40 protein-coding genes, 2 CRISPR repeat arrays and 1 riboswitch (1 of these 43 cut by a window edge) are annotated in these 57,671 nt (G+C 39.2%); of the genes, 15 read left to right on the plus strand and 25 right to left on the minus strand.

The genetic code is table 11. From position 1 onward, the window contains the following. Positions 1-30: 30 nt before the first annotated feature. A CRISPR array of direct repeats spans positions 31-1,078; the repeat unit is 47 nt; unit sequence GTTGTGAATTGCTTTCATTTATCCGTATCTTTGGGATACAACACAAC. 107 nt (positions 1,079-1,185) lie between these two features. Continuing rightward, a CRISPR array of direct repeats spans positions 1,186-3,542; the repeat unit is 47 nt; unit sequence GTTGTGAATTGCTTTCATTTATCCGTATCTTTGGGATACAACACAAC. Between the two features lie 58 nt (positions 3,543-3,600). The 5 genes from cas2 to MKJ01_RS02815 all read right to left on the minus strand — a co-directional run bounded on the left by cas2 (position 3,601) and on the right by MKJ01_RS02815 (position 10,657). Next, on the minus strand, positions 3,601-3,939 hold the full coding sequence (gene cas2 / locus MKJ01_RS02795; protein ID WP_007842732.1) for a CRISPR-associated endonuclease Cas2: 339 nt from the start codon (positions 3,937-3,939) through the stop codon (positions 3,601-3,603). Between the two features lie 44 nt (positions 3,940-3,983). Beyond that, positions 3,984-4,877, minus strand: coding sequence for a type II CRISPR-associated endonuclease Cas1 (gene cas1 / locus MKJ01_RS02800; protein WP_241611615.1), 894 nt, complete (start codon positions 4,875-4,877; stop codon positions 3,984-3,986). A 19-nt stretch (positions 4,878-4,896) separates the two neighbouring features. Next, positions 4,897-5,415, minus strand: coding sequence for a DUF6155 family protein (locus MKJ01_RS02805; protein WP_241611614.1), 519 nt, complete (start codon positions 5,413-5,415; stop codon positions 4,897-4,899). Between the two features lie 17 nt (positions 5,416-5,432). Further along, positions 5,433-9,731: a type II CRISPR RNA-guided endonuclease Cas9 gene (gene cas9 / locus MKJ01_RS02810; protein ID WP_241611613.1), complete on the minus strand. Its 4,299-nt coding sequence runs from the start codon at positions 9,729-9,731 to the stop codon at positions 5,433-5,435. A 248-nt stretch (positions 9,732-9,979) separates the two neighbouring features. Next, positions 9,980-10,657, minus strand: coding sequence for a YceI family protein (locus MKJ01_RS02815; protein ID WP_241611612.1), 678 nt, complete (start codon positions 10,655-10,657; stop codon positions 9,980-9,982). Between the two features lie 231 nt (positions 10,658-10,888). On the opposite strand from MKJ01_RS02815, the gene MKJ01_RS02820 reads away from it, so the two are divergent. Together MKJ01_RS02820 and MKJ01_RS02825 are read left to right on the plus strand one after the other, a co-directional pair. Then, complete coding sequence (locus tag MKJ01_RS02820; RefSeq protein ID WP_241632471.1) at positions 10,889-13,012, plus strand: Tex family protein; 2,124 nt, start codon at positions 10,889-10,891, stop codon at positions 13,010-13,012. A 7-nt stretch (positions 13,013-13,019) separates the two neighbouring features. Further along, positions 13,020-13,598: an RDD family protein gene (locus MKJ01_RS02825; RefSeq protein ID WP_241611610.1), complete on the plus strand. Its 579-nt coding sequence runs from the start codon at positions 13,020-13,022 to the stop codon at positions 13,596-13,598. Positions 13,599-13,771: 173 nt separating this feature from the next. Here MKJ01_RS02825 and MKJ01_RS02830 read toward each other — a convergent pair whose 3' ends face one another. The 6 genes from MKJ01_RS02830 to MKJ01_RS02855 form a co-directional block, all read right to left on the minus strand. Beyond that, positions 13,772-13,948, minus strand: coding sequence for a histone H1 (locus MKJ01_RS02830; RefSeq protein ID WP_027388856.1), 177 nt, complete (start codon positions 13,946-13,948; stop codon positions 13,772-13,774). A 317-nt stretch (positions 13,949-14,265) separates the two neighbouring features. Next, complete coding sequence (locus MKJ01_RS02835; RefSeq protein WP_241611608.1) at positions 14,266-14,961, minus strand: ABC transporter ATP-binding protein; 696 nt, start codon at positions 14,959-14,961, stop codon at positions 14,266-14,268. Then, entirely contained in the window at positions 14,955-16,301 is a 1,347-nt protein-coding gene (locus MKJ01_RS02840; RefSeq protein WP_241611606.1) for a DUF3526 domain-containing protein, read from the minus strand. Before MKJ01_RS02840 ends, MKJ01_RS02835 begins: the two co-directional genes overlap by 7 nt. Then, positions 16,302-17,747, minus strand: coding sequence for a DUF3526 domain-containing protein (locus MKJ01_RS02845; protein ID WP_241611603.1), 1,446 nt, complete (start codon positions 17,745-17,747; stop codon positions 16,302-16,304). 2 nt (positions 17,748-17,749) lie between these two features. Continuing rightward, positions 17,750-20,068: a TonB-dependent siderophore receptor gene (locus tag MKJ01_RS02850; protein ID WP_241611601.1), complete on the minus strand. Its 2,319-nt coding sequence runs from the start codon at positions 20,066-20,068 to the stop codon at positions 17,750-17,752. A gap of 129 nt (positions 20,069-20,197) precedes the next feature. Beyond that, positions 20,198-20,554: a hypothetical protein gene (locus MKJ01_RS02855; protein ID WP_241611599.1), complete on the minus strand. Its 357-nt coding sequence runs from the start codon at positions 20,552-20,554 to the stop codon at positions 20,198-20,200. 264 nt (positions 20,555-20,818) lie between these two features. On the opposite strand from MKJ01_RS02855, the gene MKJ01_RS02860 reads away from it, so the two are divergent. Beyond that, a complete protein-coding gene (locus MKJ01_RS02860; RefSeq protein ID WP_241632473.1) occupies positions 20,819-21,082 on the plus strand; it encodes an SWEET family sugar transporter in 264 nt (87 codons plus the stop codon). Between the two features lie 34 nt (positions 21,083-21,116). On the opposite strand, the gene MKJ01_RS02865 is transcribed toward MKJ01_RS02860, so the two are convergent. From MKJ01_RS02865 to MKJ01_RS02900, 8 genes are all read right to left on the minus strand, one after another. Further along, entirely contained in the window at positions 21,117-21,452 is a 336-nt protein-coding gene (locus tag MKJ01_RS02865) for a hypothetical protein (protein ID WP_241611596.1), read from the minus strand. 260 nt (positions 21,453-21,712) lie between these two features. Continuing rightward, positions 21,713-22,000: a hypothetical protein gene (locus tag MKJ01_RS02870; protein ID WP_241611595.1), complete on the minus strand. Its 288-nt coding sequence runs from the start codon at positions 21,998-22,000 to the stop codon at positions 21,713-21,715. 17 nt (positions 22,001-22,017) lie between these two features. Then, complete coding sequence (locus tag MKJ01_RS02875) at positions 22,018-23,379, minus strand: S41 family peptidase (protein ID WP_241611594.1); 1,362 nt, start codon at positions 23,377-23,379, stop codon at positions 22,018-22,020. Positions 23,380-23,383: 4 nt separating this feature from the next. Beyond that, entirely contained in the window at positions 23,384-24,124 is a 741-nt protein-coding gene (locus MKJ01_RS02880; RefSeq protein WP_241611593.1) for a hypothetical protein, read from the minus strand. A 173-nt stretch (positions 24,125-24,297) separates the two neighbouring features. After that, positions 24,298-25,209 (minus strand): choice-of-anchor J domain-containing protein, encoded by a 912-nt coding sequence (locus tag MKJ01_RS02885; protein WP_241611592.1) that lies wholly within the window; start codon positions 25,207-25,209, stop codon positions 24,298-24,300. Positions 25,210-25,289: 80 nt separating this feature from the next. After that, positions 25,290-26,606 carry a hypothetical protein gene (locus MKJ01_RS02890; protein ID WP_241611591.1) on the minus strand — a complete coding sequence of 439 codons (1,317 nt, stop codon included), beginning with the start codon at positions 26,604-26,606 and terminating at the stop codon, positions 25,290-25,292. A 302-nt stretch (positions 26,607-26,908) separates the two neighbouring features. Then, a complete protein-coding gene (locus MKJ01_RS02895) occupies positions 26,909-30,190 on the minus strand; it encodes a TonB-dependent receptor (RefSeq protein WP_241611590.1) in 3,282 nt (1,093 codons plus the stop codon). 61 nt (positions 30,191-30,251) lie between these two features. Further along, positions 30,252-31,196, minus strand: coding sequence for a FecR family protein (locus MKJ01_RS02900; RefSeq protein ID WP_241611589.1), 945 nt, complete (start codon positions 31,194-31,196; stop codon positions 30,252-30,254). 240 nt (positions 31,197-31,436) lie between these two features. On the opposite strand from MKJ01_RS02900, the gene MKJ01_RS02905 reads away from it, so the two are divergent. After that, positions 31,437-32,057 carry an RNA polymerase sigma factor gene (locus MKJ01_RS02905; RefSeq protein ID WP_241611587.1) on the plus strand — a complete coding sequence of 207 codons (621 nt, stop codon included), beginning with the start codon at positions 31,437-31,439 and terminating at the stop codon, positions 32,055-32,057. A gap of 157 nt (positions 32,058-32,214) precedes the next feature. Beyond that, the gene (locus tag MKJ01_RS02910; RefSeq protein ID WP_241611585.1) at positions 32,215-33,450 is read left to right on the plus strand and encodes a YaiO family outer membrane beta-barrel protein; all 1,236 of its coding nucleotides are present in this window, start codon (positions 32,215-32,217) and stop codon (positions 33,448-33,450) included. A 402-nt stretch (positions 33,451-33,852) separates the two neighbouring features. On the opposite strand, the gene MKJ01_RS02915 is transcribed toward MKJ01_RS02910, so the two are convergent. From MKJ01_RS02915 to MKJ01_RS02935, 5 genes are all read right to left on the minus strand, one after another. Beyond that, complete coding sequence (locus MKJ01_RS02915; protein WP_241611584.1) at positions 33,853-37,290, minus strand: sulfatase-like hydrolase/transferase; 3,438 nt, start codon at positions 37,288-37,290, stop codon at positions 33,853-33,855. Further along, entirely contained in the window at positions 37,284-38,351 is a 1,068-nt protein-coding gene (locus tag MKJ01_RS02920) for a hypothetical protein (RefSeq protein ID WP_241611583.1), read from the minus strand. The genes MKJ01_RS02915 and MKJ01_RS02920 overlap by 7 nt, the downstream gene beginning before the upstream one ends. 6 nt (positions 38,352-38,357) lie before the next feature. After that, complete coding sequence (locus MKJ01_RS02925) at positions 38,358-38,714, minus strand: response regulator transcription factor (RefSeq protein ID WP_241611582.1); 357 nt, start codon at positions 38,712-38,714, stop codon at positions 38,358-38,360. Between the two features lie 10 nt (positions 38,715-38,724). Next, entirely contained in the window at positions 38,725-42,651 is a 3,927-nt protein-coding gene (locus tag MKJ01_RS02930; protein WP_241611581.1) for a response regulator, read from the minus strand. A gap of 680 nt (positions 42,652-43,331) precedes the next feature. Beyond that, positions 43,332-43,610: a hypothetical protein gene (locus tag MKJ01_RS02935; RefSeq protein WP_241611580.1), complete on the minus strand. Its 279-nt coding sequence runs from the start codon at positions 43,608-43,610 to the stop codon at positions 43,332-43,334. Positions 43,611-43,891: 281 nt separating this feature from the next. Beyond that, positions 43,892-43,984, plus strand: a riboswitch (TPP riboswitch). A 52-nt stretch (positions 43,985-44,036) separates the two neighbouring features. Between MKJ01_RS02935 and thiM the strand changes: the two genes are divergently transcribed. The 10 genes from thiM to MKJ01_RS02985 all read left to right on the plus strand — a co-directional run bounded on the left by thiM (position 44,037) and on the right by MKJ01_RS02985 (position 55,838). Then, positions 44,037-44,831 (plus strand): hydroxyethylthiazole kinase, encoded by a 795-nt coding sequence (gene thiM / locus MKJ01_RS02940; protein WP_241611579.1) that lies wholly within the window; start codon positions 44,037-44,039, stop codon positions 44,829-44,831. Beyond that, entirely contained in the window at positions 44,831-45,469 is a 639-nt protein-coding gene (thiE, locus tag MKJ01_RS02945) for a thiamine phosphate synthase (RefSeq protein WP_241632475.1), read from the plus strand. The genes thiM and thiE overlap by 1 nt, the downstream gene beginning before the upstream one ends. After that, positions 45,466-46,299, plus strand: a complete 834-nt coding sequence (gene thiD, locus MKJ01_RS02950; RefSeq protein ID WP_241611577.1) for a bifunctional hydroxymethylpyrimidine kinase/phosphomethylpyrimidine kinase — start codon at positions 45,466-45,468, stop codon at positions 46,297-46,299. The genes thiE and thiD overlap by 4 nt, the downstream gene beginning before the upstream one ends. Beyond that, a complete protein-coding gene (gene tenA, locus MKJ01_RS02955) occupies positions 46,286-46,936 on the plus strand; it encodes a thiaminase II (RefSeq protein ID WP_241611575.1) in 651 nt (216 codons plus the stop codon). The genes thiD and tenA overlap by 14 nt, the downstream gene beginning before the upstream one ends. Before the next feature lie 290 nt (positions 46,937-47,226). Continuing rightward, positions 47,227-47,721 carry an RNA polymerase sigma factor gene (locus MKJ01_RS02960; protein ID WP_241611573.1) on the plus strand — a complete coding sequence of 165 codons (495 nt, stop codon included), beginning with the start codon at positions 47,227-47,229 and terminating at the stop codon, positions 47,719-47,721. A 262-nt stretch (positions 47,722-47,983) separates the two neighbouring features. After that, positions 47,984-48,790, plus strand: a complete 807-nt coding sequence (locus MKJ01_RS02965; protein WP_241611570.1) for a FecR family protein — start codon at positions 47,984-47,986, stop codon at positions 48,788-48,790. Positions 48,791-48,860: 70 nt separating this feature from the next. After that, positions 48,861-52,082 carry a SusC/RagA family TonB-linked outer membrane protein gene (locus MKJ01_RS02970; protein WP_241611568.1) on the plus strand — a complete coding sequence of 1,074 codons (3,222 nt, stop codon included), beginning with the start codon at positions 48,861-48,863 and terminating at the stop codon, positions 52,080-52,082. A gap of 4 nt (positions 52,083-52,086) precedes the next feature. Continuing rightward, positions 52,087-53,490 (plus strand): RagB/SusD family nutrient uptake outer membrane protein, encoded by a 1,404-nt coding sequence (locus tag MKJ01_RS02975; RefSeq protein WP_241611566.1) that lies wholly within the window; start codon positions 52,087-52,089, stop codon positions 53,488-53,490. Between the two features lie 18 nt (positions 53,491-53,508). Continuing rightward, on the plus strand, positions 53,509-54,387 hold the full coding sequence (locus MKJ01_RS02980; RefSeq protein ID WP_241611564.1) for a glycerophosphodiester phosphodiesterase family protein: 879 nt from the start codon (positions 53,509-53,511) through the stop codon (positions 54,385-54,387). 314 nt (positions 54,388-54,701) lie between these two features. Further along, the gene (locus MKJ01_RS02985) at positions 54,702-55,838 is read left to right on the plus strand and encodes a cysteine desulfurase family protein (RefSeq protein ID WP_241611562.1); all 1,137 of its coding nucleotides are present in this window, start codon (positions 54,702-54,704) and stop codon (positions 55,836-55,838) included. Positions 55,839-55,977: 139 nt separating this feature from the next. Here the strand turns inward: MKJ01_RS02985 and MKJ01_RS02990 are convergent, their stop codons facing one another. After that, a protein-coding gene (locus MKJ01_RS02990; RefSeq protein ID WP_241611560.1) for a xanthine dehydrogenase family protein molybdopterin-binding subunit crosses the window boundary here: on the minus strand, positions 55,978-57,671 show its 3' portion. It continues 544 nt past the right edge of the window; only the last 1,694 of its 2,238 coding nucleotides appear in the window; the start codon falls outside the window, past its right edge — the gene reads right to left on this strand; it ends in the stop codon at positions 55,978-55,980.

The following is a 57,671-nucleotide window of genomic DNA, read 5'->3' on the forward strand; positions in this document are numbered from 1 at the left end:
GTTTACAGGAAAAACCGTTAGGGCTTGTAAGTTGTGAATTGCTTTCATTTATCCGTATCTTTGGGATACAACACAACAAAATTAGGTTAGTTTAATTCCTCCACGGTGTTGTGAATTGCTTTCATTTATCCGTATCTTTGGGATACAACACAACTGCGAGATTGACGAGGAGTATTTTAATGCAGTTGTGAATTGCTTTCATTTATCCGTATCTTTGGGATACAACACAACACTTCGAAAGAGGTGAGTATAACGTTCGTAGTTGTGAATTGCTTTCATTTATCCGTATCTTTGGGATACAACACAACGTTTACAGGAAAAACCGTTAGGGCTTGTAAGTTGTGAATTGCTTTCATTTATCCGTATCTTTGGGATACAACACAACCTCGTCAAGCTATTGATGTATCAACTGCAAGTTGTGAATTGCTTTCATTTATCCGTATCTTTGGGATACAACACAACCTTATAATTTTATTTTCGAATTGTTTCATTGTTGTGAATTGCTTTCATTTATCCGTATCTTTGGGATACAACACAACTAGGTAACTGAATGGTGTACTGACCATCGTGTTGTGAATTGCTTTCATTTATCCGTATCTTTGGGATACAACACAACCTTCGTTGAATTTTGACCAGATTGCGCTATGTTGTGAATTGCTTTCATTTATCCGTATCTTTGGGATACAACACAACGCTGCAAGATTATAAGCTGAACCAATACTCGTTGTGAATTGCTTTCATTTATCCGTATCTTTGGGATACAACACAACACCGGCATTAAAAGTGAATTTGCGCTGATGGTTGTGAATTGCTTTCATTTATCCGTATCTTTGGGATACAACACAACTATAAGAGACCTTTTCCTGCTGAGTTTCTGGTTGTGAATTGCTTTCATTTATCCGTATCTTTGGGATACAACACAACTTCTGTTGATCGGCGTTGAATATAATACAAGTTGTGAATTGCTTTCATTTATCCGTATCTTTGGGATACAACACAACATTATGAGAAGACGAGGCGGCTTTGGCCGAGTTGTGAATTGCTTTCATTTATCCGTATCTTTGGGATACAACACAACTAGTAGGGCTTTTAAATTGGTTCATAAGCCGTTGTGAATTGCTTTCATTTATCCGTATCTTTGGGATACAACACAACGGGGGCAATATGAAGCCTGACAATAACACAGTTGTGAATTGCTTTCATTTATCCGTATCTTTGGGATACAACACAACTAAATGTGTTGAATCCCGCATCAACGGTCTGTTGTGAATTGCTTTCATTTATCCGTATCTTTGGGATACAACACAACCTCACCTGTATATTTATGAATATTATTCCTGTTGTGAATTGCTTTCATTTATCCGTATCTTTGGGATACAACACAACTGATCTCACAATTTATATCAGCAACGCACCGTTGTGAATTGCTTTCATTTATCCGTATCTTTGGGATACAACACAACTTATGGAGTAAGTGGGAAGAGTTTTACTCTGTTGTGAATTGCTTTCATTTATCCGTATCTTTGGGATACAACACAACCTTCCCATGTGGGAAATGTTATGAGTGTCGGTTGTGAATTGCTTTCATTTATCCGTATCTTTGGGATACAACACAACACTTAGATAATCCATCGCATAACTACTTATGTTGTGAATTGCTTTCATTTATCCGTATCTTTGGGATACAACACAACGCAAAACGATACACCATTATACTACTCAGGGTTGTGAATTGCTTTCATTTATCCGTATCTTTGGGATACAACACAACTCTAACTGCTTATTCGCCAATTTAGCACCAGTTGTGAATTGCTTTCATTTATCCGTATCTTTGGGATACAACACAACTTCCTATCATTGATATGGAGCCAAATTATAGTTGTGAATTGCTTTCATTTATCCGTATCTTTGGGATACAACACAACTTACCCCAAAAAAGGTAAATTTGAAATATGGTTGTGAATTGCTTTCATTTATCCGTATCTTTGGGATACAACACAACGTCCTCCTTTTTCATGGAGATAGCTATATCGTTGTGAATTGCTTTCATTTATCCGTATCTTTGGGATACAACACAACCGGCGGCGGATAAATCCAGCGTGTCCGTGTGTTGTGAATTGCTTTCATTTATCCGTATCTTTGGGATACAACACAACCAAAATTTTCGGTCTGCAAGTTCTTTAAACGTTGTGAATTGCTTTCATTTATCCGTATCTTTGGGATACAACACAACTCGTTATCTTTGTACCTGAATTTTACTTCCGTTGTGAATTGCTTTCATTTATCCGTATCTTTGGGATACAACACAACATCATGTTTGTATTGACTTAAGGTAGGTTGGTTGTGAATTGCTTTCATTTATCCGTATCTTTGGGATACAACACAACGAGAAACCCTGTAGAATTGGCCATAGGGCGGTTGTGAATTGCTTTCATTTATCCGTATCTTTGGGATACAACACAACGGACGACTTAAAGTATGTTACCGAAGCGGTGTTGTGAATTGCTTTCATTTATCCGTATCTTTGGGATACAACACAACTCGGGCTGGGGTTATGATGTAACCGATTACGTTGTGAATTGCTTTCATTTATCCGTATCTTTGGGATACAACACAACGTGTAGTGAGAAAGGATATGCTGACTCTACGTTGTGAATTGCTTTCATTTATCCGTATCTTTGGGATACAACACAACTATTAATCTTTCTCCATGGCATTGTGGTTGGTTGTGAATTGCTTTCATTTATCCGTATCTTTGGGATACAACACAACAAAATTAACCGTCAATGATTATGCAATAGCGTTGTGAATTGCTTTCATTTATCCGTATCTTTGGGATACAACACAACTGAAGCGGCAAAGAAGCCATCCGCAACGACGTTGTGAATTGCTTTCATTTATCCGTATCTTTGGGATACAACACAACGTTATGGTTTTAAACAGACTAATAAATCACGTTGTGAATTGCTTTCATTTATCCGTATCTTTGGGATACAACACAACAAGGGTTAAAAATATCGCAATTGAATTGCTGTTGTGAATTGCTTTCATTTATCCGTATCTTTGGGATACAACACAACTTTCGGAACTGAAAGCCAGTTCGCCTGATTGTTGTGAATTGCTTTCATTTATCCGTATCTTTGGGATACAACACAACAAAGCAAACAGATAGTTTGATCGCCTTCATGTTGTGAATTGCTTTCATTTATCCGTATCTTTGGGATACAACACAACATTACTTTGTTGAACAAAGAGCACCTTTGGGTTGTGAATTGCTTTCATTTATCCGTATCTTTGGGATACAACACAACGTAAACGAATTATAATCGTCTGAATCATTTGTTGTGAATTGCTTTCATTTATCCGTATCTTTGGGATACAACACAACCTCTGATGAAAAAAGGACTTTTCCGTAAATGTTGTGAATTGCTTTCATTTATCCGTATCTTTGGGATACAACACAACTTACATAGATGTAGAAACTTTCTCCAGCGTGTTGTGAATTGCTTTCATTTATCCGTATCTTTGGGATACAACACAACCTCAACATTTAACCCACTGAATTTCAGTGGGTTAATTTATTCATTAGGATTTAAAAAATCAGAACAGTTCGAGTTGTTGGAAGGTCGGAGGCGGTTCTTCTTTATTTCTGGCAAAGAAGATCTCAATGTCGCCGAACTGTTTATCGGTAATGCACATAATGGCAACTTTTCCGGCTTTGGGAAGCATAAATTTGACTCTTTTAATATGCACTTCCGCATTTTCACGGCTCGGGCAATGGCGGACGTACATGGAAAACTGGAATAGCGTAAAGCCGTCATCAATCAGGGCCTTACGGAAACGGTTGGCATCCTTCATATTGGCCTTTGTTTCGGTCGGGAGATCATACAATACTAATACCCACATAATCCGATATGCGTTAAACCTTTCGGCGTTCATATTTTTATTTGTAAAATATACAATGTAAAAAGTAATTCAATTCATCAGATCAGTTCAGGATAAGAGATCAGCCGCTTTTCTCCCGTGTAACATTTATAAAGCGATGATGCTGTGGTTTTTACGGCTATCAACAGAGGTCTTGTTTTACTGTCAATCAGCACATCTCTAGTCGCAATCTGAAGAATATATGCTTTGAATTCCTTAGTCAGGTCTTGCGTCCCAGGATGTATTTTTAGCCATTGCATTGCCAAAAGGTCTACAAAAGGACGATAAGGTTCCATTAAATCATCAGCGAGACAGTACGGATTGTATTTGTTTTTATGAAAGATGCCAAGAACAGGGAGAAGTCCGGTTTCCACAATAGCGCGGGCAACAATGCTCCGAAGTACCGCATAGCCGAAATTAAAAAATTGATTGGGAGAATCGCCGAAACGCTGTCTCAGAAAATCCAGGCTGATGAGGTATTTCCAGTAATGCTGAGCGGCAATTCCTTCCATGTTGCTAATGTCACCGGATTTTACATTCCGCTGGTATTCCAGCATCGGTTCGTAATAATTCCCAAGTTTCATCAGCACATTCTTCTGGTTTTCAATTTTGCATTCCACGGTCTGTTTCCAAAGCTGTTTCTTCAACGGTTCGCTGGCTTCCAGCTGGTCTTTCACCCGATCCGAATACTCGGTATGACCATACAACGGAAGCATAATTCCGTGTGGCAAATGATGGGCATCACAACTCACAACCACCACATTATTTCCCATCATTTTCTGGATCAGGTTATGCGAAATGGTGATCTGGTAATGGTCCAGCATCAGAAGTCCCAAATCTTCGACGGGTACACTCCCCTTTTCCGTTTTGGTTTCCGGACAAAGGATTTTCAGCTGCTCATCTTTGAGTTTAAGATAAGCGGGATTGCCAATGTAGATGGAGCGGGTGATCATGATTTTTAGCTTTAATTACTTAATGATAATATTCATAAAAAATTTCTCTCATATCATCCGCAAATCCATATCCGCAGTACTCCGACCACTTGACACATTGTTCTGCACGGACTTTGAAATCATCCAGCAGATTGTTCTTTTTTAAAAACACCAATGCTGCTTTGTAATTATTGAACGTCGCATTATAAAACTGTTCGGAAAAATCGCCGAACAGCGCAGTCAATTCACAGGCACTTTCAGGCAGATACAACATCACGTCCGCCAGATATTCCGGTGACGGCTGTAAATTTTTAAAATCTGAAATCGCTTTTTTGGCTACGGAAAACTTTTCGGTACTCCGCATCGGATTTTCCACATTAAATTCTTTGCGGATCAGCCTTTTGTATTTTTCCGCCAGTAGTTTTTCATTGGCCGGATTAAGGTAAAACTTATAAAACTCCTGAACTGAACTGTTTTTTTCATACAGATCCAGGATATGTTCTATGAGCTTTTCTTTAGACAGTTTTGAAAGTTCTTTTTTGAGGGCTGTTTTAGACATTTTAAATAATTTTTAGATTATGCTCTTGAAATGTTTCCTAACCAATCTATATTTAATTTGATACAAGTATCTTGAATTTTAATAGGTTTGACCATTGACTTTTTATTATTTTTATCCGTTGTTAGACTTTTTGTGAAAATTTCGCCAGCTTCATAGGGAGAACAATCCCGATAGGAACCGAATTCTACAAAATTCAACTCTCTTTTAGGTATCGCTTTGCCTTTGTATTGTTCTTTCAAAATTTCTTTTTGTTCATCACTTAAATCCTTTTGTATGCTTATAACGTTGGCATAATTGTGTGGTACGAAATGACAATCTTTTCCTCCAAATTTGGCAACTTTATAAACACGCTTACTAAATATCTTTTTGTTTTCGGTATCTGAAAGCCAATTTTTAAGTTCTTCGTTTGAAAGACTTAAGACTCTGTCTTCTCCATTTTCCGGCAGATATACCAAATCATTTTGTTGAAGTGTAAACAAAACTCTATCTGGATTTTCTTGGATTTTACCTCTTAATTTATTTCGTTCTCCATAAGTAAGTCTATAGGCTTCAGATATTTTTTGCTTAAAGTTTTCATCGTTATCTTTCAAAGAACTTTTAGCTATATCAGCCGAATCATATAGTGAAGCAATATCAAATACACGCTCTCTCCCTTTCTTTGTGTCTTTTTCCATTACCAAAAACAGGTAATTATCTCCGGTAACAACACTTAATTTTTCATTGTCCTTGTAAAGTCTTTGCAATGTACTTTCTTCCGTTTCTTTATTGCTGTACCAAACTTTGACTTTGTAAACGGGTGGTTTTTGTTGATCAGGCTGTTTTGTTTGGAACCTAGATTCATTAAACACTTTTAATCCTTCTCCTGTAAATGCCTCTTTTACGGATTCGTATTTGTTTTTATGGACATCTACTTCTTTCTGAAGAACTTCGTCTATGATTTGAGAGACGTCCTTAGCTTTCAAATTTGATAAATTAATCGTTTTTGTATCCCGTAGAAGCCCTGTTTTAGGGTCTTTTGTTTTTCCGTAATTAGTTTCCTGATGTAAAGCTCCTCTGATTTTTAACTGGAGTTTTCCATCATCGTTTTTCTTTACACCCAATTTATCTTTTGGCTTGATGGAAACGGTCATTGCTTCCAGATGGTTTTTGGCTTGCTCTACCAGTCCGTCGAATGGCTTGTCAAAAAATCGGGAACTTTCTATTTGTTTCTGGATTTCCTCTCTTCTTGATTTTTCAAGATTGAAGAAAGCTTCTAAAATGGTTTCTCCGTCTTTGATTTCCAAATGAAACTCTTCTTTTCTCTTAATGAGTTCATCCTGCAAATACTTATTGAGATTGTTCAAACGCTGGATATGATTTTGTCGTGTAAGAGCGACAACCAACGCATCAATGGCGTGATGTCTGTGGTCGTATCGTTTACTCCAGTTTTTAATGTGAAGAACTTTCTTATTTTTTCGTTCATCAAATTTCATTTTGACCCATTCTTCATTAGGTGCGCCTGTTTCAGGATTGATGTCCCACAACTCCATTTGTTTGAAACGATCTTTTGTTAATTTCATAAACAGATCACGAAGTCCCCATCTGCTTCTTAAAAAGTCTGTCACTTCTCCGGTAGTCGTTCCTACATTTTTGCTTCCAACAATTTTTGCCAGTTCATTTTTTACTGCGACCGAAATGTATTGCGTGTTCTTAATAGACCGCTCAACAAGGTCTTTGGGGATTTTTTCCAATAAAAGATTTTTCTTTTTCTTACCGTAGAAAGTATCGTTTACAAACTGAACATATTCTGATTCGGAACAGATGTCAAAACGTGAATTTTGCTGAGAAATGTATTCCCAGGCTGTTCTATTGCTTTTCTCTTCGTTAATATATGTCTCACACACAACTTTATTGGAAAGAGAGTCATCAAAATATCTGGATTTTGGAATAATGTGGTCTATATCATAAAGCCTGTCATCAAATAAAGAACTGAAAGGAATTATTTTGTTTTTAGTATATGGAGACATAAATTTTTGTTGTTCATACAACTTGTATTTCAAAATATTTCTGTCGGTTATCGGAATGTTTTCATCTTGTAATCTTTTTTTTATTCCATCATTTGTTCTTTGACTTTTGATTTGCCCTTTGAAAATTTTGTCTCTTTCCGCCGCACTGTTTTTTAAATCCCGGGCAAGTTCAATCCTGATTTCCAGTTCTTCTGGATTGAACTGGTATTGTTTCCAAAGGGATTTCACAATCTGCATTGTTTCATTTACCAACTGCGATACGATAGGGTTTCTTAAGTTTCGTTCCGAGTATTTTATATCGTGATAGTATTTAATCTGGGGCTTTATATTTTCTTGAGTATGCCTGCCGTATACCAGTGAACTTGCAAAAGCGTACATTAAGCCACCTGTGGAAAGAGCATCTGGATTACTTTCGATAAAATTACAGACGTAATCCTCTAATTTGTCCAACGAAATTCCGTCAACGATTTCTCCTGTTTTTATCAAATTAAATTTTTGCTTAACATTTTCCGGTATGTTCAGCGGGCTTAATCCCATCAAAGGCAACATGTTGATAATTGCTTTTTCGGAAAGGCTAGAATACTTTCTTGGAAACTTAATTGTCTGAGCCATTCTCAAAGCCATTTCGGTTACAAGTTCATTATCGTTTAAAGGCTTCAAAACTTCTATAATAGAAGAAACCTTTGGACTTTTGGCATCGTATTCACTGCCATTATTTGCATTATCGAAAATAGCTTTCCATAGTTTATTTACGATAAAATTATCTTGTAAATAAAGTTCATCAAAATGTTCTCCCAGAGCTTTTTTAATAGTGATTACAGTATCGCAGCCTTTTAGCTTGGCTTTGGCATTCAATCCGTTCAAATATTCTGTTTTATCACTTTTCAGGTTGATGATTTTTGCTACATCAGAAAAACTGACTTGTTTTTGTATTTGTAGTTTTTGATAAATCTGCTGTTTTTGCTCCGTTGTTAAGAATCGATCACTATATTGAAAAACGTTTTTGCTTTTTCTTTCATTCCATGCCTCTTGCTTGGAAGTGATATACATTCTGTTAATCTGGTCCCAACATCTGAAATTTTGAAACAACGGATGCGAATTAGGTAAAACTGTTTTTTCTTTCTCAAATTGGCACTTGCTGATTAATTCCGTTTGTGGTTTTAAGGGACGCTGATAATAAATTACCTGATTTTTGATGATGTATTTTAATCCTCCGCTAATAGCTTCTTTTCTTAGTCTTTCTTGTGATTTACTTTTTCCTGGAAACAGGTAATTGGCAATTTTTTCCAATTTATCCTTTGCACAATCATTTAAAAAGGAGTAGTACTTACTTTGCGTATTCCAAATGGCATCAAATTCCTCCTGATAGCGATTGCGAAGGATAAACCGATTTCTGATTTTTGTCCATTTGTTTTGTTCCAAATCTTTCACAAATAACTGGCTCACCAAAAGATTTGACTGTTTTAAATCTTCCTCTGTTTTTTCCATTTGCTTGCGCCAGTTTGTTTTTTGGGGTAAGGCAAATACAATCGAAGTAGTTTCTGCTTTTTTGTTTCTTCTGATGCGGATTTCTAATTCTTCTTCCTGATTAATTTTTTCGCTCAAATTTTGAAGTTCTGTTTCGCCTTCCAATTCTTCGTCATCCAGTAAAACGGTTACATTGAATTTATTATACTCTAAATCTTTATTTTTTCCCCTGCCTTTAAATTTTGTATCTGATAGCTCTACGTTTTGAATGAGTACTTTTTGGGTAATTACTTCATATTTTTTTACGCTTTCATTTTCATCACCGGAATCATCTTTTTTCTTATTCTTAACATCTTCCTCATTATTGCCTCCAGAGTATCCTCTTAGCTGATTAAACTGATATAATATTTTTCCGAAATCTTTAATGCCAACTACTTGATCAATTGCACTTGCTCTCAATTTGTAATGAGTAAGTGAATTCAACTGCATAGTTCCTTTCTTTATAGGCAGTAGTTCTAAATCTTGAATCTTGTTTGGTTCGGGAATACCATTTTTAAGTTGAAATTGCTCTGGCAACATTTCTAATTCGTGAAGAATATAGAGTAATTTATTGCGGCGTAGCTTATAGCGTTTATTCATTTTGCGGATAGTTCGTTTCGTTCTTCTATCAGCATTTTTAGTTATTCCGACTCCTTTTTCATAATCTTGTTTGTCTGTGCCCATCGGAATGATCCTGCTTCCCATACCAAGGATTTTCCCTTTCTTATTCTCAAAATCCTGTTGAATCAATGCCCACCCGATCGAGTTCGTTCCCAGATCCAGCCCAAGTATATTTTTAGTCATAATCTATCAGTTTTTAGAAATTGTCTAAATGTAAAAAGAAAATGAGTAAGTATTTTACGGGAAGCCATAAAACTATTAAAAAAATATTTTTTACATTTGTACATGAAAGCAATTCACAATAAGGATTATTCCGTTGTGAAAACATTTAGCGCCTCGACTATCTTCGGGGCATTTTTATTTTAATAGAGCAGACAACAAAAAAGCCACCCTACGAATAGGATGGCTTCTATTAAATAGATCTAACAATATTATTTTTTGGCTTTTACATCTACCGCAATTTCGATGTCTTTGCTGATCATCCATTCTGCAGGATCGGCTTCGGAAGTACCGAACTTGATTCCCCAATCGGCTCTGTTTACTGTGAATTTAGCCTGGATAGAAGCTGAACCTTCAGCAACGTCTACTTTAGCGGGGAACGTTACGTTCATTGTTTTTCCTGATAAGGTAAGGTTTCCGCTTACGGTTTTGTTGGCACCTGCAACCGCATCAGCAGGAGCATCTTTAAGATCGGTGACACTGGTGATCTTGAAATCTGAAGTGGGATTTTTTGTTGTATCGAAGAAATCAGGGTTTTTTAAGTGGGCTTCAAGGTCAGCAGGCTTTTTATCTTTTTCCGTTACGGAAGCAGGATCTACCTTAAGGGAATTCATGTCAATCACAAAATTTCCTGCCGTTACCTGTCCGTTTTCTACACTAAGGTCTCCGGACTTTATGCTTAAAGTACCCCAACGAGGAGCCATTCCGCCTTTGTGGAATGCTTTCCAGTTTACCATAGAGGTTGCTGCATCTACCGTAAGCAATTCGCCTTTGCTTTCTGCAACAGTCTGTTCCTGAGCTGTTTTTGCATTTTCTGCAGATTTTTCCTTGTTACAAGATGCAGCAAGCATGCCGACTGCAACTAATGCCATAACCGTTAATTTTTTCATATGATATAATTGTTTAAAAAGTTTGTTTTTAGGTTGTATATGATCAGATCATTGATAAAATCCCACCAAGTGCCAAAAATAGGAACTTCATCCCCCTTATGTCCTTATCATACATCAAGAAATGACAGCTCCAATCTTTTTGAGCCTAATGGCTAAAATAATAAAAATATGGTATATCCAAAACATTTGCCTCATATTAAAATTGATTATTTTAGCGGCTTAAATTTTAGAATGAACGCTACCACCTATATCCAAAAGTCCCTCAGTATTTCAGAAAAAAGCATCAGCGCCACGCTTCAGCTCCTGGCTGAAGACTGCACCATTCCTTTTATATCGCGTTACCGGAAAGATAAAACCGGAAACCTGGATGAGATACAGATTGAACAGATTGAAAAGCTGAACAGGCAGTTTGAGGAGATTGTAAAGCGTAAAAATACCATTCTGAAATCCATAGAGGAACAAAACGCCCTGACCTCTGAACTGCAACAGAGGATTGAAGGAAGCTTTGATCTGCAGGAACTTGAAGACCTGTATCTGCCCTTTAAGAAAAAGAGGAAAACCAAAGCGGATGCTGCCAAAGAGCAGGGACTGGAACCGCTGGCCAGAATCATTATGAGCCAGAAAACGCAGGATCTGCAGTCTGTAGCATTAAAATACCTGAATGATTCTATTGCAACAGTGGAAGAAGCCCTCCAAGGCGCAAGAGATATTATGGCTGAATGGATCAATGAAAACATGTATGTCAGGAAAAACCTGCGCCGGATGTTCCGGCAGAAAGCATTGATTACCTCAAAAGCGGTCAAAGCAAAAAAAAGCGAAGAGGAAGCACAGAAATTTTCGCAGTATTTTGAATGGGAAGAAAATCTCAGCAGGATTCCTTCTCACCGCCTTTTAGCCTTGTTAAGAGCCGAAGCAGAAGGATTTGTAAAAGTAAATAACGAAATTGATAAAGAGGAAGCCCTTACTTTTATTGAAAATGCATTGATAAAATCCGGGAACGAAACGTCCGGGCAGATTGCATTGGCCATTAAGGACAGTTATAAAAGGCTGCTTGAGCCAGCCATTTCAAACGAAACACTTCAGGAAGCCAAAGAAAAAGCAGATAAAAAAGCCATTGAAATTTTCTCCGGGAACCTTTCCCAGCTTTTGCTGGCCCCTCCTTTGGGAGAAAAGAGAATCATGGCGATCGATCCCGGCTACAAGAGCGGCTGTAAAATAGTATGTTTAGACGAAAAAGGAGATCTGCTGCATAATGAAACCCTCTACCCTCACGCTCCGCAGAATGAAAGCGGGATGGCAATGAAGAAAATCCGTTCCATGGTAAACGCCTATCACATTGAAGCCATTTCCATCGGAAACGGAACGGCAAGCCGTGAAACTGAATTTTTTATTAAAAAAATAGCTTTTGATAAGCCGTTACAGGTTTTTGTCGTTTCAGAAGCGGGAGCTTCCGTATATTCTGCGAGTAAAATTGCCCGGGACGAATTTCCGAATTATGATGTAACGGTCCGCGGTGCGGTTTCCATCGGAAGAAGACTGGCAGACCCATTGGCAGAGCTGGTAAAGATCGATGCCAAATCAATCGGGGTCGGACAGTACCAGCATGATGTGGACCAGACCCAGCTTAAAAGTGAGCTGGACACCACAGTGATGAAATGTGTCAATTCTGTAGGCATCAATCTGAATACCGCAAGCAAATCCCTGCTGAGCTATGTGTCCGGAATCGGTGAGAAAACAGCAGAAAACATTGTGAATTACCGTGCTGAAAACGGTGCTTTCTCAGACAGGAAGCAGCTGAAAAAAGTTCCGAGACTGGGTGAAAAAGCTTTCCAGCAGGCTGCTGCTTTCGTAAGGATCACCAATTCAACAAATCCTCTGGATAATTCCGCCGTCCATCCTGAAGCTTACGGTATTGTGGAGCAGATGGCAAAAGACCTCGGGATCAAAACCCACGAACTGATTGCCAACAAGGAAAAAATTACGTTGGTCGATCCTGAAAAATACATCACAAAAGAGATTGGTATCCTGAGTATTAAAGATATCATCAAAGAGCTTGAAAAACCGGGACTTGATCCCAGGAAAGCGGCCAAAGTATTTGAGTTTGATCCCACTGTCAAAAAAATAACCGACCTGAAAACCGGTATGGTTTTGCCTGGAATCGTAAACAACATTACGGCTTTCGGGTGCTTTGTAGATGTAGGCATCAAGGAAAGCGGCCTGGTGCATATTTCCCAGCTGAAAGACGGTTTTGTATCAGACGTGAATGAAGTCGTAAAACTCCATCAGCACGTTCAGGTAAAAGTAAAGGAGGTGGATGAAGCCAGAAAAAGAATTCAGCTGAGCATGATTTTATAGAACTTTAATGAAAATATCAGAAATCAAAGAAAGAAAAATCATTCACCGCCCCACTCTTAATTTTGATGAGTACGGAAAGAGGATTTATCATACTTACGAATATTATCTGCCGTATAATCCCGGATTTAAAGGGAATGAAACCCAAAGGCTTCTCGCAAAATGGATTGATATGGTGGTTTTTATTTTCATCTTTCATTTTATGTTTAACAGGATGCTTATCCTAAGTATTTTATTTTCGATTCCCTGTGTTATTATTTCCGGAGCAGTAACCGAATTTTATTTCGGAACCACTTTAGGAAAGAAAATATTTAAAATGAAAGTGATTGATGATGAAGGAAATTACCCAAAGCTTTCTAAATCGTTTTTAAGAAACGGTTTATGCCTGTCCAATTTCAAACCTGTCTTTTCAGAATACTCCAGAAAAACGGTTGCCATGGGAAGTAGAAGCGGAATACAGATGAATTTCAGCATGCATCTGAATAATACCATCTGCAGAACCTATGTTGTAAAAGAAAGTAAGCTTAACGAGATCAAAAGTTTACTTGATACAGAGCAGCCTCTAAACAACAGGCGGCTTATCGATTAAACGTCTGTTATTTTAAATCTCTTGCTATTTGAGCTTTACAAGTCTATTAATAACTTTTAATACATATATTATTTCCTTTATTTGCTTCTGAGAATACGCAAGAGTATTGAATTCCGAATAAATTCAACAGGTATAATAAAAAAACCAGCTTAATAAGCTGGTTTCGGGAGTACTTATTTTTTAGATTCTTCAACAGAAACTTTTCTGAAATCCTTGAAAAGTTTACTCAGTTCTAAAGCTGATTTACGAGCTCTTGTACCCGCTGCCTTGTTTCCTTTTTCTGCCTGTTGGTTTGCTTCGTTTGTGAAAGCTTCAAATTCTGCGTTGATTTTTTCGATGAGTTCTTTCATTGTTTTTTAAAATTTAGGCTGCAAATATAGGTTTTATGGTGGTTCCAGCCTAACAGTCGACACAAAAAATCTTATAATTAATTAAAATTAATTTGATTTTATGCTCTTTTTATCAGAATTTGAAACAAAGTTCCCAAATATACACCATCACAATAAGAAAAACTCCTGTATTGCTACAACATGGACAATCTTCTTTAATTTAAGGCTAATAGAAATTCCTGACTGCTTTATTTACTTTCAAAAATGTTCCCGTGTTTTAAACATCACTATTAAATTCTTACAGAAAACAGGTTTTAAATACCGTCTTAACCGTTAATTTAAATGGTCTTAAGATAGAGCTCCTGCAGTTCTTCAGCGGTAAATGCTTTGGACGGTACGTTATGGACCAGTTCTCCCTGTTTCATGATACCGATATCCGTAGCTACGCTTGCGGCATTGAAAATATCATGGGTAGCCATGAAGACAGTCCTTCCCTCTTTTCCCAGCTGCCGTACAATTTCTGTAAATTCTGCAGTGGCAATGGGATCCAGACCGCTGGTCGGCTCATCCAGCAGCAGTACTTTTGCATCTTTGGCCAAAGCAATGGCTATACCTACCTTCTGGCGCATTCCCTTGGAATATCCGCCCAAAGGTTTCCGGTGGGCAGTTTCCTGAAGCCCAGTACGGTTCAGAAAGGCAGACAGTTCCTCCCTGCTGTAGCTGAATCCTGCAATCCTGGAGAAGAAATCAAGGTTTTCAAGTCCTGAAAGGTTAGGATATAAAAGTACGGTCTCCGGAATGTAGGCCATGTGCTTTTTGATTTCCTGAGGATAGTCCCTGACAGAAATGTCATTGATAAAAGCGTCCCCGGAAGTTGCTTTTATAAGCCCGAGAAGAATATTGATGGTGGTGCTTTTTCCGGCTCCGTTCTGACCCAGCAAAGCAAAAATATCACCTTTCCCGACTTCCAGGTTAAGAGACTGCAGAGCGGTAAAACCATTATATTTTTTGTGGAGGTCAATTGTTTTTAGCATAGTTTTCTGAATTTATTTTGTGAAAGAATGAGGATGAGTGCAATAAGGATGATATATGGTAAAAAGATGCCTGCAAGATTTATATTTCCTGAATTTTTAAAAAAAGATATCGTCTGCCTGTCCCATTGTACAGCGTCTGCCTTTTTACCTGAAAAAATAAGAGGATAGAAAAACAGCCGCTTAGCTTCATGAAAACGCTGCAATTCAGCTGCATACTCCAGCTGGTTATCCATTCCCGTCCTGGCCAACCGGCTTTCGGTAAGCTGTGTATGGATATTGGGAAAGATATACCCGAGGAATTCGGCTGCCCGGCTGCGCTTCTCCATTTTTTCAGTGTACTGTTTTGAAGAAGCTGAAGCTTCCAGGTCGCCCATATGCTGCATGGCATAATACCACGTCCAGGTGAACGCCTCATTTTCTTCTACCTTAAAATGTCGGTACTGAGGATAGGCGCTGTAAAATTTTTCCATCGTGGGCCGTTTTGCCTCATCCCATTTGTTATGATAGCCTTCCCGCTGCTCTATCATGGCTTTAAGAGATTCCTGTACCGGATAGTATTTCTGGATCACCATGTTGCTGCTCATCGGGATGATAAAATTCATTGCCATCCACACCATCAGCAGAATCAATGCGTTTTGAGCAGACGATTTCCTGAACAGAATGACCCAGCGGCACAGCACAAACCAGAACAGAATATACAGCCATCCTGAAAGAATAAACACTGCAAAAAAACGGTCTGCGGGAATACCGATCCACAAAGCAGCTGTCGCGATTAAGATAAAATACACCATATTCACGGCACAGAACCTGATTATCAGTCTTGCATCTAACAACTTACCCAGTCCGGCACTTTGCACGGAAAGCAATTTCCACCGTCCGCTCTCCTCTTCCTCTGAAATCAGGTTGTAGCAGAAAGCTATAATGATCAGCGGAAAAAGGAAGACCAGCACAAAACTGAAATCGAAATTTCCGGCCGCCGCATTTGCAGGGTTATAAAAATCCGAATTGTAGCGCTGCTCTTCAAGATTCCTTATGGTCACGCCTTGTATGAAAGGGTTAAGGTCACGCATTCCTATGCTGAGAGCAGCAAGTTTTGGCGCCTCATTGACCAGATTAAATTTAACGTAATAAAGAATCAGGCCCAGATCATCCTGATGGTATTTCACATTCTTTGCGATACTCTGTTCTTGGAACTGCCCGCTTTTGGCAATAATGTCATGGTTCCTTTGCAGGAATGTATTACCGGTATAAATTGCGGTAATCCCTGCCATCAATAAGACCAACAGTGCCATCACATACGCTTTGTTGCGATAAAATTGTTTTATCAAATACTTGTTCATCTAGATTAATTTTAAGTTTCTGCCTCCTGTTTCAATTACACACACACTTATTAACAGCCAGAATAAAAGAGATGCCGCAGGCATCCACTGTTCGCGGATACTTTCAGAGACCGGTGTGTACCGGTAATTGAAATCAGGGAATTTTTTCCAGTTTTCACTTTTAACAATAGCCGGCGGTCCGCCTTTTTCAGGCTTGATATTGCTAATCTGCCCGATTTGCAGGTCATTAAGCCGCTGCGCCATTTGATAGCGGTATTCCTCAGCCTGTTCCTGGAAACGGCTATATGCGTAAAAATCAGTTCCTGCTGCCGTCATCGAAAAATTTTTAATGGCAATCACGGGGTCCAGAAATGCGGAGAAATCTGTAAACTGCTGCTGCCGGTGATAAGTTTCCTGGAGCTTTTCCTGATGCCTGATGTAGATTTTCGAGCTGATCTTTTCTCCTTCCTTCATCACTAAGCCGCTGTAATTAAAGGGCAGATCATCTGTTTTATCCACTTTATAACGGGTAAGCAGGGAATCTTTTATTTTCTTAAAGTGCGGATCATCCGGATTATGGCTGTCACCTGCTTTCATGATGTCCTGTTCCAGTGCCATCTCAAATGCAATACGGGATGGTGAAGGGTAAAGGTTCTGGGCAGCAAACTGAACGCCTTTCGGGATGAAAATTACCAGAAGCAGCCAACATCCTATAAGATTTACCAAAGCCAGTGAAGAACTTTTACTGTAGGCCGACAACAGCACTGTAAGCGAAGACATGAAAAAGTAATACACCATATAGGCAGGCATAAGCATCAGCAGTCTGATGCCGATATCTTCCCATGACGTTGCCCCTGACATGAGGGTAACCAGAAATATAACAGGCAGGACCGGCAGTAAAAACAGTAATGAGAACTGCCATAGCCCGAGTATTTTACCCCAGACAATATCCCTTCCTGAAGCTCCCTGTGTACTGAGAATCTTTAGCGTGGCATCCTCGCGTTCCCGGGAAATAAGCCCGAAACCCAAGAACAGAATAATCAGCGGTACAATGCATTGCAGGATAAAAGCACTGGTAAAGGCCCCAAAGCGTACCAGTATCCCTGAACTCCCGGCTTCCGAAAGGTTTGCCGTATTCTGCTTGTGCGCTTCCAGGAAAATAACATTCCCCAGATAATCATCCAATCCGTTATCAAAAATGCTTAAGGGATGACCCGTACGGAAAACCAGATAACCGTAATGTGCCATCCGATGGGGATGTTTCGCCGGCCTGTCTTCCCAATGTTCCCGGACTTCTTTACGGTATTTCTGTATCCTGGTACCGGTTTCTTCATATTTTATATATCCGACTCCCATACTCAGCATACAGAACAGAAGTACGATAACGGCAATCAGCAGATTTTGTCTTTCTTTCAGCAGATCCCGCCGGGTTTTCGTGATGATCAGTCTTAAAATTGATATTGTCATAATTAAAATAGATAAGTAGCTGTGATTAGATAATTTCGCGGGGCACCGGGAAACAGCCGCAGATAATTCTGGGCCCCCAGCCAGTAAGCAGTATTGGTAATGTTATTAATATTTAATGCCAGCTGAAGCCTGGAAGAAACGGGAGCATAATATAAAGCTGCATCTAAAGTGGTATAAGCCGGAAGCTCAAAACTTCTCGTAAACCAAGGTATTTTGGCACTCTGGTAAAGCATTCCCAGGCCTACTCCAAAATCTTTAAACACAGGCAGCTTCGTAAAGTTGTACCGGGTCCAGATATTGACCGAATTTTTAGAAGTATTCTCCTTTCGTTTGCCGATAAGTCCTGCATCCGCATCATTGCGTATTTTTGCATCGATGTAGCTGTATCCTGCATATATATGCCATTGCGGAAGAATGTATCCTGTAAATTCAGCTTCGAATCCACGGCTTATGTCTGCACCACGCTGAACAAGTTCATCGGGCTCGGCAGGATTATTCGCGTTGATGAGGATATTTTTCTGATTAATTTCATACGCAGCAAGGCTGGCAGACAGTTTCCCAAACAGGCGGGCTTTTATTCCGAATTCTTTCAGGTCAGAAGTCAACGGCCTGAACCTTGCAGCAGATTGTAAACCGGTCAAGTTTGCCGTATTCGGCATTAAGGTTACCGTATTTGACTGTGGCTGGTATCCGGTGAGATAAGTTCCATATAAATTAATGTCTTCCGTAATACTGTAGGTGATCCCTAGACGATACAGAAATTTCCCGTTGCGGAAAGAAGTTTCATCATCTTTTTTAAAACGGGTAATATCCTGAAACCATTCGTGTCGGATTCCCGACAGCACTTTAAATTTCCGCCAGCTAAAAAGATGCTGAAGATATACTGCATGTGTCGTGGTGAGTGCCGGCGGTAAGGCTGTATTTACATTCATCGTGTAAAAATCCGAGCCCTGATGATTTTGCGCTCCGGGCGATAAATCAAACGGGGTCACATTCGCTTTAGGAATAGTAAGACCGTTATAAATAACCGTCTGGTACGAAACTGCATTTGCCGGGTTATAAGAAGAGGCAACGGAACCATCCTTCAGCAAAAAACCTCTTGCCGCATTCTGTTCTCCCCCATCGCGTTTTTCCCAGACCTGGCTGTCGTAGCCTATCAGTGTCTGGTGTTCCATCTCTCCTGTTCTGTAGCTGAAATTGAAGTATGCGTTGATATTATCCGTGTCCCATTTCTGGTTGCGCTGAACAAACTGCATCATGGCCAGACTGAAGACGGGCTTATTATTGATGTCCGGTACAAAAGTGTTAGTTGTCCGGTGCTCCTGGAGGTTTTCATTCCACAACTGCTTCATATACGAGGCATTAAAGCTGACATGTGGATTGAAATGGTGCGCAAGGCTTCCCGTAATGATGAATTCACGGGTTTTAAAATAATCGTCAGGTGCTCCAAGGTTCAGGCTTCTGGGCGTACTGTTGAGATCGGTTTTTCCAGGAACCGCTCCGAAAATGGGCTGGCCTCTGTCCAGATTTCCATGAAGGTCATTAAAAATCATTTCGACGTTCAGAGAGGTCTTTTCATCAGGAATAAACGTAACGGACGGCGAGATTAAGATTCCGGTATTGGTCACATGATCCCTGAATGATCCTGCATCCTGATAGGCCCCGTTGAAGCGGTACAGTAAAGTTCTGCTCTTGTTCAGAGGCCCGGTAAGATCGGCAGTTACCCGATAAGTATCAAAACTTCCTCCGGAATTACTAACCTGATACCGTGGTGTTGTCAAAGGCTTTTTGGTCACCATATTGATGGTGCCTCCGGGATCAACACTGGACATCGTGATGCTTGCCGGACCTTTAAAAACTTCCACACGTTCGATATTGGAAGTCATGGGCTGGAGAAAATAATACTGCTGGGTACGCATTCCGTTGATGATCTGGCCTTCTTCATTCTGGCTGATTCCCCGGATATTATATTGGTTATAATAGCTTGAAGGCGAAACCCCGGCCACATTCTTCATCACCTCTCCCAGCTGAAATGCCTGCCGGTCATTAATGAGTTCTTTGGTAACGGTATTCAGCGTTAAAGGCAGGTCTTTATTCTTCATGGCCGTTTTAGTGGCTGCAAAGGAATAATCCGAGATATAATCCCTGGATCTTCTTCCTGTGATTTCAACGGTCTGAATATTGGTCGCAGAAGAATCTTTTTCTTTCTGCTGCGCATGTAAAACCGGTGACAGCAGAATAAAGCTTATCACGGAAAGCCTATATATTGTACCGGCAGTACAGGAACGTACTTCCGGATCATAAAAATTAAAAGTTTGCATTAGGTAACGAATAATACAGGCATTAAAAATACCTTATGAGTAATAAGAATCCCGTTATTAAAACAATAACATAGAAATCCACAAAGTTCTTTACAGGTCTGGACCTGTGATAGCAGCAAATAAAGAAATTCAGGCTGCGGAGTGTGGGTAAACGGGTGGAGCGCGTGAGCTGAAGTAATCCAGCAGGCAACGGTAAGTAATAGCTTTCGGGTGCGGCATTTCACCGTCGGAAACGACATCAGCTGTCCATTGTATAGCCAGCATTTCAGGCATCAGGACATTATTCATCTGCATATGAAGTGCACACTGGCATTCATCATCCTGAGAAATAGTGGATCCTTTTTCTGGTTTTGAGCTTTTTGTTTTTTCAGAAAGAGTTTTGCTGTGGCGTATGTGTTCCATGCAGCTACCGATTCCGCTGACGTTATATAAAAACACCAGCAGTAAAGAGAAAACGAAAAAATTTCTGAAATACGTACGCATCATGTAGACGGCAAAAGTACAATATATTTTTTAATCTGACATTAACCCAAAATGAAATCAATTGCTTTTTAACAGCAACAGCAGCTGACTGAAAGCTACTATTTAAAAGATTTAAATCCAAATTCCACTGTCGTTGTTGCTCATTTTGTCATTATTAACTGATCCTAGGATAAGATAAATCATTGATTATTCAAATGTATTGAATTGGGCATGTTAGTTGCAAATGCTATTTCCTTTATACTTAACCGCAAGTTAAAACCGTACATGATGAATAACGAAAAATTTTTCAGAATATTAGGATGGGTTGCTACCGTAACCGCAATGGCTATGTATGTTTCTTACATCCCGCAGATCCGAAGTAACCTTGCAGGAAATAAAGGGGAATGGCTGCAGCCGCTGGTTGCCGCCGTTAACTGTACACTGTGGGTGGTGTATGGTTTTATGAAAAAACCTGAAAGGGATATGCCGATTATTATGGCCAATTCACCGGGCATCATATTCGGGCTTTTTGCATTTTTTACTGCACTTTAAGCCTCTATCCTTTCAACTTTGGTTTACCCTGGATTTACAGCTTTTTTGTATCAGCGCCACCACTTTGCCTGATTACGGTAAGCACCAACATGAAAAAACCAATTGCAAAAAGGAGGCTGCCTATAAAAGCAATGGTCCCTGCAACACTATAATATAGAGAAGTAAGCGTAGTATCCATGTTCCGGCTATAAACCAGATAAGGCATGAACATGAAGAAGACCGACGTCAGGAAAACAATTACAGAACCTATTACCAGGAGTATGGCTTCAGTACTCATCCGTTTATACGCATAGAAAATACTGATTCCCATCATCAGTAAGGGAACAAACAGAGAAATAAGACTCAAAAAGGAAATATTCAGATTTTCCATATCCGTTTTTATAAGATGGCATACAATTATGCTGCCATGATACAGAAGGATGCCAATCACAACGCATTTTCTATTTCTTGTTGTTTTTGAGGTATGATGACAGAAGATATCCCGCATTTTTTATTTAAATGTTTTCAGGATCTTAAAAAAACATCCATCATTTTTATCAGCAAATCAGTTTTTCTAATTATAGATTGAGATTGTACAAATCAGTTTTTGAAAACACAGAATGATAATTAAAAGCCTGCTTATACAAATAATCAGTGATTCGTTTTTTGATCGCACGATTTTAGTTTTCTTCGTAATTCCCGGAACTTTGGCGTCAGCACTTTCCTCAAACCGTCATGGAACTGTTTATAATCTTTTATGCTTTTCTCCAGTTTCTTTTTATTCGTTAGATATTCCTCATATAAATCCCTTAACTCAGAAGAGCCGGACAGGATTTCGGAAAACTGTGCTCCGTCTCCTTCCAGGGTTTCTGTCAGACAGCGGTACGCCTCTATGCGTTCCGTAAGGTTGTTGTGAAATTTAGGCTCTATTCCCTGCATTTTATTTGAACTGGGTATTATCTTGTCATTCCGACAAAAGGATTATCACTCTGAAATAATACTTTAAGTTCATGATTTGAATCCTGTTTACCATAAACCGATTTTGAATAAATTTTATATAAAGCCGATGAAAGCAAGGTTTCCCCGGGATCACCAAGAGATAAAAGAGGCAAAGAACTATATTCATTCACTGCCATCTGAGGAGCAATTCCGCTGCTGTAGCCGCCTTCACCGGATGCATTAAACACTTTATAGATCACCGGATGAATCTGCCATGAAATCTTCTTAGGCTTACGTTTATCTTCAATGGTAAAACCCGCCATATCCTTTCCCAATGTTTTTTCTCCTACCTGGATCACCTGCATATACGGCTTTAAATTATTAATGATAATTTCTGAAGCTGAAGCCGTACTGCCTGAAGTAAGAATGTATACTTTACTCAGGTTTAATGAATTCACATGAAGGGTATTAAAATCAAGCGCATTGGGATCATAAGCGATCTGCTGTGAGAAGGTACGTTTGACTTCTCCCCCGTTTTTGTTTCCTTTATAGGTTATAAATGGTGAACCCGCAGATATTCCTGAAGGAATCAGTGAGCATAATGCCGCGGCCGAAGAAACGGAGCCCCCGTAATTATAACGAAGATCAAGTATGAGTTCCTGAACTCCGGCCGCTTTAAAGGCACTGAATTTCTGATTTAAACTCTGCGTCATTCCGTCGGGAAAATCATAAATATAAAGATAACCCGTTTTTTTACCAGCCTCATCAAAAATTTTAGACATAATTGGCTGCTCAAAGGAATACCCATAATATACCGTCGTATTTTTTTCATTAACGACGGTATTGTTCTGCCAGTCTCCTACTGTAAGATCAATAACCGTCTGTTCCTGAAGAGAAGAAGTCAACGGTCCGGCATTGGAAGCGGTAAGCACCGTTCCGTTGATTTTTTTGATGATCATTCCTCTCTTTAATCCTGCATTCATCGCAGGAGAATTGGTAAGAACGAGTTTTATAACGGTCACCACTTCACCATTCCCGAGCTGTAAAACAGCATAATCAAAACCATACATAGCGCGTATAGAACGTGGGTATGTAGACGGATCCTTGGTATCGACAACATAGGAAAAACGATCCTGAGGGGATAGTAAGCTTTTAAAAAAATCTTTTACGGGAAGATGATAATCCGGTTTTGAGGGAATCTGATCTGACCAGTAATAGTAGCGCCTCATGCTGTCCCGGACCCAGACATTAACCGATTCGGTGCTTCCTTCAGGAAATTCCGGTAAGGCATCATCGGGTTCGCTGCATGACAGCACAGTCATGCCCATCAAAATCATCACCAATATAAAAAATGCAGAAAATCGTTTTATTTTTGTCATTATTTTAAAGGTAATCAGCAATATCTATATCTCCTTTTACTACCATGGTTCCATTCTCCATTTTTTCCTGGATAACGATCATATTGGCCCCGATGTCCTGTTTTATCTTCACCGAAATCAGACCGGAGCCCATGTAAGGCTCTGAAGTTCCCGGCTTATACAATTCCAGATATACAGGTGCGGAAGTGCTGAAAAAATTATAGATTTTAACGGCTGTAAAATTCTCCTTCCCGATATTGTCAAATTCTGCCAGCACCATTCCGTTTTCTCTTTTCAGTATTCCTTTGACGCTGGTCAGAGAAGCCCCTGAGAATTCGCCAAGGTTGGGAAAAATAAACTCAAACCCTACTTTCCCCAGGTTTACCTGAGGTTTTACAGCATAGGTTTTCAGGAAAATCCCCGGAAGATTGAAGAAGTACAGGTTTTTATAATCCTCTGCATTATGGTAGGTGATGTTGTATTTTGCAACCTGTGCCCCTGTCTGGTTGTTATAAATTGCAAGCTCATCGGTTTCGTCTTCATCGAGCACAAATCTAACCTTGGTTTCGATCTGGTTGGTATAAGAGGTATTTCCGTTAATGGAAACTGGTGAACCATTGAGCCTCATCTGTAAAACATCCGGTTTTGAATAGCCTTTTATATTAATGTCAGCGGCCTTTTGTATCTTGTCATACGGCTGCATCGTATCATGATCAGCACATGAAAACAGAAGTAAAAACAGGACCAGTGCTATGATATTTTTCATTGATCGAAGTATATTAATTGATAGAATTAAACCTAAAAACTGCCCTACCCCACAGCAGGGCAATAAAAATTATAAATAACTAAATCAGATATGTTTACATTTATTTGAAAGCACATCAATATCGTAAAGTTTTCATGGTTATCGGTTAGAGATGAGTGCTTTTATGAGAATGGTTATTTTTTAATGAATTTCAACATTTCTTTTATATTTCCATCGGAAATTTCAGCAACATATGCACCTTCTGATAAGGAAGCCACATCAATGTTTTTAGCATATTTGGTCATGACAACTTTTTGGCCAGCCATATTATAAACCGTCACGATAGTTGTATGTTCTTTTAAATTCGGACTAAGCTGCAATTGTAAAGAATGAGTTACAGGGTTTTCCATTACTTTGGTTAAATTTTTAACAGCCTTTACATCATGTGTTTTTAAAACGGATGAAAAAATAGCCATTTCATCAATATTGATATTCTGAGAATTGATTGGTGCAGATACAATTCTGTTTGACCATAAACCGATGTAGATCTTTTTTCCTGCAAAAGCAGAAATATCCACTAAAGATTCTGCAAACTGGGTAAGATCTGCCGGCAATGTTGAACTGGCCAGGAGTTTATACGTTGCTCCTCCTGCATTTTGCGCCGCCGTTGCCAATTGTTGAAAATCGGACAGCTCAGGCACCTGTTTTTGAGGGGTACTTACAAAAATATAGAGATCTCTCCCTACACTGACATGTGTAGACCTTTGTCTTCCGATATAGCCGGCCAGGGTAATGGTTCCGCTTGCTCCCGTAAGATCGATCTGAGGGGAAATGATCCAGTCATTTTCTGTTGCAAAACCAGTGGCGTTACCAGAAGGAACCAAGTTAATGGAATGGCGGAGAACCCCTGAATTCCCATATGCCAAAGCAGTTCCGTTGTGGTAGATATTCTGCCCTTGGGTCCATCCGTTTCCGTTTCCGTTTACATCATAGAAAGTCCATCCCTGTAGAGAAGCAGGCGTATCAAAAGAATTGCTCCAGACCGGATACTGTGCAAAAACAGATTGTGACAGACCTATAAGAGAAAGTAAAATTAATTTTTTCATAATACCAATTATTAAAGTTTTTTGTTTTTGTAATAAAAGCAGGGAATGGCTATGATGCCATCCCTGCTTTTTAGGTAAGATTATTCTACAATTGAGAAATCATATTTTGTCCAAGTACCCTGGAAATTTCCACAGTTTCTCGGAGATACGTTCCAAGCTAGGCTGAAGAACGGACTTGACATCCCGAAAGCATTGGCTGTTGATGAAACCACTAAGTTAGCAGCTGGAATTCCTGCAGTACCCAAACCTGTAACGGCTGTTGTAAACCCATGTACTTTAATTGAGCTGTAGGTAGAAGCAGAAGATAATTCAGAACCTGAACCTTCTACCCGGATTCCTGTAGGATATCCTGTAATAACAGCATCATTTAAAGTTAATTTACCGTTTCTTCTGATGTGGATCCCGTTTTCGTACTTAGATCCAGTATAAGGCGACGGAGAAGAATATAACTGATTGGTCTGCAATCCTACGATCGTTAAATTGTTGACAACAGGATGAGTAATCAATGCAGTTGAAGTACCTCCGGCATTGTTGTCAAGCTCAATACCGTTCGTATCTGAAACTCCACCGCTGATCGTATGGCCTGAATTAACATCTGCCAAAGCCAATGCACAAGTGATTGTTCCTGTATATCCGTTATCGAAGTCAAAATTATCATCTTCTGCTGCAAAAGATACCAAGTTTGTAGCGTTCACAGTTCCTCCGAAGAATTCAAATGAATCATCCTGACCGTAAGAAACCTGGATGTGGTCTAAGGTTGTCCCGCTTCCAACACCTGCTAAAGTTAAAGCATTAACTTCATTCCCTGAATTTGCCCCTACGAAATCGTAACCTGCAAACTCAATACGAACATATTTCATAATTCCTCCGTTATGAGCAGAATTTGTACCGCCAAAATAGAATTGAGGATTTTGAGGAAGACCTTCAACAACAGTAGTTGTAGGGACATTGGTAGGAGCATCTCCTAAAATAATTACTCCTCCGAAATCTCCTGCTTCAGCAGTTGTATCTTCGTTTCCATCCAATAATCTGTAACTTGTAAAGATGATAGGTTGGGATTCTGTACCGGTAGCATTGATTTTACCTGATTTTGTAATAATAAGAACACCTCTACCTTCGCCTACAGCATTTGGCTTGGCTTTGATAAACGTTCCAGGCTGGATCGTTAGTGTAGCACCGTCTCTCACAGATATATTACCGTCAAGCTCTATTACTCCACTCCATGTAGTGTTGCTTGTAATATCTGCATTAACGGTAGTTACCGGAAGAGCTGAAGCTGTAATGTATTCTGCAGAAGTAGACTTCATATCAAAAGAGTTTGAAGAATCTGCTAAAGAATCATTTTGACAAGCAGTAAGAGATAAAACTGCAGCTGCAATAAGAGTTAATTTTTTCATTGTTAAAAATTTTATGCTCAGATCGGTTGTTTATGTTTCAGACCTGATGCTTTTTTATATTAGAAATACCCGCCTCTGTATTCCTGCGATTTGGTTATTGGCTACTTATGCAGTGCATGAGGAGCTGTACTGCAAAGTTTCCCGCTTATAAAAGCCTGTGTCCGGGAAAAACATCTGACCTCCGGTTTTGTCTGAATCTTTACTGCTGCTGCGCATCACCAGTAATATGGATCTGATTCATTCTCAGGGTACCGAAACCTGTACGTCGCTATAGTGAGCTCTTTTCTTTTTTTTAAATCGGATCAGAATGTATAATTCACGCTTAATCCCAACATTCTTCCGCTATAGGCACGGAACATAATCTTATCGATATTCTGATCATACTTATTGGTAGCGCCGGGCAGAAGCTCCAGCATCTCGCGTTCTGTCTGAAAGCTTCCTTCTTTTGCCACGGAATACGAATTGTAATTATTATAAAACTCCTTCACCCTGTTGAAAAGGTTTCTGGCATTAAATTTCACTTCCAGATTCCTATTCCTGAGAAATTTATATGAAACCTGAGCATCTGCAACGGCATACGGCCTTTGTATTTCTTCTCCGTTATATCCGTATCCCACGGTGATGTACTGATCACCTTTGGCATTATACAGAAAGCTTATTCCCAAACGCTCCCCATCATACATCAATCCTAAATTATATGCATAGGGAGTCTGCCCGTAAAGCGGTCTGTCTACCTCATAAGTGGCATCTGAATCTTCTTTTTTATATCGGTCTTTAAAAGAGATGACTTTGGTGTCATTATAGGTAAAGTTTCCGCTGATAAAAAGTTTTTCCAGAAAAGAATCTGTGGCAATGAAGCCCAAATTTTTCCTGACCTCAGCCTCCAGGCCTTTTAGCTTTGCATTTTTGGAATTTCCGTTGTACAGGTGCAAGTTGCCTTCGTTGGAAATATATCCTTCCCTTTCAATCGGCCTGTCAATATTTTTATAATATAATCCTGCAGAAAATATCTCGCCCAAACCGGGAAACCATTCAAACTTAAAATCATAGTTATTCACTATAGATGATACCATTTCGGTATTATGAATCAATCCGTTCGAAATAGGATCGAAATACGGCAATCCTGTTCTCTCATTGAACTGCGGGCGGATGGCCGTTTTGCTATAGGCGAGTCTCAGATTAATTTTGTTTGTCGGGCTATAGGTGAAATTGGCAGAGGGCATGAACTGCCAGGGTTTCTCTTCGACAGCAGTTTTAAATACATTCTGCGGATCGTTGGGATCGAGCTGTTGAGAAATTAAATTATACCTAAAATATTCCGCTCTCAATCCCCACACCAGCCTGAGTTTGTTCCAGCGGTTGTCAAACATAATGTAGCCGGCATGCTGATCAACTTCGCCTTCATATTTCTCGTCATTATAAAGCGGATTGGTCTGCCATCCTATCCCTCCCGGAACGTAATGCGAACCGTCAAACCAGTCAGAAAGTGCTCCCGGCAAAGCCAGAATTTTGGTTCCGGCACCTTTCTCATCCACCCTCAGTAAAAATTTCTGCTGGATATTTGTATTGGCCTTCGATGCACCCGCATATCCTACTTTTATATCATTCTTAAAGCTTCCTGCATCCATGCTCCATTTTACAGAGGCCCCATAGTTGTAATCAGCCTGCCTGTTTTCTATGTAACCCCTTGCAAAATCACTTGATGAGTTATCAATCTGATGGTAGGTTATGGTTTCATTACCGATAAATTCGTATAAAGTCTTATGTAAGGTGTAATCCTTAGTATCGGATGCTACACTTGTCCTTGCCGCAAACCAATCGATATTCACACCTCCTATTTTATGGCTCCCTTCCAGTTTATTTTGCAAAAGCGTTTGATAGACAGGATAATCAGCATTATCGATATAGGGTCTATCTAATGTTTCTATCTGCTGGGGATCATTGTTCGGAATAATTCCGTTATAAAAATAATTATACGCTGCTTCCGCATTGCCCGGTAATCCGCTTCCTCCCGTATATTCATTCCAGCCTGTAATTCTTGTCAGGGTGTTATCATAAATATGTGTATAGGAATTGCGGAAAGAAATCCTGTTTTTACCAAACTGCAACCCGAAATTTAACATTCCTGCAACCGTAGAATTATACGTGTAAGAAGCTCCCTGGTTTTTAAATTGATAGAAATTAACAGGTGCAACTCCGGTTTTCTGCCAGTTGTTCACCAGTTCTGTAGTATCCAGCCAGTTTCCCCTTCCGGTATGGTCGATATCCAATTTGGTCTGTTCATTCCTCATCGTCAAAGCACCGGCAAATCCCCATTTGTTATTATTTTTAAGCTGAAAAGTCCTTCCTAAAGCCAGCTGCATATTTGAGCCTAAATCTGCGGTGGTTCCATAAGTGGTAAAATTATCATTGGTAAACTGCCTGGACTGTTCAAAAAACAAAGGATTTTCCCAGTTCATGGCTTTGAGGCCCATCGGGAAATCTCTTGTTCCGTCATCATACCCGAAATAATCGTATTTCCCACGCTGGCGTGTAAGAGACTCTTTAAATGTTGCAATGTCATTATATGAGGTTCCCATACTGACCACGGTAAAATTCTGATTGGGAATATCTTTTGTCCTTACTTCCACGTAACCTCCTGCAAAGCTGGCATTCATATCCGGGGTTGCGGTTTTGCTTACCACAATACTTTCCACCATTGCGGTAGGAATAATATCAAATGAAAAATTCTGGTTGTATGCTTCCGTACTCGGAAGGCTGATCCCGTCCATCGCAGCGGTATTCCAACGTTCTCCCATAGAGCGGACAACCACATATTTATTATCGATAGTTGTAATTCCCGTCACTCTTTTTAAGGCTCCTCCCACATCGTTATCCGGCGTTTTTGAAATCTGCTCGGCAGAAATACCGTCGCTCATCTGAGCCGCTTTTTTCTGTTGTGCCAGCAATCCGGCCTGGGTATCTGCCTTACGGGCTCCGATAATAACAATTTCTTTAATATCGGTTATTTTATCTGAAGCCGGCTTCATGGCAAATGATACGCTATTGGTTTCATTACGGGTTACCGATAATTTTTCTACTCTTAAGGTATTGAATTTATTAGCCTTAACAGAAAGGGTATATACTCCGGCAGGAAGATCAATGGTAAAATCACCATTATTGTCGGTTGTTACGGTTTTCCCTGCAATCATTACCTGAGCACCAACAACAGGTTTTCCCACTTCATCAACAATTTTCCCTGAAATCCGGCCGTTTCCCGGTACAGCAATCCCCGAATCTATATATTGTATTGAAATAAGGTCCCCGCGCAGACGATATACAACAGAAAGGCCTTGTGTAAGATTTTCAAGACAGCGGTTAACGGAAATATTTTCGCATGTTGTCCCTTTAACTTTTAATTCTTTTATATCAGATTTAGAATAGGCCAGCCTTGCTCCTGTTTTGCCTGCAAATTCTTCCAAAACCTCAATCAGGGGTTTGCTTGCCGGAACAGAGAATGATACTTTTTGTACCAGCTCCTGTGCCTCTGCTGCTGCAGTAAAAAACAACACCGCGATTGTAAAGCTACACTTCAAACTTTTCATCTTCTTTTTCAGTTAAAATTTTTCTGGTTATTTGTTTTGTTGTAATTTTTACAGATCATTATTATTTCAGGATGTAGGTATTGCTGTTTTTTTCGACTTCAAGACCCAGGATAAAGGCAAGTGCATCTATATTTTCTTCAGTACTTCCGCCGGTAAAATCTGCCGTAATTTTCTTGTCTGAAACTTCTTTGGGATATTTGATATTGACTTGATGATTCTCCTGCAGCACTTTTACTACTTCTTTTAAAGAGACATCATTAAAGCTTAAGGACAATAATGTTGAAGCCTTCCTTCCTGAAACTTTATCTGCCGAAATCGAAAGAACACCCGCTGTCCTGGAAACTCCGAAATTGGTCCATTTCTGATGAGGCTTAAGGAAATAAACCGGAACGCCTTCCGAGGAAACGGCTACTTTACCTTCATACAGATCCACTGCCTTATCATTACCCGATTGGGAAATCTTAAAGACCGTTCCCAAAACTTTCGTACTGAAACCGTCAGCATTCACAATAAAAGGATGAATCTTTGATTTTGCTACGGAAAATATGGCGTCACCTTTTAAAGCAACAATCCGGGTTTCTGCAGGAAATGATTTTTCTACTGTAAGTTCCGCACCCGGAAATAAATTTACCGTTGAGCCGTCTGCCAGATAAATTTTCCTGTTGACAGACTCTGCGATATATACATCCGGCTTAAAATAGGTATAGTATGTGAAAAATCCTCCGAATGACAACAACAGCAGAATAACTGCCGCTACCTTATAGACATATTTTTTAAACCCGGATGTATGATTGGCTTTTATATGCTGAACAAAATAAGATTCCAAATTGGATAAAATTCTTTCCTTAGATTCAAGACTGTGATTTTGATCCTGATCATTTTCAACATAGCTGCTCCACGCTTCTAAAATTTCAGTTTCTTTCCGTGATAGCTTTTCCCCGGAAACCTCCCGTTGCCATAGTCTGAAAACAAATGCTTCCGCTTTTTTATATGGTATACCCTTCATAGAATATGTACTTCTAAATTTTCAATGTTTCTACTGATAAGACTGTGAAAACAAAAAACTTCCCCAGGCCGATTGTAACATCTTATTCATATTAAGATCAGGTTGTTAACAATTTTGGAGATTTTAACTGCTTTATCAACATTAGCTTCATATTCGGGCCCTGTTTTTTATAAATAATTAATGCTGGATTTACGAAAGTTCATAAAAAGTTAACTTTACATTAGGTAATTTTGCGGTGTAATGAAAGTGACAGATCAAACTTTATTGAATAAAATAAAATCAGGAGACCAGCCTGCTTTTATGCAGCTGTATGAAAGATATTGGGACCGTCTCTATGCTTTTGTATTCGGCCGGACGAGGAATAAGGAAATTTCGGAAGAAATCCTGCAAAACCTCTGGATTAAAATCCTCGAAGATACTGCCAGCATACAGACCGATGAATCAGGAAGTGCAAAAGGTTATTTATTACGCCACCTTCATTACAGAATCATTGATTTTTATAACAGTTCTAAAAAAGACCAGTCTACCATAAGCATTGATGCATCAGATATCCCTATAGAAATAACGGATACCGAATATTTTGAAATTCTTGAAGAAAATGATATTTCAGCTTTATTTATGATGATCAATGAAGTGGTTTCGAAGCTTCCCGTGACGGAACAACAAGTCTTCGATATGAGGATCCGGAAAAATAAATCTGTTGATGAGACTGCGGAAGCACTGGGTTTAAGCAACAAAACCGTAAGCAATAAATTAAGTAAAACACTCGGAGAAATACGCGAACAGCTAAATCCTGATTACCAGTCTTCTAAAAAGTTTGTCACTTTACTGATGCTGATGGAAATGATTGCCAATCATTAAAACCATTTTGATCTGCTTCTGCAAATCTTCTTAACATACCCTATTTATATGAAAAAGTGAACTGAGTGAACAATATCTCTTTTTACATACATAAAAGTTCAATATATTTGTTATCTTGATAAACTTCAACTGTAAATTGATTAAGCATTTCACTTCAATGAAAATATACTTCGGATCTTTAATGTTATTGATTATGCTTCCATTAAAAATATATGGACAGCAAAGCCCGTCTTCTGACGAATTATTTCTAAAGGCCAGAACGGCAGCTTTTGAAAACAAAGATTATGCGACTTCTATTGCACTTGCAAAACAGGCCCTTGAAATCTCCCCGAATTATACTGATATATCTGTTTTTTTAGGAAGGATTTATACCTGGAATAAAGATCTGGACTCGGCAAGAGCGATTTTCGAAGAGCTTGGAAAGAAGAATGTTCAGGATGAAGATTATTTTATCGCTTACGCATCTCTGGAGTATTGGAACGATCAGAATGCCAAAGCTATTGAAATACTTGATAAAGGATTATCCTATCACCCGCAATCCGAAGCACTGTTATTGCTAAAGGCGAAAGCCTACTATTCAGATAAGAACTATGAGGAATCTGAAAAAGCCGTTAAAGCCATTTTAGCGATTAATCCGAAGAATACAGAAGCCATCAGCCTGGCGGTTAAAATAAACGAACTTAATTCCAAAAATGCAGTAAGCATTACCTATAATTACTCTCATTTTGACAGGCAGTTTACTGATGACTGGCATATTGTGGGTGTGAGTTATAAAAGAGTTACTCCCATCGGGTCGGTAATCCTCAGGGGAAATTATGCCAATAAGTTTGCCCAGAATGGTACACAGATCGAGCTGGAGGCATACCCAAGGTTATCAAATACATTTTATCTTTATGTAGGCGGAGCATATTCCAATGATGTGGGATTATTTCCAAAATACCGTACCGGAGTTTCGTTAAATGCCAATCTTCCCCACAGCTTCGAGGCAGAGATCGGCTACCGACAGCTTTATTTCAGCAACAATATCTGGATGTATACTGCTTCGGTAGGAAAATATTATAAAAATTTCTGGTTTAATCTCCGTACCTACCTTACTCCTGACAACAAGAATATTTCACATTCCTACACGGCGACAGTACGCTATTATACCAAGAGTGCACAGGATTATTTTGCCTTCCAGATCGGAACGGGAATCAGCCCGGAAGAAAACCGTAACAACCTTCTGGAAAATGAAACTTTTAAACTTAAAACCTTTAAAATAGGCGGTGAATATAATTTTGCCATAAAAACCAATGTATTTTCAGTGGGAACCATGTATTATAACCAGGAGTACCGCCCGAATGAAAAAGGAAACCAATTCGATATCACGTTAGGATATACCAAAAAATTTTAGAGAAAAAGATCTGATCTATTTTATCAATTATTCTGCAGCCAAAATTCCTGTATCGGTTTGCGGAAGTGTACAACCTGCAGATTATTAGACTGTTTAAAATTGTATCACTTATATAATGTGGTATATTCTGAAGACACCGTATTATTCTATCTCAGATTTTAATAAGAGATCTTTAATGGAAATTTTCCAGATTTTAAGTAAATTCGTCTATTAATATATTTATTTCAATAAAATCCCGGAAGAGAACCATCTTCCTGGATATAAAATTTTAATGTTACTTTAAAACTGAGATTGGATATAATTCTGTCAGATAAAATTCCTGATGTTTGAATTACAGACAGAAACAGAAACTTTTTATAAAAGACAGCCGCTTCGACAGATTCATTGACATTAAATTTAGGATTATTTTACTCTGTTCTTTTTCATAAAATTAGTCATTACCGAATCAGGCATCAGCTTTCTGGAACTGTAAAACTTAGAATTCATGCTTTTAAAGCGGCTGAACTGTTTTTTCACCATCTTTAAAGCAGTCGCGTCATCACTATCTTCTTCGATGGAATTATTAAGAATAAAAAGCTGGTCATTATGCATATAATATTTCCCGGAAATAAAATCAACCATCATATCTTTACTCTGCATAATCGGGATCTCTGATTTATTGATTTCCGAATCCGGAGATAAGCCTCTTCCCATCCAGGTAACCGTAGAAGGGGTATTAACTTTGTAATTATTCCTGTAAAAAGCCAGAATTGAAGGCGCAATATCAAAATGACTCGTTATTTTCTGAAAACGTTTCGGCTCTTTCAATAACGGAGAATAGATCAGCAACGGAACATGAAACCTGTCAATATTAGACTCCAGTGTGATTTCCGGCATACTGTGATCCCCGGTAATTACAAAGATCGTATTTTCAAAATCTGCGCGCCTGCGGTACTTTTCAAAAAAATCTTTTAATGCATCATCAGCATTAAGCACAGAAACCAGCTGATTCTTAAAGCCTGCAGCCCATTTCTTCTGTTCTCTAGAAAGCAGGTTCGACTGTAGTTTCTGATTGTACATCTTTTCATAATACGCTCTGTTGTTAATCAAAAAAGGATTATGGGTAGAGAGGGTAAGAAGCATATTGAAATAAGGCCGCTCCTGTACTTTCTGCATTTCCAGCACTTTATTGAAAACCGCCTGGTCTTCATATCCCCAGCTTTCGCCACCATTATTAGCAGGAAGCTTCTGGTAAGGACTGCTGAATGAGGCTTCGTCTACAATATGCTCTACTTTGCTGTACTCCAGAAACTCCCTGTACCGGTCGAATGATACATGGCCACCATAGTAAAACCCTGTTTCAAACCCGTTTGCCTTAAATATATTGTACAGGTTGAAGTTTTCCGGCGTCTTACCGATTTCCAGGAACCCGTTTTTTCCGAATGGAAGAGATCCTGTAATGGAAGGCAGGGCACCAAATGTTCTTCCTGCCGAACTTAAATTATTTTCCCAGAACAGACTTTTCTGAGAAAGAGAATCCAGGAAGGGTGTGAAATTCCCGATGTATCCTTTAGGAGAAGTATAGGCGTGGCCAAAGCCTTCGAGTACAACAAAGACCAGATTAGGTGTTTTTGCGGATTTGTTAAAATGAGCCCCCAGAAAATCCTGTGTCTTTTCCTTCCTCCAGAAAGGAAATGCTTCGTTCAGCATTTCAGGATCTGCCGTAAAGTCTTCATTATCATCCCAAAGCTGGGTAAGTTCCGGATGGTCGCTTAAAAAATTATCCTCATTGGAAGTAAAAAAATATGTCCATTTGCTTTTTGCAGCCGTCTGGCTGAATGTATTGGCATGGCTTAATTCATCGCTCTGCATCATATTTGAAGGAATAAAAAAAGCAATAAAGCCAATGGCAAAAAATGCAATGCCTGCATATATTGATTTGAAAGCAGACCTTCCTGCAAACCACAATGGCGTTACCGTTACTGCAATCAAAATCCCCAGGAGCGCAAAGTTTTTAAAGCTAAGCATTCCGCTGGCCTTTAATATCTGTTTTATTTCTTCTTTGCTGTAGTATAGAATATCTGCCCCCAGCATATTCTGAGTTTCAGAGAAATATAAAAAGAGGATGTATTGGATAATGGCTACAAAACCAAGCACGGTGAGAGCCAGAATTTTTGCCCAGCCTTCCTTTATCCAGTTAATAATAAGATAAATAATCCCGAAAATGAATATCAGCTTAAAGGCAAACAGTATATTTTCGAGGAACAGGCTGCTTATCACAGCCGCAGTATCCAGGCCCGGGAAGGAATACCTGTACCAAAGCCACTCCGTGACTACTCCTACTAAAAACAACAGCAGGAAAACGGCAGACAGCATCCCCCATTTTTTAAGCCCGTCCTGAAGAACCGCTAAAATCCTTTCTTTCAGAGGTAAATTTTTAGTACTCTGGTTAAAGCCCTGTCTTGTCATCTCACCCCAGCCATGCGATTTTTTAAAATAATCGATGAATCCGTTCACACCCGCTTTTACGACGATGGGATGAAAATAAAAAGGTTCTGAAAAAGCCGTCCCGATTAAACTAAGAAAATCTTTTCTCTTTGTATACACCTGATAGCTCACAAGGTCCACCAGTATCCCGTATATAGAATACAAGAACCCCATGGAAATTACCAATGCAAACAAAATGAAGAAAAACTGCCAGTTGATAATCCCAAGCAAAAGGAAAATAATAAAAATAATATATCCTAAGAATTCTACCAACGGACCTAGAAATTCAAAAAAGAACCAGTACGGAAGGCTTACCATTCCAAGTTTCCCATACTTTCGGTTAAACATCATTTTTCTATGTTTCCAGAGCGTTTCCATAGTTCCCCGCATCCATCGGTTTCTCTGTTTTTTAAGAATATCCTTACTTTCCGGAACTTCTGTCCAGCAGAGAGGATCGGGAATGGTAAGTACTTCATAAGGCTCTTTCTTTTCTTCCATATATTTCCGCATACGGACTACCAGCTCCATATCCTCTCCTACCGTACTCCTGTCATAACCACCGCATTCAAGAACGATTTTCCTGTCAAATACTCCGAAAGCTCCTGATATAAGAATCAGTCCCGAAGCGCGTGACCAGGCCATTCTTCCCAATACAAATGCCCGTATATACTCCAGTGCCTGAGTTCTCCCTAATAAGGTTCTCGGCATATTTACACTGACTACTTTTCCATCTTCGATGACACAGTTATTGGCAAGACGGATCACTCCTCCACAGGCGATAATTTTTTTATCAGTCTGTTGGAGAAAAGGTTTTGCCAGTTTCAGGATGGCATCCTGCTCAAGGATACAGTCAACATCAATACAGACAAGATATTCTCCAAGGGAAACATTAATTCCCACATTCAATGCATCAGCTTTTCCTCCGTTTTCCTTATCTACGACAATCAGTTTTTTAAAAGCCTGGTTCTTACTTTTATAAACCCCTTTTATCTTATTGGTTTCGATATTCCCCTGTACAAAGAAGGAGATGCATTCCAGTTCATAAGCCTCAATCAGTTTCTGCATGGAATCATCTTTGCTTCCGTCATTGACGATAATAATTTCGAGGTTATGATAGTACAGGGACAATAAAGACCTTACGTTTTCTACAATTGTCATTCCCTCGTTATAAGCCGGAGCAATCAGACTGAAGACAGGTGCATTAGGGTCTGCTGCGATAATACTGTAATCGGTAAATGAATTTTCTTTTCTGTAATCTATTACAGCCCCCAATGCGTAAAGCCCTATCCAACCATAAATGATCGCAACGGCAGTTCCATACAGCAGAAATAACCATATAACAATTTCATAAATAATGTGTGAGAATTCTAACATACTTTTTCCTGAAGTGCGTATTTAACAATCTGAATTAATTCTTCGGATGAAGATTCATCCTGAGCCAAGTGGCGTAAATATTCCTGATGACCTAAGGAAAAGAGTGCTTCTGCAGCATGTACTTTAATTCCCGGATCGATATTATCTGATAATTCTTTTTTAAGTAAGCCCGTACAGGCCTGATCTTTTGAAATTTTCATGACGCGAAGAATTTCAACCTGAACCTCATCAGGCTGATCAGGATAAATTTCAGCGAGATACCCCATTGTTGAGGCATTTTCCAGAGACAAAAGGGTCTGCACCGCCTGTATTCTTACCGCAACAGAAGAATGATCCATCAGTCTGATGACCGTAGGATAAAAAGCAAGCATCTGGAATTTTCTTAACAGCTTCAGGGTAAAAATAATGACAGAATCATTGGTACTGCTCAGCCATCCTGCAATAGCAGGGCCGGAATCTTCCGGTATATTGGGAATGGAAATCAGAAGTCTGAGCTGTTGCCACTCTGAAATTATTCCCGAAGCAGTATCAAGAAATTCCAGTCCTCCAAAACCTTTCAGATTTACCATAGCATATTGGGCTTCCTGGTATACATGCGGAGAGGGATGTATCAGAAAAGAAGAAATCTTTGCCAGAGCCTCTTCTGATTCCATTACGGTAAGCTCCTGGATGCCACCGGCAATTAAGTGTGCTTTTTTCTGATTCAGCTTTTTAAAGGCTTCTTTCTGAAGATCATATTGGCTGAAGAGATTTTTTATCTGGTCTCTTGCTGTTCCTGAAAATTTCTTTTCAGCATCTACCAATTTATGAAGAAACAAATTCCGAAAGATTAAATTGCCTGAAAATGCCTGAAAGTTCTGATCGGGAACTGATTTTTCATCTGCATAAACAATAACTTCCGATATTTTCTCATTAATCATGCCCAGCCATTCTGATACACGCAATGATCTTTTGTACCGGAAAAAGCTAAACAAAAGCACAGCTACAATTAACATCAACACCAATATGAGTATTCCAAGAAATACAATGACAAGAAAATGGATAGAAGTAGTTAACAGCATATGATTTTATTTAGGAGTAAATCTTTTAATCCTCAGCATCAGTTCATTAGGACTAAATGGTTTGACAATAAAATCTGAAGCCCCTAAATCAAAAGCATTCAGTATTACATCTTCCTGCCCCATACTTGACAGCATGATAACAGGCAGTTGCTTGCCCATAGACTGTATGGCAGAAAGGATTTCGATTCCTGAAGCAAAAGGCATCATAATGTCCGTGATCGCAAGATCAACATCTTTTTCTTTCAGGGTTTCAATAGCTTCTTTCCCATTTCGGGTCAGAATCACTTCATGACCCTCTTTCAGTAATTTATGCTCAATCGTTTTAAGGATCAGTTCATCATCGTCAGCGATCAGAATTAACATATGTTGTATTTTATTTTATTAAAGCCTTTATTAAATGTAAACCCGTCGATATTTCATGGATAATTTCCTGCTGTGCAGATAAAAAGTCCATAGACGGATCTGCTTTTTTCTCCCACTGTGAGGCAGCTTTTGCAAGCCTGACCAAACCGGCAGTTCCGGCTGTGCCTTTAAGTTTATGAAGAACACTTTTCATGGTGTCAGCGTTATTTTCTGCCACAGCCAATTTCAGATTATTTTCTGTCTGGGTAAGTTCACTGACTACCAAATTTAAAAACATCTGTTTAAAATCCTCGTCATCATCTCCCATATGTTCATGCAAAAGATTAACATCAAAATAATCTTCAGGCTTTATATCCTCTTCAGGTTGCACAGAAGCAACAGCTTTTTCACTGTTACCAGAAATGTATTTCTCCAGCATTTCCGAAAGGTCGGATTGTCTTAACGGCTTGGAGAGAAAATCAGTCATTCCTGCAATCAGGCATTTCTCCTTTTCTCCTACTATGGTTCCTGCTGTTACCCCGATAATAGGAACCTCCTCATATCCCGGAAGCAAACGGATTTGTTTTGTGGCTTCAATCCCATCCATTACCGGCATCTGTACATCCATCAGGATTACGGCAAACTTTCTGTTCTTACACAATTCCAGAGCTTCAAGGCCATTTACCGCTTCAGTGAGCTGTACGTCCGGAACAAGAAACTTCATCATCTTATTGTTCAGCACCATATTTACAGGATTATCATCTACTAATAAAGCCTGAAGGTCCGGTATAAAATTATGTTGAGAAACCTGGGGTTCCCGTGGCACTGACACAGCCATTTCCTGTGTATTCTGATCCGATGCCTGCTTAAGGGTTTTGTATAATTCCTCCGATTTTATCGGTTTCAGTAAAAAGTATGAATTTTCATTCTTACGGAAAGAATTGATCACCTCGTGTTCCTCTGAAGAAGTATGAAGGATTACAAGGGGTGAAATCTCATTCTGTTTATGGAATAATTCTTTAATTTTTTCTATGGTTTCCAGCCCTGAAATAACAGGCATATGATAATCCATTAAAATAACATCGAAACGCTCTCCGGCGAGCAGGATTTGCAGGGCTTCCATTCCGTTGGCCGCCAATCTTGAATCAATATTTTTATAGGCAAGCATATGCTCCAGAATAACCCTGTTGGCTTCATTATCATCAACAATCAGTACTTTTTTTATTTTCAGCTCTTCCTCATCATTCGGATCGGATATTTCATATAGAACTTCAATATCAAAGAAAAATACAGACCCTTTCTCCGGCGTACTGTTCAATTGGAGATGGCTGTTCATATACCCCAGGATATTGTTTGAAATAGTAAGTCCGAGCCCTGTTCCTCCGTAAGATTTGCTGATCGAGTTGTTTTCCTGTGTAAAAGCATTAAAAATATGCTGCTGTTTTTCCGGTGCGATCCCGATACCCGTATCGCGTACTGCAAAACGTAACGCTAATTTGTCATCGGCCATATGCAGCTTTTCTACCTTCAGCTCTATTTCTCCCTGAGCCGTAAATTTCACGGCATTGCCTAAGAGGTTAATAAGAATCTGTTTTAATCTCGATTCATCGAGCCATATCGTTTTCGGCAAGCCCGGCTCTATATTTAAGAGCAATTCAATATTTTTTCTTTGGGACTGGTAAAGAATAACATTAATTACCTGGCTCACCAAATCATAGACATTAGACCTTTCAATAAGAAGCTCCATCTTACCCGATTCTATTTTAGAAAAATCCAGGATGTCATTAATGATAGTCAGTAAATTTTCACCTGATTCATTGATATAATTAAGATACTGGGTCTGCGTATCATTAAGCGGAGTCCTTAGCAAAAGATCCGAAAACCCTATAACGCCATTCAGCGGGGTACGGATTTCGTGACTCATATTGGCTAAAAATTCAGATTTGGCTTTGCTTGCAATATCAGCCATTTTCTTGGCATATTTAAGCTCATCATTTATTTTTACGGCACCGGTGATATTCTGTACGGATACAATGACGCCGCCCACCGTTTCATCGGAAAGATACCAAGGTCCTACTCTCAGATTATAATGCTGAGGCTCATCTTTATGATTAAGGTTAAGGACAAAATCATCATTTTTATATGCTTTTCCTTCTAATGCATTACGGTAGATTTCTTTTCTTTCTTCAGATACCCCCGGAGAAACTGTAAACATATTGCTTCCTATAAGCTCTTTATTTTTTACATTAAACTCCTCTCTCCATTTGCTGCTTACGCTCAGGTAATTCAGGTCATTATCAAACATTGCTACCGCAATCGGAGCATACGTTACAAACGACTGCATCATTGCTTCCTTCCTGGCCAGTTCAAGATACAGGTTTTTAAAAGCGTCAATATCCTGAATGATCCCGAATAGCTTATTGCAGACTCCATCTTCAAACTCAGGAATTCCTTTAATCCTTACCCAAATTTTGACACCATCTTTGCGGACGAGCTGAAATTCTTCATCATAGGAAAGACCTTCCGATACAGCCCTGTTGATTAAAAATCCTAGTCTTTTCTGGTCTTCTTCGTTGTAAAAACCAACGGCATTTTCAAAATCCGGCTGAAAGTCCGGATCTACTTTATGGATTTCTTTGGCCGTTTCAGACCAGAATACGGAGCTGTCTTTAAGATTCAGTTCCCACCCTCCTACCTGGGCAACAGCGCTGGTCTGCTGAAGTATTTTTTTTACGTAAAGAAGATCTTTTTCCAAAGTCATTCTTTCGGTAATGTTCAAAGCTGTGCTTACCACATACGGTTTACCGTCTTTATTGATTTCTACAAGATTATGATACATCCAAAACAGTTCTTCCCCGTCTTTGGTCTTCAGAATCATGGTGCCAAAATCTTCTTTATTCTGGGTGATGCGCTGCAGGTACTGCTCAAGCAACGGCCACCTCTGTTCGGGAACAAGGTCCCTGAGATTCAGTTGATTTACCTCTTCAGCAGAATAATTGAGTGTCTTTCTCCCTTTTTCATTAACGGCAATAATATTGCCTTCCATATCATGCATGCTCATCAAACCGATTGCATTTTCAAAAAAACTTCTGAAACGGCGCTCAGAATCTTCAAGCTGTAACCTCTCCTCAATATGCTGGGTAATATTGATTCCGAAACAGAAAATTTCAGATTGATTCTGACTTCTTTTCAAATTCCATTCTATAATGATAGAAACCGCTTCACATAGCTTTGTAGAAGTCTTAAAAACCTTTTCTTCATCGGGTTTTAAATTTTCTATATCCAGTACGAGAGCCGGATCCTGTTCTCCCAGAAGAGTAAGGAAATTTAAGTTAACTGCTTCATGCCGTTTTAACCTGAATGTCTTTTCAAAAGCAGGATTGAAATCCTTCAGGATAAACTCATTATCCAGGACGCAGATGAGATTATTTGAAATATTATAGGTTTGCTGAAAATATTCAGCCTGAATGCTTTTCCTGTTGCCCGTTAAAAGCTTTGTAACAGCCTCACCTATCTTTTTTAGAGTAGATATCTGCTCTTCTGATATTGTTTTGGGTTTATAATCTATAACACACAAGGTCCCTAAAGCAAAACCTTCATCATCAATAAGCGGAACACCTGCATAAAAACGGATGCCTCCCTGTATGATTAAAGGATTGCCGGATGTTCTTTCATCTTCTAACGTATCATTGATGATCACTACTTTTGCCGCTGCAATGGTATACTGGCAAACTGTATCTTTCCGGTCTACATGGTCTAAAGACATCCCGATACAGCTTTGTATGTTCTGCGTATCACTTTCCATAATTGAAATAAGTGAAGTCGGACAATCTGTAACCAGACATGCCGTTTCCGCAAAAATATCCAATTGGGGATCTTTAGGTAAGTCGATAAGACCAAACAGCTCCAATTTTTTAATTCTTTTATCCTCGTTGTCAGGAACCGGATAATTATTCATACTATTAACATAATTTCATTATAATTTAAATATACTAAAAAAAATGTGGTCCCGCAAAGATGTGATTTTTATATCACACCAAATAGATTAATCCTGGATTTCATTCAATTTATATGAATAAACATTGATTAATTATGTCCGCAAATTATTAATAAATAATCATATGCCTTTTTCAAACTATTTCTAACCGCAGAAATTACAATTTTCAAATATATTTTATAAAGATTTAAGAAGCCTGCAAGTTTTGAGTCTTTTCAATACAAACTTGTTTATACTTTTAAATCAAAGATTTTCCATAGAATCATCAATATTAAAACTAATAATCTGGAATTCACCCGCAAAGATAAATAGAATATTGGACTTTACCTTGTGATGTGGTGCTATAGGTAACCATCCATAAAAAATCCCTGAATCTCTTCAGGGACAAAACTAATAACCATGAAAACTCAAAATAATGAGCCATGTTGTTATATACGGGAAAATCTTGTCAATGGTTTTATTTAATATAAAAAAAGTTAAAATAGTATAAATGAAAAATTTAACATTATGAATACCAATATTTTAATTCTGAATCCATACATTAATTTGTAATTATATTTATGTAAAAGGAATTGCGGGCGTATATTAAAAATAAGATGTAAAGCCGGCTGTAAAATTGTATTTAAAACTAATTTTAAATACTATCTGATAATTTTTTCAATATTTCCTTTTGCGCAATTAAAAGCTTCTTCAGCTTCGGCAAATGGAATCTGCAGAGAAATTTCAAAACCATTTGTCATGAAAAAAGTAACATGATGCTCCATATTGAAACCCAGAAAAACAATCTGGTCGGCATTGATGAGTAAAGATTTGCCTAAGGTCTTGCAGCCATCAATAGAATTTGGTTTTCCTATTTTGATAACTTTTGAGCCCAGCACATATATTAAACCTGCAGAAGACGTTCTTATAATATATGACATCCTTAAAATTTTCGGTAAAGATACATTTTTTAAAAGAAGAACCTCCAAATCATTGCGGCAATGCATATATAATAAAAAACAATCCACGATATAGTGAATTAATAAGTTGAATAAACAATTTATTAACTCTCTTACAAATAAAGGCAATTTGAATTTAATTAACTGATTTACTGTAAATAATTATACATAAAATGATTATTATATATAAGATCAACAAAATATCTAAGTTACATATGTTTTAATTTTTATAAGCTGAGGATTATCTGATTATTACTATATTTGCTTTGCTTTAGGGGTATTCTGAAAAGAATTGAGAGAGTCCCTTTGAACCTGATACGGTTTACACCGATGTAGGGAAAGGCAATGTCCGTTAGTATCAGGGCTGTTGTTTCTTATTTTCCTAAAGCATTATTTAAACAGAATATAATGGAAAATAATCTCTGGAACCATGTCCTTAAGGTGAGAAACCATTCACCTCTCGTACACAGCATAACCAATTTTGTCGTGATGAACAATACTGCCAATGCGCTATTGGCCGTTGGTGCATCGCCTGTTATGGCCCATGCCCATGCTGAGATAGAAGAAATGGTGAGTATTTCAAATGCACTGGTGGTGAATATCGGCACTTTAGATGAATATTGGGCACAGTCCTTCTTTTTAGCAGCAAACACAGCCAATTCGCTACATAAACCCTGGATCCTGGATCCGGTAGGTTCAGGCGCAACTTCGTACAGGGATACCGTTCTAAGCAAATTGCTGGCCTTAAAACCCAGCGTCATTCGCGGCAATGCGTCCGAGGTTATTGCTTTGGCAAAAGCCAGTATGACCACGACAAAAGGTGTTGACAGTACAGCACAAAGTGATGACGCTATAGAGGCTGCAGAGAACATTGTTGCCAATTATGGCTCGGTGGTATGCATTTCCGGTGAAACGGATGTTATCATCGACGGTACCGAAAGAATATTTTTAAGGAATGGCCATCCGATGATGACCAAAGTGACGGGACTTGGATGTACTGCATCCGCACTGATCGGTGCATTTATCGCTGCGGTTGACAATACAACAGAAGCAGTAGCTGCGGCCATGAGTTTACTGGGTATTTCGGGTGAGCTGGCGGCTGCGCAAAGTATGGGTCCCGGAAGTTTGCAGCTTCATCTTATTGACACGTTATATAATATCACAGAAGAGGAATTTCTAGGCAATCTTAATCTGACAAGATGATGAACATCCATCCGGAATTTCCTTACCAGCTTTATTTGGTGATCTCTGAAAAAGACTGTCCCGGCAAAAACTTTCTGAAAGTTGCAGAAGAAGCTATTATTGGCGGCGTCGATCTCATCCAGCTGCGGGAGAAAACAGTTCCCACAAAAGATTTTCTTCAGAAAGCACTGGATCTCATGGAAATTACAGAGAAATATAATATTCCACTCATCATTAATGACAACGCGGAAGTCGCTGAAAAATCAGGAGCATCAGGAATCCACGTAGGCAACAGTGATCGGTCTCCATGCAGCCTGAGGAAAATCCCCTTTTTCAGGAATAAAATTATCGGCTATTCCATAGAATATCTCAGTCAATTGGAAAATCAGCAGACCAAAGCATCAGATTATCTTGGGATCAGCCCGATATTCAGCACAGAAACCAAAAAAGATACAGTAACGGAATGGGGACCCGAAGGTCTTTCCCTAATCCGATCGATCACCGACAAACCGTTGGTTGCGATCGGCAATATCAATATGGAAAATGCTGAAATGATTATGCAAGCAGGAGCGAATAGTTTAGCCGTAGTCTCTGCGATATGTTCTGCAGAGAATCCTCAGAAAGCTGCTTATCAAATTAAAAATAAAATATTGAAATGAAAAAATTCACCTATCCGTCCGTACTTACCATTGCCGGTTTCGACGGGAGCGGAGGAGCCGGTATCCAGGCAGACATCAAAACATTTTCAGCGTTAGGATGTTATGCCACCTCTGTCCTCACCGCCCTGCCGGTGCAGAATACACAGGGTGTACGTACCATTTATCCTATTCCGATAGAAGCAGTTGCCGATCAGCTGGAGGCTGTACTGAATGATATTTTCCCGGGAGCCATAAAAATAGGAATGGTGCACACCCCTCAACTGGTGGAAGTCATTATCAACACCCTGAAAAAATATCCGAAAATTCCTATGGTGTTTGATCCCGTTATGGTAGCTACCAGCGGACACCGGCTGATTGAAGAAGAAACAGTACGCACGATTGTGGAGAAACTCTTCCCCATTGCTGATATCATTACCCCCAATATGGATGAGGCAGCCATATTAGCAGGAATGGAAGTCAAGACTTTAGAAGATATGCAGACTGCAGGAGAGAAGATTTTAAAATATGGATGTAAGAATATCCTTCTCAAAGGAGGGCATCAGGAAACCTCCCGCATCACTTCCTTACTGATCAGCGAAAACCAGGATGCCATCTCTTATGAAACTGAAAAGTTTGTAACTGACAATACCCACGGTTCCGGATGTACTCTTTCGTCTGCTATAGCCGCTTACATTGCCCGCGGAGAAGATCTTAAAGATGCTGTTGCCCATGCACAGGAATATGTTTTCGAAGCCATAAAAAACGGAAAAGATGTAATTACCGGAAAAGGGAACGGGCCGCTTAACCACTTTTTTAACCCAAAAAAATTAATAAAAAATGAAATGGTCTGAAACAGCGTGGAACCGGATTGAAGAACGTTACCAATCCATACTGACGATGCCTTTTATTTTAAAGCTGTCGGACGGAAGCTTACCGATAGAAAAGTTCCAGTTCTATATGGCGCAGGATTCTTTATATCTTGAACATTTTGGCAGGGCATTATCTCTGATTGCCGCAAGGGCTCATCATATCGGTGATACTTTAGCATATATGCGGTATGCAGAAACAGCTATTCTGGTCGAAAATGCATTACACGAATCTTATTTTGAAGATTTCGGACTGACTGAAAAAGGAAAAATGCAGCCGGCGTGCCACCATTACGTTCATTTTTTAAAAAGTACGGCAGCGCTGGATCCTGTAGAAGTCGGGATGGCATCAGTCCTACCCTGCTTCTGGATTTATAAAAAAGTGGGTGATCATATCTGCAGCCATATTCAGGCTGAAAACAATCCTTATCAGAAATGGATCGATACGTATGGCAGTGAGGAGTTTGCAGAAGCCGTCAATAAAGCTATTGTAATCTGTGATAGAATTGCTGAAGGAACAACACCTGCCATAAGAGAAAAGATGACAGAAGCGTTCATCACGGCCTCAATCATGGAATATCATTTCTGGGAAGCAGCCTATGAGCTTAGGAAATGGATCTGATTAATATTAAAATCTAATTATTTTATAATTTCTCTGTTCATTTTAACGCTACTAGCAACCTGTAATAAAACAGGTTACAAAGAATACATTTTAAATGTATGTTTTTTAAGTACTGCATTATAAAGCGGATCTTTAATCGATCCGGAAACATGAATTGACATACATTTCTTTTAACTTTTGGTCTCTTCAAAAATATTTATGTACCAAACTTAATATTCCCTTAATCTGATTGCAACAGCTTTTGGATACTTTTGCACAGGTAAGTTTCAAATTTGCTGAAATAATAAGTCATGGAAAGTTTTAAAGAAATATATTCCGCGTATAAGCACCGAGTGTATTTTTTTGTAGCTAAATATGTTGCTGAAGAAGAAGATATCGAGGAACTTGTCCAGGATATTTTCATGCATGTATGGAAATATTGTTCTAAAACCGATTCTGCTTCTCAGACCGAAGCACTTGTATTTAAATCTGCAAAGCAGGAAATCGCTAATTTTTACCGGAAAAGGAAGATGATTTTCGTTTCTTTGGAAAACTCACCTGCAGAAGAGACCGATGAACATTCGGATATTGAAAAAAAAGTCAAACAGGAAGACCAGCTTCAGAAAATTGAAAGCCTCCTTGAACAGGTTCCCGAAAGAAGCCGTGATTTTTTCATCAAAAATAAAATCCAGAATCTCAGCCTTTTTACCATTGCCCGTGAAAATGACATCTCCAAAACGGCTGTTGAAAAACATGTCAATAAAGTATTGAAATTTTTAAGGGCAAATCTGAATCTCTTTTTATAAAAGTCTTTTTAAAAGTATACTTTTAATGGTGTAGTTGATTATAACTTTCATCATTGATATATGTTGTTTAATTACATACATAACCAGCAAGAGATTATATTTCAAACTCAAAGACAGACTTTAACTTATCATTTTCAATTTATCTCATTAAAATATTTATAAACTGAATATGAACCCGTGTGAACAAATTATTAAATGAAACAATACAGGGTTGACGATTTTATCTTTCTGACGTATTCTCTGATAAAGACCAAAGACATCTATGGATTTCGAAAATCAGTGGAAATCGGTACAGGAAGAAAACCGTAAAATGAAAGACCGTTCAGATCAAAGGATCTGGAATAAGCTGGAACGGAAAATCCAATTCCGAAACAACTGCAGAAAAGCGATTGCAGTTGCGGCGGTGCTTCTCCCTCTTTTTATTTTAATGGGATTGTATTTTGTAGAAAACAAAAATTCTGCAGTACAGAAAGAACTCGTGTTTCAGACTTCAAATACAAAAAAACAATTCATTTTACCGGACGGGACAGCCATTACGCTGGAACCTCAGAGCAGACTGAAACTGGCAAAAGATTTCGGATCAACATCCAGGAATGTTTCTTTTACCGGAAAGGCTTTCTTCAGCGTAACTAAAAACAAAAAGCTTCCTTTCATAGTCGATGCCAAAGGTTTCAAAGTACAGGTTTTGGGAACAAAATTCATGTTGGATCAAGGAAAAAGAAACAACGTCTACCTGAGAGAAGGAAGGGTAAAAGTGAATTACCGGGGCCACATCACGTATCTTCTGCCAAAAGAAACCTGGATCGCCGACCAAAACGGAAATGAGAAACATTTTTATGATCATGATGTAGCAAGAGCATTTGATTTCAATAACAGGAAATTTTCCGAAGCTGTTTCCCAATTGGAAAAAACGTATGACATTACAATAGATTATCCTGAAGAAATTCAATATAAAATGATCAGCGGAAATATCAGCGGAAATCTTGATCAGGTGCTTCAGACCATCAGTTTTCCGTTTAACCTGAAAAAAGAAAGATATTCAAACAACCACATTATTCTAAAAAAATAATGCAGCGGTAATGGGGTTACCGGTGCATTGAATATAAACCAGTCAATTAACAACTAATTTCAGCAAAGCTATGAAAAAAACAACAATTAGTATGATGTTGTTAGGTTTTTTGTGCGCGCCACATTTTACCTTCGCAGAAACTAACAAATGTTTTCAACAGTCCGTCAGCCAGCGGAAAATACCATTACCAAGTGTTTTCGAAAAGCTGTCTAAAGCACACGGAGTCAAATTCTTTTATTCCGTTTCGGACCTGAAGGATATTCAGGTGGACGATTCAAAAATCAACTATGAAAATTTACAGGCTTCTTTGGAATACCTGAAAAAAAATCTGGGCATTGATTTTAATACCAGTCAGAATACGATATCCGTTCGTCTCAGTCCCAGAACAGTTTCAAAGTTGAAAAACACAATGGTTTCCAGACCGGATGAAGTATTAGCGATAAGAAAGGACACGGCAGATTCGAGGGAAAAAGCAATCGATGAAGTCGTTTTGGTGGGGTATGGAAAACAAAGCAAAAAAAACAACTCCGGTTCTATTGCTTCCATTGATGAAAAACAGATGAAAGGTATTGCTTCCAGTAATTTCGGGGACATTATCACCGGAAAAGCAACCGGCGTGCAGATTACGCAGGCCAATGCAAATCCAGGAGGCTCGCCGTCTGTACGGATAAGAGGTATAGGAACCTTAACGGCCGGATCAAATCCGCTGATCGTTGTAGACGGGCTGCCTCTTACGGAAGGCTCTAATCTCAACGCCATAGACCCTAATTCCATTGCAAAAATCGATATCTTAAAAGATGCTGCTTCTGCTGCCATCTATGGGTCGAGAGGTGCCAACGGTGTGATTATTATTGAAACAAAACAAGGAACCAAAGGCAGAATGAATGTTTCATTCGATACCTATTACGGGATGCAGATGCGAAGTGATCGTGTGAAATTGGTCAATGCTTATGATATGGCAACATTTTTAAAGGAAGCACGGGACAATAATTATCTTTCCAAGGGAAGCAACAGAAGTATTTCGGATGATAATGCGACAAGAGTGAGCAAAGGCGCTTCATTGAGGGAACTGATTCCGGATTATCTCAAACCTTACTTAGCAAAGCAACCCGGCCTTACGGATACGGACTGGCTGAATACCGTCATGAGGCCCGCACCAATCAGCCAGACATCACTCAATATTACCGGAGGCAGCGAAAAGAGCAAATATGCTTTTACCACAAGCTATTTTAATCAGAAAGGCCTTGTGATCGGCACCGATTATGAAAAATTTTCTACCAGTGTAAACCTGTCAACAGCCCTTAATGACAAATGGAAAATAGGGATAACAATGACTCCTTCTTTTTCCAGCGGGACGATATTTGCAGACAATTCAAGAAGTTATAATCCGTTACAGATGGCAACAGCCATGTATCCTTTTTTCAAAGCGTATAATGAAGACGGAAGCTTAGCAATATCCCAGCAGATTTTAGGAAACACATCAACCGACGGAGCCTTGGTAGAAAATCCCGTTGCCGTACAGGATATGACTGACAGAAAGTATTCTATTTTTAAAACATTCGGGAATATTTTTACAGAACTGGAAATCTTTAAAGGTTTAAAATACAGATTTTCCGCAGGTGGCGATTACACCAATTACGAATATAATTTCTTTGACCCTTCCACAGTAGGCGCTTACAGAGCTGCTGCTCCGGATGTAACCTTTGCCAACCGGACGGAATATATCAGAAAAAATTATCTCATTGAAAACGTATTTTCATTTGACAGAAAATGGGGAACGCACCGGGTAGATGCGATCGCCGGGCATTCATTCCAGCAGGAAGACAACACACAGCTTTTTACCGAAGCTACTGCATTTCCTGACAACAGCATCCGGAATATTGCAGGAGGCACGGCTTTTAAAAATACTTTGACACAATATAAATGGAGGTTACTCTCCTATTTCACAAGGGTGAATTATACGTATGACAACAAATATAATGTAATGGCATCCTACCGCAGGGACGGATCCTCACGTTTCGGGATCAATTCAAAATGGGGAGATTTCTATGCCTTTTCTGCAGGCTGGACCATCAGTAATGAAAATTTCTTTCCTGAAAATAATATGGTGACCGACTTAAAACTCAGATACAGCTTAGGCAGTAACGGGAATAATCAAATCCCCAACTTTGGTGCCTTGTCGTTAATGAACCAGGAAAATTATACATTCGGGAATATTTTAGCTCCAGGTTACTCCACGGCGACTGCCCCAAATCCCAATATCTCCTGGGAGAAGTCCAGATCAAACAATTTCGGAATCGATTTTTCTTTATTCAAAAATATATTAAACGTCTCTGCAGATTATTATATTCTGAACAGGAACGGCCTGCTGCTTGATGTCCCGGTTCCACAGCAATCCGGGTTCAGCACCTCGCTTCAGAACATCGGGAGAATCAGGAATTCAGGTTTTGAACTTCAGATCGCTTCAAAAACTTTCAATATTGCCAAAGACTTCACGTACTTAGGAAATTTTAATTTTTCAACCAATAAAAACGAAGTATTAGCTTTAGCAAACGGTCAGAACCAGATCATCACCGGTGCCAATAACTTTTCCGTCACAAAGGTTGGAGGTTCGATCGGAGAAATGTATGGGTATCATATTTTAGGAATCTACAAAACACAGCAGGAAATTAACAGTTCTCCTCATATCAGCGGGACAATGGTCGGTGATTTTATTATGGAAGATTTAAACGGTGACGGAAAAATTGATTCAAATGATAGAAAAAGCTTTGGGAGCGGTGTCCCTAAATACATTCTCGGATTTAACAACAATTTCAGGTACGGAAATTTTGAACTGAGTTTCACATTATACAGTGAAATAGGCAAGAAAATCTATAACGGCGATTCTGTAAGTACTTTAGAGTCCGGCGAAGGATTCGGGATGGCATCACAGTATTATTTTGACAACCGTTATAACGCGGAAACCCATCCGGACGGATTTTTCGGAATGCCGAATATGAACTATTCCAACAACCGGAAGGAAGCGAGAACATCAAGTTTATTTTTCAAAAAGGCCGATTATCTAAGATTGAGGTCTCTGCGGCTGGCTTACAATTTACCTAAATCTGTACTGGGAAATATCGGTCTGGATAATGTACAGGTGTACCTGGTGGGAAATAATCTCTTTACGATTTCAAAATACAATGGGATGAACATCGATGCCACGTCAGACAATGTTCTTACGCAGGGATACGACAGCGCATATTATCCTGTAGCCAAAATTTATTCAATGGGCTTTAATCTTAAATTTTAAACTGATGAAAAAAATTATTACAACAGCCGTCTTTCTTGGAATATTCACCTCATGCTCGTCTGATCTTCTGGACGTAAATCCGGAAGCACAGAAAGTATCTTCCCAGTTTTATAAAACAGCCGCAGAAATCGAACAAGGGATCAACTCTGTTTACGGTTCGTTGCAGTATACAGGCCAGTATCAGTTGGGAATGCCTGCATTAGGCGAACTGCCGTCTGATAATACCTATGACGAGGTACCCGCAAATGACTCCTTTACCTACGGAGAAATGGATTATTTTACCATCCAGCCAAATAACAGCTTAATCGCAAGTACCTGGAAAGATAATTACATTGGCATTCAGCAGGCGAATATTATCCTGACCCGGATGGGTGCGATTCCGGATATGACAGAAGCTTTAAAAAATACAAGAACCGGTGAGATGAAATTCCTGAGGGCTTTAATGTATTTCAATCTTGTCAGGGTGTTTGGCGATGTTCCTTTGGTACTGAAAGAAACCACCAACGTAAATGATTATTTCGGGCAGCCGAGAACACCTGCAGCAGAAGTCTACAAAGCCATTGAAGCGGATTTGAAAGATGCCATAGGCTTTTTGCCTGCAACTACGGTTCAAAAAGGACGAGTAACCAAAGGAGCTGCCTTGGGAATTTTAGGAAAAGTTCTGTTGACACAGAAAAAATATGCAGAATCTTTAAGTTATCTGAGCCAGATCGAACCTCTGGGATATCAATTGCTGGCTGATGTTAGTAAAATTTTTGATGTAAATAATAAAAACAATGCCGAGATTATTTTTGACGTACAGTTTGCCTCAGGTTTAAATGGCAACTCCGAAGGCAGCACAGCCTATCAGATGTTCAGCCCGTCGGGTTCCGTTTCAGGAGCAAAAGGACATAATCTGCCAACCAAAAAAGTGTATAATCTTTATTCTTCTGCAGATGCCAGGCGGTCGGCTTATATCGGTCTCACATCCAACGGAGTTCCTTTCAGTAAAAAACTGGTAAAAACATCCAATACCATTGCCGACGGCGGAAGCAACTTTGTGGTACTCCGGCTGGCCGATGTTTACCTGATGATGGCCGAATGCTACACCGAACAAAATGATTTCCTTAATGCCAACATCTATGTAAATAAAATCAAGTCCAGAGCAGGAATTCCGACAGTAAACCTTTCAGCGAAAGATTTACTCTTAAGCGAAATTGACCGCGAGAGAAGGCTTGAACTGGTTGGTGAAGGCCACCGATGGTTTGACCTGGTCAGGACAGGTCAGGCAGTTTCTGTGATGACGAGCTATTTTAACAACAATCCGGGTTACAGCACCGCTAAGATTGATGCACACAACCTTCTGATGCCTGTTCCGCAGGGACAAATCAATACAGATCCGGCCATTAAACAAAATCCAGGTTACTAATTTTTAAAACTCCATTTTATGTTGAACAATAAATTTTTTCCTCTACTCTTCTTATTTGTTTCTTTATTTTCCATTGCACAGACAAAACAGGTTTCCCTATCCAATTTCCCTGATGACAAAGTCATGGTGGTAGCACACCGTGGCGATTGGCGTGATGCACCTGAAAACTCGGTGTGGGCTGTGAAAAAGGCAATTGAAAAAGGAGTTGACATGGTTGAAATTGACCTTGCCATGACCAAAGACAGCGTTTTAATCATTATGCACGATAATACAATCGACAGGACAACCACCGGAAAAGGAAAGCCCTCTGATTTCACACTGGCTGAACTTCAAAACTTTTATTTACGGGATGGCCTTGGTGTAGCCACACAAATGAAGATTCCCACGCTTGAAGAAATTCTTGCCATCACCGACGGTAAAATACTGGTAAATCTTGATAAAGGGTTTGACTACAGCAGCCAAGTTTATCCGCTGATTAAGAAACGCAGAATGTTTGATCAAATCCTATTTAAAGGCCATGAACCATACCATGAATTTAACCAGAAATACGGAAGCATTAAAGATGACATCCGGTATATGCCGATTATCAGATTAGACAACCCTGAAGATCGAAAAAAGATCAATGAGTATCTAACCCATTATAAAATCTATGGTTTTGAATTTACAGTAGGCACATCAGAAAAGAATCTTATTGATTTCAAGTCATTAAGAGAGAAAAAAATTAAGATTTGGGTCAACTCACTGTGGCCGCATCACAACGCGGGCCATAACGATGATCTCGCTTTAGACCATCCCAATGTGTATGACTGGTTTATCTCAAAAGGGGTCAATATCATTCAGACCGATCGTCCCAAGGAGCTTATCAACTATCTTAAAGAGAGAAAGCTGTATTACTAATGTAAACAAGTTCAAATCATAAAGCAAATATTAAAAAAGTTCACTTTTGAGTGGACTTTTTTCTATCAAAGATCCTATCTGACAATTACGATTTTAAACTGTACACCAGATTTAAATCTTATTTTAAATATATGCTTCTAGATTCAGAAGGTTTTTATTGTATTTTATATCTGTGCCATCACCAAATCCGCAAAATATTGTATTCCAGCTTAATGTAAATAAGCTCTTATATAATTCTTTCAATAATCTTGTATTTTAATCCGGTAAGCCTTATCTTTAAAATACGTATAAATTCAATTGTACTCTTTCAATAAATGCACGAGACATATCAAATCTACCTTGACAATAACGCCACAACGAAAACTGATCCACGCGTCCTTGAAAGCCTGCTGCCCTATTTTACAGAACATTATGCAAATCCGGGAAGTCCGCATTTGAATGGATTAGCAGTGAAAGAAGCTATTGATAATGCCATCTGGCAGGTGGCTGATCTGATCGGCTCAAAGGAGAATGAAATGGTATTCACATCCGGTGCTACGGAATCAATTAACTTAGCCGTTAAAGGTCTTAGAAATTCAGAAAGAAAAAGAATCATAACGTTTACCACCGAACACAAAGCGGTATTGGATACCTGCCACTATATGGAAAGCCAAGGTTTTAAGGTAGAATATCTTCCGGTTCAGCCGGATGGGATAATTGATCCTGATCTTCTGGAGCAATCTCTAAATGAAGAAACCTTACTCGTCATTGCCATGATGGCGAATAATGAAACCGGAACTTTGCAAAATATAAAATCAATTGCTGAAGCATCCCATTCTTATGGTGCTTATCTGCTTTGTGATGCGACCCAGGCAGTTGGGAAAATTCCGGTTGATGTAAAAGAATTAGATGTAGATTTATTGAGTATTTCAGGACATAAGTTTTATGGCCCCAAAGGCACCGGAGCCTTGTATGTTTCAAAAAAATCAAAAATAAAGCTTGAAGAGCAGATACACGGCGGCGGCCAGCAGAGAAACCTCCGCAGTGGAACTTTAAATGTACCGGGCATTATTGGCTTGAGCAAAGCCTGTGAGATCGCAAAAGATGAAATGAATAATGATGCAGAAAGAATTGGGAAATTGAGGGATTTTCTTGAACAGGAACTGTTAAAAATTAAAGGAAGCTTCGTCAATGGATCGAATGCTCACAGAATATATAACACGTCCAACATCTGTTTTCCGGATGTTTCATCTGAAAAACTGATTATAGCATTAGGAAATATTTCGGTTTCCAGCGGATCCGCATGTTCATCGGTAACCTCACAGCCATCACACGTTCTGAAGGCTTTAGGGCTCTCTGACGAAAATGCTTTAAGCAGCATACGGTTCAGCTTAGGCAGATTTACGACACCTCGAGATATTGAAATTACAATTTCTAAAGTTACTGATGTTGTGAATACATTAAGAGCATAAAGAGTTAGTCTCGCAACTCAATGATGTGGGTTGAGAATCGACTGTACAAAAATCATTCTCTGACAGGAGGTCGATAAAAATTATAAAAAAAGTCCGTTTTCACTAGTTGTGAGACGGACTCTTTATGATATATTTCTCATTACAACAATCTATCGAAATGGATAGGAAGATCATAGATTCTTTTCCCGGTTGCATGGAAAATCGCATTGGTAACAGCGGGAGGGATGCCTACTCCGCCTATTTCCCCTACTCCTTTTACACCTAAGTCGTTCACAAACCGATCATTTTCTTCTACAAAAAGAACCTGCAGATCATGAATGTCAGCATGTACAGGAATATGATATTCAGCCAGGTTAGAGTTCATATACCGGCCAAGATTATGGTCAAGGATTGTTTCTTCGTGCAATGCCTTACTTATTCCCCAAATCATTCCTCCCAATACCTGGCTTTCAGCCGTTTTCGGATTGATAATCCTTCCCGCCGCCACTGCAGTCAGAGCTCTTTTCACTTCTATTACGCCAAGCTCCTCATCTACTTCAACTTCTACAAAAACCGCACTGTGAACTGCTCTTGCTTTCTTCCCATAGGTTAAAGGATTAGGCATTGCTGAATGGGTTGTTTTAATAACTTTTCCTTTGTTGGCCTTCATAATTTCAGCAATGGAGATTTTATTTTCAGCATCTGTCTTAGAAAAAATAAATCCGTTTTTAAACATTACCTCTTTATAGGTAAGATCTTTCATTTTAGAATTATCTAAATTTTTAGCTTTTTTCAGGAGCTTTTTGTTGAGTGCCTCACAGGCAGCCTGTACTGCAGGACCCACGGTTGCTGTGGTAAATGATCCTCCCTGAATCGGCGCAAAAGGCATCTTGCTGTCCGCATAGGAAAAAGTAATATCTTCAATTGGAAGGCCTAAAGTATCAGCAGCAATCTGCGTCATGATGGTCAAAGTTCCGGTTCCTATATCCGTTACTGCAGATTTTATTTCCACTTTGCTATCAGGATTCATCATGGCTTCAGCACGCCCCAAAATCCTGTTGGCATCCCAGATGCCCGTTGCCATACCATACCCCACCAGCTTATTTCCACGCTTCATGCTTCTGGGTTCAGGATTTCTTTGGTTCCAGCCGAACTGTTCTGCTCCCTGCAAATAACATTCTCTGAGTTCTTTACTGGAGTATTCTTTATCGCTGCTTTTATCAATTTCCGAATAATTAATCAGCCTTAATTCCAAAGGATCTATATTCAGCCGGTACGCAATTTCATCCATTGTTACTTCAACAGCATGCATACCGGTACTTCCACCGGGTGCCCTCATATCCAGAGGACTGTATACATCTAAAGGAACAACCTCATGTTCCAGCAACGTATTATCGGCAGGATAGAGCATATTGGCCCAATTTACCACGATTTCCACATAATCTTCAAACCTGGAGGTTTCACCGATTGCTTTGTGGTATATTGCTTGTACTTTTCCTTTCTCATCAGCACCGAATTTAGTATGTTGTAAAGTAGGCGGCCGGTGTCCGATCATATACATCTGATGACGGTCCAGTGTTACCCTTACATTCCGCTTAAGATCCAGTGATGCCATTACTGCCATGAACAATTGTTGCTGGGGCCTTAAGCCCGAGCCGAATCCGCCGCCGACAAACGGTGACAGTACCTGCACATTTTTCATCTTTAATCCGAAAACATTGGCCACGTACATCTGGGAATTAATCGTTCCCTGGGTTTTATCGTATATTTTCAGTTTATTCCTGCCTTCATAAATAACGGTAGTGGCATACATTTCCATAGGATTGTGATGCTCTGTTCCATGGCTGAACTGAC

It is taken from the genome of Chryseobacterium sp. SSA4.19, assembly GCF_022601875.1.
GTDB lineage: Bacteria > Bacteroidota > Bacteroidia > Flavobacteriales > Weeksellaceae > Chryseobacterium.

Excerpts from the sequence above, each read along its gene's own strand:
- cas2 (WP_007842732.1), bottom strand. The coding sequence starts at position 3,939 with ATGAACGCCGAAAGGTTTAACGCATATCGGATTATGTGGGTATTAGTA.
- cas1 (WP_241611615.1), bottom strand. The coding sequence starts at position 4,877 with ATGATCACCCGCTCCATCTACATTGGCAATCCCGCTTATCTTAAACTC.
- MKJ01_RS02805 (WP_241611614.1), bottom strand. The coding sequence starts at position 5,415 with ATGTCTAAAACAGCCCTCAAAAAAGAACTTTCAAAACTGTCTAAAGAA.
- cas9 (WP_241611613.1), bottom strand. The coding sequence starts at position 9,731 with ATGACTAAAAATATACTTGGGCTGGATCTGGGAACGAACTCGATCGGG.
- MKJ01_RS02815 (WP_241611612.1), bottom strand. The coding sequence starts at position 10,657 with ATGAAAAAATTAACGGTTATGGCATTAGTTGCAGTCGGCATGCTTGCT.
- MKJ01_RS02820 (WP_241632471.1), top strand. The coding sequence starts at position 10,889 with ATGAACGCTACCACCTATATCCAAAAGTCCCTCAGTATTTCAGAAAAA.
- MKJ01_RS02825 (WP_241611610.1), top strand. The coding sequence starts at position 13,020 with ATGAAAATATCAGAAATCAAAGAAAGAAAAATCATTCACCGCCCCACT.
- MKJ01_RS02830 (WP_027388856.1), bottom strand. The coding sequence starts at position 13,948 with ATGAAAGAACTCATCGAAAAAATCAACGCAGAATTTGAAGCTTTCACA.
- MKJ01_RS02835 (WP_241611608.1), bottom strand. The coding sequence starts at position 14,961 with ATGCTAAAAACAATTGACCTCCACAAAAAATATAATGGTTTTACCGCT.
- MKJ01_RS02840 (WP_241611606.1), bottom strand. The coding sequence starts at position 16,301 with ATGAACAAGTATTTGATAAAACAATTTTATCGCAACAAAGCGTATGTG.
- MKJ01_RS02845 (WP_241611603.1), bottom strand. The coding sequence starts at position 17,747 with ATGACAATATCAATTTTAAGACTGATCATCACGAAAACCCGGCGGGAT.
- MKJ01_RS02850 (WP_241611601.1), bottom strand. The coding sequence starts at position 20,068 with ATGCAAACTTTTAATTTTTATGATCCGGAAGTACGTTCCTGTACTGCC.
- MKJ01_RS02855 (WP_241611599.1), bottom strand. The coding sequence starts at position 20,554 with ATGATGCGTACGTATTTCAGAAATTTTTTCGTTTTCTCTTTACTGCTG.
- MKJ01_RS02860 (WP_241632473.1), top strand. The coding sequence starts at position 20,819 with ATGAATAACGAAAAATTTTTCAGAATATTAGGATGGGTTGCTACCGTA.
- MKJ01_RS02865 (WP_241611596.1), bottom strand. The coding sequence starts at position 21,452 with ATGGAAAATCTGAATATTTCCTTTTTGAGTCTTATTTCTCTGTTTGTT.
- MKJ01_RS02870 (WP_241611595.1), bottom strand. The coding sequence starts at position 22,000 with ATGCAGGGAATAGAGCCTAAATTTCACAACAACCTTACGGAACGCATA.
- MKJ01_RS02875 (WP_241611594.1), bottom strand. The coding sequence starts at position 23,379 with ATGACAAAAATAAAACGATTTTCTGCATTTTTTATATTGGTGATGATT.
- MKJ01_RS02880 (WP_241611593.1), bottom strand. The coding sequence starts at position 24,124 with ATGAAAAATATCATAGCACTGGTCCTGTTTTTACTTCTGTTTTCATGT.
- MKJ01_RS02885 (WP_241611592.1), bottom strand. The coding sequence starts at position 25,209 with ATGAAAAAATTAATTTTACTTTCTCTTATAGGTCTGTCACAATCTGTT.
- MKJ01_RS02890 (WP_241611591.1), bottom strand. The coding sequence starts at position 26,606 with ATGAAAAAATTAACTCTTATTGCAGCTGCAGTTTTATCTCTTACTGCT.
- MKJ01_RS02895 (WP_241611590.1), bottom strand. The coding sequence starts at position 30,190 with ATGAAAAGTTTGAAGTGTAGCTTTACAATCGCGGTGTTGTTTTTTACT.
- MKJ01_RS02900 (WP_241611589.1), bottom strand. The coding sequence starts at position 31,196 with ATGAAGGGTATACCATATAAAAAAGCGGAAGCATTTGTTTTCAGACTA.
- MKJ01_RS02905 (WP_241611587.1), top strand. The coding sequence starts at position 31,437 with ATGAAAGTGACAGATCAAACTTTATTGAATAAAATAAAATCAGGAGAC.
- MKJ01_RS02910 (WP_241611585.1), top strand. The coding sequence starts at position 32,215 with ATGAAAATATACTTCGGATCTTTAATGTTATTGATTATGCTTCCATTA.
- MKJ01_RS02915 (WP_241611584.1), bottom strand. The coding sequence starts at position 37,290 with ATGTTAGAATTCTCACACATTATTTATGAAATTGTTATATGGTTATTT.
- MKJ01_RS02920 (WP_241611583.1), bottom strand. The coding sequence starts at position 38,351 with ATGCTGTTAACTACTTCTATCCATTTTCTTGTCATTGTATTTCTTGGA.
- MKJ01_RS02925 (WP_241611582.1), bottom strand. The coding sequence starts at position 38,714 with ATGTTAATTCTGATCGCTGACGATGATGAACTGATCCTTAAAACGATT.
- MKJ01_RS02930 (WP_241611581.1), bottom strand. The coding sequence starts at position 42,651 with ATGAATAATTATCCGGTTCCTGACAACGAGGATAAAAGAATTAAAAAA.
- MKJ01_RS02935 (WP_241611580.1), bottom strand. The coding sequence starts at position 43,610 with ATGTCATATATTATAAGAACGTCTTCTGCAGGTTTAATATATGTGCTG.
- thiM (WP_241611579.1), top strand. The coding sequence starts at position 44,037 with ATGGAAAATAATCTCTGGAACCATGTCCTTAAGGTGAGAAACCATTCA.
- thiE (WP_241632475.1), top strand. The coding sequence starts at position 44,831 with ATGAACATCCATCCGGAATTTCCTTACCAGCTTTATTTGGTGATCTCT.
- thiD (WP_241611577.1), top strand. The coding sequence starts at position 45,466 with ATGAAAAAATTCACCTATCCGTCCGTACTTACCATTGCCGGTTTCGAC.
- tenA (WP_241611575.1), top strand. The coding sequence starts at position 46,286 with ATGAAATGGTCTGAAACAGCGTGGAACCGGATTGAAGAACGTTACCAA.
- MKJ01_RS02960 (WP_241611573.1), top strand. The coding sequence starts at position 47,227 with ATGGAAAGTTTTAAAGAAATATATTCCGCGTATAAGCACCGAGTGTAT.
- MKJ01_RS02965 (WP_241611570.1), top strand. The coding sequence starts at position 47,984 with ATGGATTTCGAAAATCAGTGGAAATCGGTACAGGAAGAAAACCGTAAA.
- MKJ01_RS02970 (WP_241611568.1), top strand. The coding sequence starts at position 48,861 with ATGAAAAAAACAACAATTAGTATGATGTTGTTAGGTTTTTTGTGCGCG.
- MKJ01_RS02975 (WP_241611566.1), top strand. The coding sequence starts at position 52,087 with ATGAAAAAAATTATTACAACAGCCGTCTTTCTTGGAATATTCACCTCA.
- MKJ01_RS02980 (WP_241611564.1), top strand. The coding sequence starts at position 53,509 with ATGTTGAACAATAAATTTTTTCCTCTACTCTTCTTATTTGTTTCTTTA.
- MKJ01_RS02985 (WP_241611562.1), top strand. The coding sequence starts at position 54,702 with ATGCACGAGACATATCAAATCTACCTTGACAATAACGCCACAACGAAA.